Origin of the sequence: Staphylococcus schweitzeri, assembly GCF_002902405.1 — a bacterium.
Taxonomy (GTDB): Bacteria; Bacillota; Bacilli; order Staphylococcales; family Staphylococcaceae; genus Staphylococcus; species Staphylococcus schweitzeri.
The window spans coordinates 121248-164332 of the sequence record NZ_PPQS01000026.1; the positions used below are offsets into that span (position 1 = coordinate 121248).

General features: G+C 33.9%; 40 protein-coding genes, 1 tRNA gene, 1 other RNA gene and 2 pseudogenes. 34 read left to right on the forward strand and 10 right to left on the reverse strand.

Translation table 11 applies throughout. The features are described from left to right. From CD116_RS13865 to CD116_RS05675, 7 genes are all read left to right on the forward strand, one after another. On the forward strand, nt 1–159 hold a 159-nt coding region (locus CD116_RS13865; RefSeq protein WP_240625096.1), incomplete at its 5' end, for a Csa1 family protein. A gap of 18 nt (nt 160–177) precedes the next feature. Continuing rightward, nucleotides 178–957, forward strand: coding sequence for a tandem-type lipoprotein (locus CD116_RS05650; protein ID WP_047532142.1), 780 nt, complete (start codon nt 178–180; stop codon nt 955–957). A 63-nt stretch (nt 958–1020) separates the two neighbouring features. Continuing rightward, nucleotides 1021–1803 (forward strand): tandem-type lipoprotein, encoded by a 783-nt coding sequence (locus CD116_RS05655; RefSeq protein WP_047532170.1) that lies wholly within the window; start codon nt 1021–1023, stop codon nt 1801–1803. A gap of 178 nt (nt 1804–1981) precedes the next feature. Next, nucleotides 1982–2797, forward strand: coding sequence for a tandem-type lipoprotein (locus CD116_RS05660; RefSeq protein ID WP_269320066.1), 816 nt, complete (start codon nt 1982–1984; stop codon nt 2795–2797). Then, on the forward strand, nt 2787–4100 hold the full coding sequence (locus CD116_RS05665; protein WP_047532140.1) for a lipase family protein: 1314 nt from the start codon (nt 2787–2789) through the stop codon (nt 4098–4100). Before CD116_RS05660 ends, CD116_RS05665 begins: the two co-directional genes overlap by 11 nt. After that, nucleotides 4097–4423, forward strand: coding sequence for a hypothetical protein (locus tag CD116_RS05670; RefSeq protein WP_047532138.1), 327 nt, complete (start codon nt 4097–4099; stop codon nt 4421–4423). Before CD116_RS05665 ends, CD116_RS05670 begins: the two co-directional genes overlap by 4 nt. Nucleotides 4424–4438: 15 nt before the next feature. Beyond that, nucleotides 4439–4777, forward strand: coding sequence for a hypothetical protein (locus tag CD116_RS05675; RefSeq protein WP_047423804.1), 339 nt, complete (start codon nt 4439–4441; stop codon nt 4775–4777). A gap of 297 nt (nt 4778–5074) precedes the next feature. Here CD116_RS05675 and CD116_RS05680 read toward each other — a convergent pair whose 3' ends face one another. After that, nucleotides 5075–5335 carry a hypothetical protein gene (locus tag CD116_RS05680; protein ID WP_078101664.1) on the reverse strand — a complete coding sequence of 87 codons (261 nt, stop codon included), beginning with the start codon at nt 5333–5335 and terminating at the stop codon, nt 5075–5077. Nucleotides 5336–5466: 131 nt separating this feature from the next. On the opposite strand from CD116_RS05680, the gene CD116_RS05685 reads away from it, so the two are divergent. Then, on the forward strand, nt 5467–6669 hold the full coding sequence (locus tag CD116_RS05685; RefSeq protein WP_047548528.1) for a GTP-binding protein: 1203 nt from the start codon (nt 5467–5469) through the stop codon (nt 6667–6669). A gap of 411 nt (nt 6670–7080) precedes the next feature. On the opposite strand, the gene CD116_RS05690 is transcribed toward CD116_RS05685, so the two are convergent. The 4 genes from CD116_RS05690 to CD116_RS05705 all read right to left on the reverse strand — a co-directional run bounded on the left by CD116_RS05690 (nt 7081) and on the right by CD116_RS05705 (nt 7489). After that, nucleotides 7081–7143, reverse strand: a complete 63-nt coding sequence (locus CD116_RS05690; RefSeq protein WP_014532416.1) for a phenol-soluble modulin PSM-alpha-4 — start codon at nt 7141–7143, stop codon at nt 7081–7083. A 63-nt stretch (nt 7144–7206) separates the two neighbouring features. Beyond that, nucleotides 7207–7275: a phenol-soluble modulin PSM-alpha-3 gene (locus CD116_RS05695; RefSeq protein ID WP_014373779.1), complete on the reverse strand. Its 69-nt coding sequence runs from the start codon at nt 7273–7275 to the stop codon at nt 7207–7209. 51 nt (nt 7276–7326) lie between these two features. After that, on the reverse strand, nt 7327–7392 hold the full coding sequence (locus CD116_RS05700; RefSeq protein WP_014373780.1) for a phenol-soluble modulin PSM-alpha-2: 66 nt from the start codon (nt 7390–7392) through the stop codon (nt 7327–7329). 31 nt (nt 7393–7423) lie between these two features. Further along, entirely contained in the window at nt 7424–7489 is a 66-nt protein-coding gene (locus CD116_RS05705; protein ID WP_014373781.1) for a phenol-soluble modulin PSM-alpha-1, read from the reverse strand. Between the two features lie 520 nt (nt 7490–8009). Between CD116_RS05705 and CD116_RS05710 the strand changes: the two genes are divergently transcribed. The 3 genes from CD116_RS05710 to CD116_RS05720 all read left to right on the forward strand — a co-directional run bounded on the left by CD116_RS05710 (nt 8010) and on the right by CD116_RS05720 (nt 12736). Next, a complete protein-coding gene (locus CD116_RS05710) occupies nt 8010–9494 on the forward strand; it encodes an NADH dehydrogenase subunit 5 (RefSeq protein WP_047548525.1) in 1485 nt (494 codons plus the stop codon). A 12-nt stretch (nt 9495–9506) separates the two neighbouring features. Beyond that, entirely contained in the window at nt 9507–12218 is a 2712-nt protein-coding gene (locus tag CD116_RS05715) for a DUF2309 domain-containing protein (protein ID WP_047548522.1), read from the forward strand. Nucleotides 12219–12373: 155 nt separating this feature from the next. Beyond that, a complete protein-coding gene (locus tag CD116_RS05720) occupies nt 12374–12736 on the forward strand; it encodes a Na-translocating system protein MpsC family protein (RefSeq protein ID WP_000831495.1) in 363 nt (120 codons plus the stop codon). A gap of 238 nt (nt 12737–12974) precedes the next feature. On the opposite strand, the pseudogene CD116_RS13870 reads toward CD116_RS05720, so the two are convergent. Next, nucleotides 12975–13392 (reverse strand): annotated as a pseudogene (locus tag CD116_RS13870) (hypothetical protein). Between the two features lie 37 nt (nt 13393–13429). Between CD116_RS13870 and CD116_RS05730 the strand changes: the two are divergent. The 9 genes from CD116_RS05730 to aaa all read left to right on the forward strand — a co-directional run bounded on the left by CD116_RS05730 (nt 13430) and on the right by aaa (nt 22998). Beyond that, a complete protein-coding gene (locus CD116_RS05730) occupies nt 13430–14104 on the forward strand; it encodes a phosphatase PAP2 family protein (protein ID WP_047548519.1) in 675 nt (224 codons plus the stop codon). 35 nt (nt 14105–14139) lie between these two features. Then, nucleotides 14140–14874, forward strand: a complete 735-nt coding sequence (locus CD116_RS05735; RefSeq protein WP_047423789.1) for an alpha/beta hydrolase — start codon at nt 14140–14142, stop codon at nt 14872–14874. Between the two features lie 285 nt (nt 14875–15159). Beyond that, nucleotides 15160–16497, forward strand: a complete 1338-nt coding sequence (locus CD116_RS05740) for a sodium-dependent transporter (RefSeq protein ID WP_047548517.1) — start codon at nt 15160–15162, stop codon at nt 16495–16497. A gap of 218 nt (nt 16498–16715) precedes the next feature. After that, nucleotides 16716–17630 (forward strand): PLP-dependent cysteine synthase family protein, encoded by a 915-nt coding sequence (locus CD116_RS05745; protein ID WP_047548515.1) that lies wholly within the window; start codon nt 16716–16718, stop codon nt 17628–17630. Continuing rightward, the gene (locus tag CD116_RS05750; RefSeq protein WP_047449211.1) at nt 17614–18756 is read left to right on the forward strand and encodes a bifunctional cystathionine gamma-lyase/homocysteine desulfhydrase; all 1143 of its coding nucleotides are present in this window, start codon (nt 17614–17616) and stop codon (nt 18754–18756) included. The genes CD116_RS05745 and CD116_RS05750 overlap by 17 nt, the downstream gene beginning before the upstream one ends. A gap of 331 nt (nt 18757–19087) precedes the next feature. Next, a complete protein-coding gene (locus tag CD116_RS05755; protein ID WP_047548512.1) occupies nt 19088–20113 on the forward strand; it encodes a methionine ABC transporter ATP-binding protein in 1026 nt (341 codons plus the stop codon). 3 nt (nt 20114–20116) lie between these two features. Beyond that, on the forward strand, nt 20117–20776 hold the full coding sequence (locus CD116_RS05760; RefSeq protein ID WP_047548508.1) for a methionine ABC transporter permease: 660 nt from the start codon (nt 20117–20119) through the stop codon (nt 20774–20776). Nucleotides 20777–20816: 40 nt separating this feature from the next. Then, nucleotides 20817–21659 (forward strand): dipeptide ABC transporter glycylmethionine-binding lipoprotein, encoded by an 843-nt coding sequence (gene gmpC / locus CD116_RS05765; protein WP_047548505.1) that lies wholly within the window; start codon nt 20817–20819, stop codon nt 21657–21659. A 331-nt stretch (nt 21660–21990) separates the two neighbouring features. Continuing rightward, nucleotides 21991–22998, forward strand: coding sequence for an autolysin/adhesin Aaa (gene aaa, locus CD116_RS05770; RefSeq protein ID WP_047423773.1), 1008 nt, complete (start codon nt 21991–21993; stop codon nt 22996–22998). A 128-nt stretch (nt 22999–23126) separates the two neighbouring features. On the opposite strand, the gene CD116_RS05775 is transcribed toward aaa, so the two are convergent. Continuing rightward, complete coding sequence (locus CD116_RS05775) at nt 23127–23396, reverse strand: hypothetical protein (RefSeq protein WP_047449223.1); 270 nt, start codon at nt 23394–23396, stop codon at nt 23127–23129. 148 nt (nt 23397–23544) lie between these two features. Between CD116_RS05775 and CD116_RS05780 the strand changes: the two genes are divergently transcribed. Beyond that, the gene (locus CD116_RS05780) at nt 23545–23943 is read left to right on the forward strand and encodes an NUDIX hydrolase (protein ID WP_047449226.1); all 399 of its coding nucleotides are present in this window, start codon (nt 23545–23547) and stop codon (nt 23941–23943) included. Continuing rightward, nucleotides 23930–24415, forward strand: a complete 486-nt coding sequence (locus CD116_RS05785; RefSeq protein ID WP_047548502.1) for a GNAT family N-acetyltransferase — start codon at nt 23930–23932, stop codon at nt 24413–24415. The genes CD116_RS05780 and CD116_RS05785 overlap by 14 nt, the downstream gene beginning before the upstream one ends. 161 nt (nt 24416–24576) lie before the next feature. Here CD116_RS05785 and CD116_RS05790 read toward each other — a convergent pair whose 3' ends face one another. From CD116_RS05790 to gltC, 3 genes are all read right to left on the reverse strand, one after another. Then, nucleotides 24577–25359, reverse strand: coding sequence for a YibE/F family protein (locus CD116_RS05790; RefSeq protein ID WP_047548499.1), 783 nt, complete (start codon nt 25357–25359; stop codon nt 24577–24579). Next, nucleotides 25356–26474, reverse strand: a complete 1119-nt coding sequence (locus CD116_RS05795) for a YibE/F family protein (RefSeq protein WP_078101663.1) — start codon at nt 26472–26474, stop codon at nt 25356–25358. The genes CD116_RS05790 and CD116_RS05795 overlap by 4 nt, the downstream gene beginning before the upstream one ends. A 100-nt stretch (nt 26475–26574) precedes the next feature. Continuing rightward, a complete protein-coding gene (gene gltC / locus CD116_RS05800; protein WP_047423759.1) occupies nt 26575–27459 on the reverse strand; it encodes a glutamate biosynthesis transcriptional regulator GltC in 885 nt (294 codons plus the stop codon). Nucleotides 27460–27640: 181 nt separating this feature from the next. On the opposite strand from gltC, the gene gltB reads away from it, so the two are divergent. The 12 genes and pseudogenes from gltB to CD116_RS05860 all read left to right on the forward strand — a co-directional run bounded on the left by gltB (nt 27641) and on the right by CD116_RS05860 (nt 42592). Next, nucleotides 27641–32140, forward strand: a complete 4500-nt coding sequence (gltB, locus tag CD116_RS05805; RefSeq protein ID WP_047548495.1) for a glutamate synthase large subunit — start codon at nt 27641–27643, stop codon at nt 32138–32140. A 17-nt stretch (nt 32141–32157) separates the two neighbouring features. Continuing rightward, nucleotides 32158–33621: a glutamate synthase subunit beta gene (locus CD116_RS05810; protein ID WP_047548492.1), complete on the forward strand. Its 1464-nt coding sequence runs from the start codon at nt 32158–32160 to the stop codon at nt 33619–33621. Nucleotides 33622–33886: 265 nt separating this feature from the next. Continuing rightward, nucleotides 33887–33979 (forward strand) — tRNA-Ser (locus tag CD116_RS05815). Between the two features lie 464 nt (nt 33980–34443). Next, entirely contained in the window at nt 34444–35871 is a 1428-nt protein-coding gene (gene treP, locus CD116_RS05820) for a PTS system trehalose-specific EIIBC component (RefSeq protein WP_047548489.1), read from the forward strand. Between the two features lie 64 nt (nt 35872–35935). Then, nucleotides 35936–37576 carry an alpha,alpha-phosphotrehalase gene (gene treC, locus CD116_RS05825; protein ID WP_047548486.1) on the forward strand — a complete coding sequence of 547 codons (1641 nt, stop codon included), beginning with the start codon at nt 35936–35938 and terminating at the stop codon, nt 37574–37576. A 24-nt stretch (nt 37577–37600) separates the two neighbouring features. Beyond that, complete coding sequence (gene treR, locus CD116_RS05830) at nt 37601–38329, forward strand: trehalose operon repressor (protein ID WP_047548482.1); 729 nt, start codon at nt 37601–37603, stop codon at nt 38327–38329. Nucleotides 38330–38390: 61 nt separating this feature from the next. Next, nucleotides 38391–38660, forward strand: an RNA gene (gene ffs, locus CD116_RS05835) — signal recognition particle sRNA large type. Nucleotides 38661–38986: 326 nt separating this feature from the next. Further along, nucleotides 38987–39511 carry a GNAT family N-acetyltransferase gene (locus CD116_RS05840; RefSeq protein WP_047548479.1) on the forward strand — a complete coding sequence of 175 codons (525 nt, stop codon included), beginning with the start codon at nt 38987–38989 and terminating at the stop codon, nt 39509–39511. 68 nt (nt 39512–39579) lie between these two features. Continuing rightward, nucleotides 39580–41277, forward strand: a complete 1698-nt coding sequence (gene dnaX, locus CD116_RS05845; protein WP_047548478.1) for a DNA polymerase III subunit gamma/tau — start codon at nt 39580–39582, stop codon at nt 41275–41277. A gap of 89 nt (nt 41278–41366) precedes the next feature. Continuing rightward, nucleotides 41367–41684 carry a YbaB/EbfC family nucleoid-associated protein gene (locus CD116_RS05850; protein WP_001213992.1) on the forward strand — a complete coding sequence of 106 codons (318 nt, stop codon included), beginning with the start codon at nt 41367–41369 and terminating at the stop codon, nt 41682–41684. Between the two features lie 6 nt (nt 41685–41690). Then, complete coding sequence (recR, locus tag CD116_RS05855) at nt 41691–42287, forward strand: recombination mediator RecR (protein WP_000559158.1); 597 nt, start codon at nt 41691–41693, stop codon at nt 42285–42287. Between the two features lie 208 nt (nt 42288–42495). Beyond that, nucleotides 42496–42592: pseudogene (locus tag CD116_RS05860) on the forward strand (hypothetical protein). Nucleotides 42593–43085 lie beyond the last annotated feature (493 nt).

Consider the following 43085-nt stretch of genomic DNA (forward strand, 5'->3'; position numbering starts at 1 on the left):
GCACCGGTATTAAAAATGCATATTGATGGTAATTTGAAAGGAAGTTCTGTGGGTTATAAAAAGTTGGAAATTGACTTTTCAAAAGGTGAAAAAAGCGATTTGTCAGTAATAGATTCTTTGAATTTCCAGCCGGCGAAGGTGGATGAAGATGATGAATGATGAGGATGGTGTGTAACAATGAAGTCTATAAAAAGGATTGGATTGTGCATTAGTTTGTTGATTTTAATCATCTTTGTTACATCTTGTGATGGTGATAATAAGATCACTGGAGATTCAAAAGAAACACAAATCAAAAAGAGCTTTGCGAAAACATTAGAAATGTACCCAATTAAGAATCTCGAGGATTTATACAATAAAGAAGGATACCGTGATGGCGAATTTAAAAAGGGTGATAAGGGGACGTGGGTTCTGTATTCAGCTATAGTATCACAACCAAAAGGCGAGAGTTTAAAATCACGAGGAATGATATTAAAGTTAGATAGAAATAAGAGAACTGCTAAAGGAAGTTATATTATTAGAGAATTGAAAGAAGATAAAAATCATGATGTTCAAAAAAATGAAAAGAAATATCCAGTGAAATTGGTGAATAATAGGATAGTTTTGGTAAAAGATGTTAAAGACAAAAAGTTAAAAAATGAAATAGAGTCGTTTGAATTATTTTCACAATATGGAAACTTTAATCATTTTGATCGGAATGAGATTACTAATATTTCATATAATCCTAATGCTCCCAATTATTCTGCAGAATATAAAATGAAGAAAAATGACAGAAACATTCAACAGTTGAAAAAGAGATTTAATCTAAAAACTAGCAAGACACCAAAATTATTGTTTAAGGGATCTGGAGATATAAAGGGGTCTTCTGTAGGATATAAGGAAATAGAAATCATATTTAGTAGAAGTAAAGAAGAAATCATTTATTATATTGACAGCGTTGAGTTCGTTCCAAGTAACTAAACGTCGAAAAGTTGATGCTAGTTAACAAAAACATATATTGGAAATAAAGAGAGATGTGAAATGATGGGATATTTAAAAAGCATTGGATTGTGCATAAGTCTATTGATTTTAATCATTTTTGTAACATCTTGTGGTGGTAATAAGATCACTGGAGACTCAAAAGAAGAACAAATCAAAAAGAGCTTTGCGAAAACGTTAGATATGTATCCTACTGAAAATCTAGAAAACTTTTATGATAAAGAAGGATATCGAGATGGAGAATTTAAAAAAGATGATAAAGGTACTTGGCTAATTAGATCTGAAATGAAAATCCAATTAAAAGGAGAAAATCTGGAATCGAGGGGAGCAGTTTTAGAAATTAACAGAAATACTAGAACGGCTAAAGGGCATTATATTGTTAGAGAAGTTGTTGAAGATAGCGATGGAATGACACACAATCATACAAAAAGATATCCTGTGAAAATGGAAAATAATAAAATTATTCCATTAAAACCAATTGATGATGAAATAGTTGAAAAAGAAATTGAAAAATTTAAATTCTTTGTACAATATGGGGATTTTAAAGGATTTGAAAATTATAAAGATGGGGAAGTGTCTTATAACCCAGAAGTACCAATTTACTCTGCACAATATCAATTGAAAAACAGTGATTATAATGTAGAGAAACTACGTAAGCGATATAATATCCCGACGAAAAAGGCGCCTAAATTATTATTGAAAGGCTCGTGTAATTTAAAAGGCTCATCAGTTGGATATAAAAATATTGAATTTACCTTTGTTGAAAATAAGGAAGAAAACATTTACTTCACAGATAGTATTAATTTCAATCCAAGTGAGGATAAATAAGTATAATTTCAATTATAAAAAATGACGTTAGAACATTTAATAATAAAGTTAAATTAGTTATATATATTAAATTGATTAAGTGAGTTTTGTTTGATAACATAAAAGTTGAATAATCACTATTTTAATAAGTTGTATGAAATATTCAAATGTTTATAAAATTAAAGCAGAGAGATGTGAAATGATGAAGTATATAAAAAAAATTGCTTTGTACATGAGTGTATTACTTTTAATCATTTTTATTGGGGGATGTGGAAATATGAAAGACGAACAGAAAAAAGAGGAACAGACGAATAAAACAGATTCAAAAGAAGAACAAATCAAAAAGAGTTTTGCGAAAACGTTAGATATGTATCCAATTAAGAATCTCGATGATTTATACGACAAAGAAGGATATCGAGATGGCGAATTTGAAAAAGGTGACAAAGGGATGTGGACGATATATACAGATTTCGCCAAAAGTAATAAACCGGGTGAACTAAGTAATGAAGGCATGGTCTTGCACTTAGATAGAAACACACGCACAGCTAAGGGGTACTACTTTGTCAGGACGTTTTATCGCAAGGATAAATTACCTGATAGAAAAAATTATAAAGTTGAAATGAAAAATAATAAAATTATCTTATTAGACAAGGTAGAAGATCCAAATCTAAAAAAGAGAATAGAAAACTTTAAATTTTTCGGACAATATGCAAATCTTAAAGAATTGAAAAACTACAGCAATGGTGATGTCTCAATTAATGAGAATGTTCCAAGTTATGACGTGAAATATAAAATGAGTAATAAAGATGAAAATGTTAAGCAATTAAGAAGTCGTTATAATATTCCTACTGATAAATCACCGGTATTAAAAATGCATATTGATGGTAATTTGAAAGGAAGTTCCGTTGGAGATAGGAAGTTAGAAATTGATTTTTCGAAACGTGAAAATAGCCATTTATCAGTAATAGATTCTTTGGATTACCAGCCAGCGAAGGTGGATGAAGATGAAAGATAAATACAAAATAGATCCAGGGACTATTAAAAATAATACAGAGGAAACTACAGCTATTTCTAAAATAAGCTACGAAGTTGAAAATGCGAATTTATATGGAGCTGATAGTGAAGATATAACAAGACAAATAGAATATTTGAAAATCAAAAAAAAATTCCCTTCTAATCTTGAATATGTTGATAGTTACACTGATTCTCTTACTGGAGTAACAACTTCTGCTTTTTTAAATAAAGATACAGGCAAAGTAACTCTCGGGATGACTGGGACTAATTTTCAAGGTGAAGCCTTTAAAAAGTTAAAAGAAGGTGAATTTTCAAGACAAAATTTTACTAATGCTTTGGAAACAGTTAAAGATGGATATGCAGATATTAGAATATTTTATTCTCCTGCATCTGATCAAAACTCTAGATATGCGAATACACAAGAGTTCATCAAGAAAATAAAAAACAAGTATGATATTGATTTTATTACTGGGCATTCATTAGGCGGTAGAGAAGCGGTAATATTAGGTATGAGTAATGGCATTCCTAATATTGTTGTTTATAATCCAGCGCCTATAGCAGCTAGATACTTAGATTCTAACTCGCGACTATTTAAACTATATAAAGGATATAAAGGTAACATAACTAGAGTTGTGTCTGATAAGGATTGGTTAACTAATCTTATAAAGGGAAACACGAAATATACTTATTTTGGCAATGAAATTGTGGTGCATAACGGAAAGTCACATGAAATGGATGGATTTTTAACTGAACAAGAACAAAAGATTATAAAAAAAGAACTCAAAAAACTACAAGGTTATGCAGAAGAAAATAATAAGTCGTTCGTAAAAAATTCCAATAATGCTATGTCTAAATTAGCTAGTATAGAATTACTTAGAGCCAATATGATGACTACAAATGGTGGTTGGTTATCTTCTTCACAACAGAAAGTTTTAGAAAGTTTAACAGCTTTAACAATTGCACAGTCATTCAATCAACTGATAGAGGATGAAATTAATCAAATCAAAAAAATGTATAATGAAAAGAAAAAGAAATTTGAAAAAAATTGGGAAGACGCACAAAAAGCTGGGAACGCTGTAGGTGAAGATTTGAGTGTAAGTGAAGTTCTAAATGCTTTGGATGAAGGTCAAGTGAATGAAAGTAGTATGGTAGGAGATCCTGAACAAATGATATCTCTAAATGAAAGGCAACTTTCAACGATAAAATCTTCTATATCAAATTATATTATGAGAGTTAGGCTTAGTATTAATGAAATCGTTGATAAAGATCAGGCACTTGCGTCGCAAATAGGTGGTTTACTATGATGTTCAATCGAATTAATAATAAAAATGAATTAGAAGAATCATATGATTCTGAGAAAAAACGTATAGAGAATGAACTGCAAAACTTGAATGAGCTTAGGCATAGAACTCGAAAAGAAAATGAACGTAGTTATGATGTTTTTCAATATTTGAAACACGAAATGAATTATAGTGAAGATGCACAAAGGAAAATGACGAGAAATATAGAAGCGTATGAGCAAGAAATCAATGAGATAATTAGAAAGCAAGAATGGAAATTAGAAGAATATAAAGAAAACTTAAAAAAATCTTATGAAAAGCAGTTAGATAAACTAAGTGACCAATAATTTGGAGGAGATTAAATGGGTCCAATAGAACCAGATATAAACTTAAGAGTGCCAGATATGAGGCCAAAAATAGGACCAGATACGGGAGTTGCAATTGAAACGCTTAAACTCTTAGCTAAAATGGATGCTCAAAAAGAAAATATTCGCACAGTTATTGCACCTGAACATAAGCATAAACATAAAGATATTGAAAACGGATTAAAAGGTGAAGAAAAAGTATTGATTGAACAAATGGCGCAGCATTGCAAAGCTTTTAAAGCTAATTTTAAAGGTGCAGCTCAAGGAGATTGGGTTAAAAGTGCCATGTCTGAGATAGACAGCATTAAGGATGACCTGAAAAAAATTAATAGCTAAACTACATATCATACCAATAAATAAAGCGACCGATGTTCAGTACATAATCACAACTTCAACTGACACTAGGCCGCTTCTTTTTAATTTATTTTATTCTCATGTAAAGTAATTCGAACCGAATGGACATATCACACTCTCAATTGTAAAAACACAACATAAATCACTGTCCCGCATTAAACAAAACCACATTCGTAACAGCAACAATAAAAATCCTTAAGTACCAAAAACGATGACCACTTTTTCAAAATCAACGCAAGTTAACCTCTCCCGAACTACTCGCTACTCTTCACCTTCAACCTACAAACCATAAAGTGCAGATGTTAAGTATTGAATGGCATAGCCAATAGAAATGAAAATAGCAATCGTTATAATAGCACTGCCAATGGTATATAAAGTGTGTTTCGTAGATAAACCTTCAGTCTTTGAACCAAAAACACTTAATATAATAAACGTAATGCCAATGACATATAAAGCTAAAATGACAAATAACATGTTTATACACCTCGATTCTCTCTCGTGAGATATATCTTTGTCTTCATTATAAAGTAAAGTGCTCAATAATTTAATTAAGTATACTATTTTTTTATTATCGAAGATTGCGAAAGATGAAACGCTCCTATATAATGTAAAACGGAATTATTCCTGTTTACAGACAGAGGAAACAAATAAATTGAAGTGAGGGTATATATATGGCTAAAATTCCAGTTACGGTATTAAGTGGTTATTTAGGCTCGGGGAAAACAACGTTGTTAAATCATATTTTACAAAATCGCGAAGGTCGACGTATTGCAGTCATTGTAAATGATATGAGTGAAGTCAATATCGATAAAGATCTTGTTGCAGATGGTGGGGGACTATCGCGTACAGATGAAAAATTAGTCGAACTCTCTAATGGTTGTATCTGTTGTACACTTAGAGATGATTTATTAAAAGAAGTTGAGCGTTTAGTGAAAAAGGGTGGCATCGATCAAATTGTTATTGAATCAACAGGAATTTCGGAACCAGTACCTGTTGCGCAAACTTTCTCATATATTGATGATGAACTTGGCATTGATCTTACAGCAATTTGTCGTTTAGATACAATGGTTACAGTTGTTGATGCTAACCGCTTCGTACATGACATCAACTCAGAAGATTTATTGATGGATCGTGATCAAAGCGTAGATGAAACAGATGAACGTTCGATTGCTGATTTATTAATTGATCAAGTGGAGTTTTGTGACGTATTGATTATTAATAAAATTGATTTAATTAGTGAAGAAGAACTAGCGAAGTTAGAAAAAGTGTTAAGTGCATTGCAACCGACTGCTAAAATTATTAAGACAACAAATTCTGAAGTAGATTTAAAAGAAGTCTTAAATACGCAGCGTTTTGATTTTGAAAAAGCGAGTGAGTCAGCAGGATGGATTAAAGAGCTTGAGTCTGGTGGTCATGCATCGCATACGCCTGAAACAGAAGAATATGGCATATCGTCGTTTGTATATAAACGTCGTCTACCTTTCCATGCTAAAAGGTTCAATGATTGGTTAGAAAACATGCCAAATAATATCGTTCGATCAAAAGGTATCGTATGGCTAGCACAATACAATCATGTAGCATGTTTATTATCTCAAGCAGGGTCATCTTGCAATATTCATCCAGTTACATATTGGGTGGCTAGTATGTCTGAAGCGCAACAAGTTCAAATATTAGCGGAACGTCAAGACGTCGCGGCTGAATGGGATCCAGAATATGGTGATCGTCATACTCAATTTGTCATTATTGGTACGGATTTAGATGAAGCAACAATTACGAAAGAACTTGATGCATGCTTACTCAATGCGCAAGAAATTGACGCAGATTGGCAACAATTTGAAGATCCATATCAATGGCAAATTAGACCAGCACGCTAAAGTATAATCATTTTTAAATTGTGGCTTTGTTGCTTGCTATTTATAGAAATTAATGAAAAGTTTAGTTGATTGGAAGATGTTTTTGTTTTCAATCTATGCAAAGTGTGATAGTTTTGATAAAGCAGAAATTTGCATTTTATCCAATAGAGTTGAGACATGTATTTGTCTTGGCTCTTTTTTATGTATGTGTCGATGGAAGATGACGATATAATCATGACATTCGTCAAATGAAAGTACAATCAAAGTTCAATGGGCATAAAAACGAATGATGATAACCATACCTATTATTATTGCATTCATATGCAACAAGTCGTGCCGCTCTCACCCTTCACCAATAAATCAACACAAAGCAAAGCCACCATCCCTATTGGTATAGTGGCCTGAGAATTTTAAGTATTCAATTCGCTTAAATTATTTTGCGAAAATGTCGATAATTGCTTTGATGATTTTAATGATAGTACCTACAATAGCCATCGTTTTGTCCTCCTGTATGTTGATTTAACATAGTGATGAGTTGTTGATCGTTAATGTTTGAGATTAGTTGTTACCTAAAAATTTACCTAGTAAATCTTTAAAGAATTTGAATAATTTTGCTACGAATTCCATGTGAATGGCCCCCTTCAATTAAGATGTACATATTTATGAGATTTTTATAACTTACTTACCAGTGAATTTCTCAATTAATCCTTTAATGAATTTAATGATTCCTGCAATGATACCCATGTAAAAAACCTCCTTTGTTTGTTATGAAAACTTATTTGCCAGTAAATTGTTCGATTAAGCTTTTGATAACTTTAATGATGCCAGCGATGATACCCATTAAGATTACCTCCTTTGCTTATGAGTTAACTTAATTGTACATAGTTATCTTGTGCATAATCGATTTTTTTCCTAACTTGAATTGTTACGGTCATAACTGCGATTTTTCTATTTTAAAAGGACGGGAAATACTGCCTAACTGTGCATGTGTATTTACAAAATCTTTACAATTAATGATTTAGTGGGGGATAAACTGATGAATTTGACATGAAGAAGAAATTTAATTATATTTTAAGTTATAAGTTTAAAAATGAATAATACGTTAGGTCTCGTCTAGGCAAGGCATTTTATTATGATGAATTGAACAGACAGAAGTAACATGACATATACATAGATGCATGGGAGCACGCTTAAAGAGAACAATGTAACAAGGTATATCAACATACCATGGTGCATTGTCTAGTTAAACTGAAACCTGCAATAGTAAATTTTCTGCAATTATATACAGAATCTACTATTGTAGGTTTTTATTTATACACATAAGCAATTATGCGAGAGATTAGAAATGAGGAGGTTATGCAGTGTTAAGTTTTCAATTGCTATTTTCACTGTTTGTTATTGCGCTTATCATTGCATTGGTAAGTGGCTTGTTGCTTTTAGCACCAGTTATGCCAATTAAATATATTAAATTACATTTATACATATTAGTCATTCCAGTATTATTTGCGATTATTGGTTTTTTCGGTATTCATGGTCAACATGTCTTAGGCCCTTTTAAAATAGATCGTTTATCTTGGTTATTAGCTGGTTTTGTAATGGCGCTTGGCTTTATTATTCAAAAGTTTTCAATGCGATATTTACTAGGTGACCATCATTATAGACATTACTTTCCATTGTTCACTGCGATTACGTCGTTTGCATCTTTAGCATGGATGTCTGAAGACTTAAGACTGATGGCACTATGCTGGGGAATGACATTATTATGTTTAACATTGCTGATGAATGTTAATCGTTTTTGGAAAGTACCGCGGGAGTCTGCGAAATTATCTAGCATGACATTTTTATGTGGTTGGGTTGCATTCGTTGGCGCAATTGTATCTATTTATATGGCGACTGGAGAGTGGCACGTGCCTCATCATATGTCTAATCCAATATGGTCATTGATTACAGATGTACTACTTGTATTAGCTGTGATGATACCAGCAGCACAATTTCCATTTCATCGATGGTTGATTGAATCTGTAACGGCGCCAACACCAGTATCGGCAATTATGCATGCAGGTATTGTTAATGCAGGTGGTGTTATTTTAACTCGATTTGCGCCGATATTTGATAATGGTTTCGCGTTATCATTATTACTTATCCTTTCAAGCATTTCTGTATTGTTAGGATCTGGCATTAGCTTAGTTCAAGTAGACTATAAGCGACAATTAGTTGGTTCTACGATGAGTCAAATGGGTTTTATGTTAGTTCAATGCGCGTTGGGTGTATATTCAGCAGCGATTATTCATTTAATATTGCACGGTATTTTTAAAGCAACATTATTTTTACAATCAGGTTCTATAGTGAAGCGATTCAACATTCCAAAACAGGCTTCTGCAAAAGATGCTTATGGTTGGATTGTTATGGGGCGTATGTTAGCTATTATTGTGGCATTTTTATTCTGGGTAAATAGTGACAGAAGTGCATATGAAGTGTTAAGCGCGCTAATTCTTGCTTGGTCATTACTTGTGTCCTGGAACCAAATGGTAGCCTTTAGTAAGGGGCGCATGGCTCGTCTTGTTGGTATGATTTTGATTGCAATTGTGACATTGATCTATATCATTACACATAATTATTTTTACGATGTATTACAAAATATAACAACACATGCGACACCACCACCTACCGTAAGTGTAATTATTAGTGTTGTCATATTAATCTTTGGAAGTTTATTAAGTATCTGGGTAGCGCGTCGTCGATATTCTACGGCTTTTGCAGTGTTATATGTGTGGCTAGTAAATTTAGGTGAAGCACGTTCAAAAGCGATTGAAAGTCATCCAAGTTATTTGAAGAAGTATTTATAGGAGGTAAAGTGTATGACAACACAGTTAAATATAAATGAAGTTATTGAAAATGCTAAACGTGTTATTACACCGTTATCACCGATTTCAATTTTTGCTGCACGTAATCCATGGGAAGGATTAGAAGCAGATACATTTGAAGATGTGGCCGAATGGTTACATGACGTTCGCGATGTGGATATTTTTCCTGATAAAACGTTAATTGAAAGTGCTGTAAAACGTGGTGAACTAGACGAAAGTATATTTAATCAACTAGTAACTGATATGTTACTTGAACACCACTACAATATTCCTCAACATTACATTAAACGTTATATTGATAACATTAAAACGTTAGAAGACGTTCCAGTATCATATATTAATCAATCAAATGCTGATGTTGTTGTCGATTTACTGTTGGAAAAATCATTACATGATACGTCTGAATCTTATCATCAATATAATGTTCGCCCTGTTAGTGATGCAGTAAAAGATGGACAAGGTGAACCACTTTGCGAACATGTAAATCGTCAAATGATTAAATGGACAAAACTTTATATCGACCAATTTCTATCGAGTTGGACAATGCCGAAGCGTGAGCAAAGTTTTTATCATGCATGGTTGCATTTAGCGCAACATGACCATAGTTTTACTAAAGAACAACGTCACATTATTAAACATTTACCGAGAAATCCACAAGTGGCGATAGAATCAGTGTTAAATCATTTTTTAATAGCGCAAGAAGACTACCAAGCTTATTTTGAAGGGCATCTTTTAGCGTTACCGGGTTGGGCCGGTATGTTATATTACCGTTCTCAACAGCATCACTTTGAAAAACATTTGTTGACGGATTATTTGGCAATTAGGTTAGTTGTCGAACAATTGCTAGTTGGTGATGAGTTTAAGTCAGTCACTAAAGATTGTGAAAGTAGATCGGAAAATTGGTTTAAGCAAACTGTTGCATCATGGTGTTACTACAGTGATATGCCTGGCGATGTATTTCTACAACATGACGTCAATGAAATTCAAACGTTTATTCATTTTGCAGCAACTATGAATAAAAATGTATTTAAAAATTTATGGTTGATTGCCTGGGAAATGACATACGAATCTCAGTTAAAACAAAAAATTAAAGCAGGTCACGAGAGTTTGGCGGGCGCATTAGAGGCGAATCAAATGGATGCTTCGGATAATGATTGCACAGATCAATCGAATATGGTGTCGATAAATGCTACACGAGCAGTTGACGAAAATAACAGCGATACAAATCAGGTGGACACATCAACGAAAGCACAAATTGCATTTTGTATAGATGTTCGTTCAGAACCATTTCGTAGACATATCGAAGCGGTGGGACCATTTGAAACGATTGGTATTGCAGGTTTCTTTGGCTTACCTATTCAAAAAGAAGCCGTCGATGAACAATTTAAACATGATTCATTACCTGTCATGGTACCACCGGCATATCGCATTAAAGAATTTGCGGATCGTTACGATATGAATGTTTATCGTCAACAACAACAGACAATGTCATCGATGTTTTACACATTTAAACTGATGAAAAACAATGTTATGCCTAGTCTGTTATTGCCTGAATTAAGTGGGCCATTTTTAAGCTTAAGTACAATTGTTAATACGATTATACCTAGAAAAAGTAGGGATTCATTGCAAAAAATTAAACAAAAATGGTTAAAGAAACCAGAAACCAAGTTAACCATTGATAGAGAGTTTGATCGTACGTCAGACTTACCTGTTGGATTTACTGAGCAAGAGCAAATTGACTTCGCGTTACAAGCATTGAAATTGATGGATTTAACCGAAGCATTTGCGCCGTTAGTAGTGTTAGCAGGACATGCTAGTCATTCTCACAATAATCCACATCATGCATCACTTGAATGTGGGGCTTGTGGTGGTGCATCTAGCGGATTTAATGCCAAGTTATTAGCGATGATATGTAATCGTCCGAATGTTAGACAAGGGTTAAAACAAACAGGTGTGGTTATTCCAGAGACAACGGTTTTTGTGGCAGCAGAACATCATACATCTACAGATACATTGGCATGGGTATATGTACCAGATATATTGTCGCCTGAAGCATTAGATGCATATGAATCATTGAATAGTGCAATGCCATTAATCTCTGAACACGCGAATCGTGAACGTTTAGCTAAATTGCCAACGATTGGTCGTGTGAATCATCCGGTTGAAGAATCACAGCGTTTTGCGAGTGATTGGAGTGAAGTACGTCCGGAATGGGGCTTGGCTAAAAATGCATCGTTTATAATTGGACGACGTCAATTGACGAAAGGTATTGATTTAGAAGGGCGTACATTTTTACACAATTATGACTGGCGTAAAGATGAAGACGGCACATTGTTAAATACCATCATTTCTGGTCCGGCACTTGTGGCACAATGGATTAATTTACAATATTATGCCTCGACAGTTGCACCGCATTTTTACGGAAGTGGGAATAAAGCGACACAAACAGTAACGTCAGGCGTTGGCGTAATGCAAGGTAATGCGAGTGATTTGATGTATGGCTTATCATGGCAATCTGTTATGGCTGCTGATCGCACGATGTATCATTCTCCTATTCGGTTACTTATCGTCATTCAAGCACCAGATTATGTTGTAGCTAGACTGCTTGAAAGTAATAGTCATTTTGCGAGAAAAATGTCTAACCACTGGTTGCGTTTAATGAGTGTTAATGAGGAAGGGCATTTTAAAAGTTGGATTTCACGATAGAATGTTGCGATGCTAAGTAACTAATATATCTTCATAGATGCAATGTTCTAGCTTCTTAAAAATTAATAAAAATGATAAACTTAATCTGATAGATGATGTCGTGACGACGATGCAAAGATTAAGTAATCAATTTTAATGTTATTGGAGTTAGTGATATGAAGAGAACGAAAGGTGAAATCGAAGCGGAAATCAGTAAAGCCATTACGCAATGGGAAAAAGATTTCCTTGGTAGAGGTTCCTTGTCGGTTAAATCAGACATTTTAAGAGATATGGTGATCATTAGTTTACAAGGTATCTTAACGCCAGCAGAATATCGTGTGTGTAGTACGAACGAAGGTTTATTAAATATTAAGCGAACACGTTCTGAATTAGTTGAATCAGGTGAACAAGATTTAAATGATATCATTTTTAAAATTACAGGTATTAAAGTGATGAGTTTCCATAGCGATTTAAGTACAGTTACAGGTGAACGAATTATCGTATTCAAACTTGAAGATAACTTGGAAAAGCATATTTGAGAAGGTTAGGCATACTTCCGCTGGCTTCTTAAAGCTATAGAAGCATGCTTGTTTAAAACAGCGCAACGCCATATATTTGGATGTGCTGTTTTTCTATTATATGGTGTGATTATCATGAGGATGATTGAGTAGCATTAGTCTGGTCAGCGTAAGAATTAAGGTTTAAAATAAAAATGCATTTGCGATTGGCTATGAGTTCACACAAGCATATTTGTTGTGCGACAAATACATCATAGTTTTACATAAAAAGCGTATGTATGACGTAAGCATATAATCGATAGAGTATGCCTAAAAAGTTAGGTATAATCACCATTGTCGCAATGAGTTTTTCAGCTTTAAAGCCGATAATACATAGAATAATAGGGATGAAATATAATACAAATATCCAGTAAATCAAATTTGAAAATGATGGGTGAATGGGCGTGAAGAATCGAACTAATGTAATGATTAATGCTATATAGACAAAGATAACTCTATTGATACGCCTTACCCCCTCTGTATATTGAATATAGATCGTACTAAATTGAAAATAGCAAAATATTGTTATTTCTAATTATACAATGTTTTATTTGCAATATACATAACAATATCAAGTTTATAATTTTGATATTGTCGGTAAAGTGAAAACTAGGATAAATCGCTATTAAGCAAAACAGTTATAAAATAAAAATAATGATACGAGGAGATTGTAAGATGATAGATAAAAAATTAACATCACCGAAAATGACAGTGCCTTTATTTTTAGTCGCGCTGATTGTATTTATAGGTATGTTTTACAGTGTAGTGACAAATCAAGAATGGCTTAAAAATTTAGATATGGGATCATTAGCATGGTTTACAGATTATTTCGGTGAGCCACAACGTCAATATGTTAATGGCATGTTTAATTATTATATGACGTTTAGTGCGGAAATAGGTGACGTCAAAGGCGTTGTATTGATTTCAATCGTTATCACGATCATATTGTTTATTAAACAGAGGCATTTAGCTGTGTGGTTTGTGATGTATTTGGTATCAGGCGTCATTATAAATAAATTGATCAAAGACACTGTTTTACGTCCAAGACCTTATAATCATTTAGCAGTTGATACAGGATTTTCATTTCCAAGTGGACACTCAAATGCAAGTACTTTGTTGTATTTCGCTTTGATGGTTATCATTTTATCGTTAGCAGTGAAAACTGTAACGAAAGTTTTAAGTGGAATTATTATGGGGATATTGTGGCTCAGTATACTATTTTGTCGACTTTATTTTCACGCGCATTATTTTTCAGATGTCATTGGAGGTACGTCATTAGCAATCATTTGGATAGCGTTATTTTTAATGGTATATCCATACTTTATTAATCATCGACGACAACGCGTTTAGCAAACATCTTTAGACATAGTGGAGGTATATAAAAAATGAGAATTAAAACACCGAGTCCGTCTTATTTAAAAGGAACAAACGGACACGCAATATTATTATTGCATTCATTTACAGGTACAAATCGAGATGTAAAGCATCTTGCAGCAGAATTAAACGAACAAGGATTTAGCTGTTATGCTCCCAATTATCCTGGACATGGTTTACTGTTGAAAGATTTCATGACATATAATGTAGATGATTGGTGGGAAGAAGTTGAGAAAGCTTACCAATTTTTAGTCAATGAAGGTTTTCAATCTATCAGTGTAACTGGTGTGTCTTTAGGTGGATTAATGACATTAAAATTAGCACAACATTATCCGGTGAAATGTATCGCTGTCATGTCAGCTCCGATGGAAAAGAGTGACGAAGGTTTAATTGAACATTTAGTTTATTATAGTCAACGCATGGCTAATATTTTAAATTTGGATCAGCAAGCATCAGATGCGCAATTAGCAGCAATTGACGATTATGATGCTGAAATTAAGAAATTCCAACACTTTATAGATGATATTATGACAAATTTAGGTGCTATTAAAATGCCGGCTAATATATTATTTGGTGGTAAAGATGCGCCATCTTATGAAACAAGTGCACATTTTATTTATGAACATTTAGGGTCAACTGAGAAAGAATTAAATGGTCTTGAAGATTCACATCATTTAATGACGCATGGAGAAGGTAGAGAACTACTAGAGGCAAATATCATTGGCTTCTTTAATAGATTAAAATAATTGAAGATTTTAAGATTCGACACTTGAGAGACGATGTACTTGCATCTGTCATTCAAGTGTTTTTTTGGTGTGTGATGCCGTTGCACATAGAATGCTGTAGTATCTGTAGTCGCTGTGTGGCTTGATAGTGGCGTAGTATCGGGTTTGCTGTATTTTGGCATACGTACAAGTGATGCCATGTTAATGAAGGGGTTTAGAAACAGGCGTATTGCATGTTAATTGCATACATGTTAGAGTGATACTTAAACACGTAGACGCTTTAACGCTTTAAAGGAGATATGAATGATGGAGAAACAACAATCACAATGGAAAACTTCAACTGGATTTATTTTAGCGAGTGCTGGGTCAGCGATTGGACTAGGTGCCATGTGGAAATTTCCATATATGGCAGGTATATATGGTGGTGGTGCATTTTTAGCTATGTTCTTAATTTTTACCATATTTGTAGGTTTACCTCTGCTTGTTATGGAATTTATAGTTGGAAAAATGGGACGAACATATACAACGCAAATTTATAGCAAATTGACTGGTAAGAAATGGCTGAATGTTATCGGCTGGAATGGTAACTTAGCTGTATTTGTCTTGTTTGGTTTCTATAGTGTTATTGGTGGTTGGATTGTAATCTATATCGGTCAGGTGTTATGGCAATTGATTGCATTTCGACGCATCAATCATCTCCAAGAAATAAATTTTGAAGCGATAATAACAAATCCATGGTTAACTGTTTTAGGGCAAGGGTTATTTATTATAGCTACGATGATTATTGTGATGTTAGGTGTCGAAAAAGGGTTAGAAAAAGCCTCTAAAGTGATGATGCCATTGTTATTTATCTTTTTAATCGTTATCGCAATTAAATCGTTAACATTAGATGGTGCGTTAGACGGTGTGAAATTTATTTTACAGCCAAGAATATCAGAAATTACAGGTCAAGGTATCTTATTTGCATTAGGACAATCATTTTTTACCTTATCATTAGGAACAACAGGTATGATTACATATGCAAGTTATGCTTCTAAAGAGATGACGATTAAATCATCGGCTATTTCGATTGTTGTCATGAACATTTTTGTATCTCTTTTAGCCGGCTTAGCAATATTTCCGGCGTTACATAGCTTTGGCTATGAACCACAAGAAGGGCCTGGATTATTATTCAAAGTACTGCCAATGGTCTTTAGTCAAATGCATCTAGGCACATTATTCTATTTAGGATTCTTGGTACTATTCCTATTTGCAGCTTTGACATCATCAATTTCATTATTAGAATTGAATGTTTCTAACTTCACTAAGAATGACAATTCGAAGCGTAAAAAAGTCGCAGTGATTGGCAGCATTTTAGTATTTATCATCAGTATTCCAGCAACATTATCATTTGGTATTTTAAGAGACGTAAGATTTGGAGCAGGAACGATTTTTGATAATATGGATTTCATCGTTTCGAATGTGTTAATGCCATTAGGCGCATTAGGTACTACACTGGTCGTAGGGCAATTATTAGATAAAAAATTATTGCAGCAACACTTTGGTAAGGATCGATTTAAATTATTCAGTGGCTGGTATTATTTAATTAAGTATGCGATGCCTGTTGTTATTATTTTAGTCTTTATCGTACAACTATTTAGTTAATATATAGAAGCATCTGACGCACAAGTATTTGTGTTGATCAGGTGCTTTTTTATTTGAGAATGAAAATGATTATACCTGTTTTGAATTAAAATAATCTTAGATAATTGCAAAACAGCAAAATGTAGTTTATAATTCTTATCTGAAAAGTAAGGATTAAAATTCAATATGAAAGAAGGTTTCATTCATTTGGTAGAATACGGTCAGATGAAGATACATCAATGATTACATATGATTTAATCGGCAATACGCCATTAGTACTATTAGAACATTTTAGTGATGATAAAGTTAAAATTTATGCCAAACTTGAACAATGGAATCCTGGGGGCAGTGTAAAAGATAGACTTGGAAAATATTTAGTAGAGATGGCAATTAAAGATGGACGTGTGTGTGCCGGTCAAACTATTGTTGAAGCTACTGCTGGCAATACTGGTATAGGTTTAGCAATTGCTGCGAATAAACATCAATTGAAATGTAAAATCTTTGCGCCGTATGGTTTTTCAGAAGAAAAAATCAATATAATGATAGCACTTGGTGCAGATGTCTCTAGAACTAGTCAGTCTGAAGGGATGATTGGTGCACAAAAAGCGGCGCGTGCTTATGCTAAGAAATATAACGCCATTTATATGAATCAATTTGAATCGGTACATAATCCGGATACGTACTTTCATACGTTAGGACCTGAACTGATATCAGAATTGAATCATATTGATTATTTTGTTGCTGGCATTGGTTCTGGAGGAACATTTACAGGTACAGCTCGTTACTTAAAGCAATATCACGTGCAATGTTATGCCGTTGAGCCAGAAGGGTCCGTGTTAAATGGTGGGCCAGCACATGCGCATGACACTGAAGGCATTGGCTCTGAGAAGTGGCCAACATTTTTAGATAGCACACTTGTTGATGGCATTTTCACAATTAAAGATCGAGATGCCTTTAGCAATGTGAAAGCTTTAGCTATAAATGAAGGGTTGTTAGTAGGTAGTTCTTCAGGGGCAGCGTTACAAGGTGCATTGAATTTAAAGTCGCGACTATCTCAAGGCACGATTGTTGTTGTGTTTCCAGATGGTAGTGATCGCTATATGTCTAAGCAAATATTTGAATATGAGGAGAATAATAATGAACAAAAAAACTAAATTAATTCATGGTGGACACACAACAGACGACTACACAGGTGCGGTTACAACGCCAATTTATCAAACGAGCACATATTTACAAGATGATATAGGTGATTTGCGTCAAGGATATGAATATTCACGTACGGCGAATCCAACGAGAAGTTCAGTAGAAAGTGTTATTGCTGCTTTAGAAAATGGGAAACATGGTTTTGCATTTAGTTCAGGTGTTGCTGCAATCAGCGCAGTAGTTATGTTATTAGATAAAGGGGACCACATTATTTTAAATTCTGATGTATATGGTGGTACGTATCGTGCATTGACAAAAGTATTTACGCGATTCGGCATTGAAGTTGATTTTGTAGATACGACATATGCAGATTCAATTGAACAAGCGATTCGCCCAACGACAAAGATGTTGTTTATTGAAACACCATCTAATCCATTATTGCGTGTTACAGATATTAAAAAATCTGCTGAAATTGCCAAAAAACATGGTTTGATTTCAGTCGTTGATAACACATTTATGACACCTTATTATCAGAATCCATTAGATTTAGGCATCGATATTGTCTTACATTCTGCAACGAAATATTTAGGTGGACATAGTGACGTTGTTGCAGGTTTAGTTGTGACATCAGATGATAACCTTGCTGAACGTTTAGCATTTATTTCAAATTCAACAGGCGGCATTTTAGGACCTCAAGATAGTTACTTACTAGTGAGAGGTATTAAAACATTAGGGTTACGTATGGAACAAATTAATCGTAGTGTTATTGAAATTATTAAAATGTTACAAGCACATCCAGCTGTGCAACAAGTATTTCATCCTAGTATTGAAAGTCATTTGAATCATGATGTCCATATGGCTCAAGCAGAGGGCCATACAGGTGTGATTGCATTTGAAGTGAAAGATACTGAGAGTGCGAAACAATTAATTAGAGCAACATCGTATTACACATTAGCCGAAAGTTTAGGTGCTGTGGAAAGTTTAATTTCAGTACCTGCATTAATGACGCATGCATCAATTCCGGCAGATATTCGTGCTAAAGAAGGTATTACGGACGGACTAGTAAGAATTTCTGTAGGTATTGAAGACACAGAGGATTTAGTAGAAGATTTAAAACAAGCGTTAGATACGGTATAAATTATTATTGATGATAGAGGCACTGGCATATATTTTAAGATCACCTTAAATTGTTCTTGAAAATGCTAGTGCCTTTAATTTTATGTAGAGGGTAATTTTACCTGGATTGAATTGCAGTTGTAGAAAGTTATTAGATATTTGTTGAGTTACGTCATGGTAGTAAAAATTTCAGTAAGCAAAGAGAATTATTTTTGAAAAGGAATTGTTTGAGGAGGAGTTATTTTTTAATTTTTTAGAAAATTCAGCGAATTATATTGACGGTTGCATCAAAGTTACATATAATGCTCTTATTCCTAGTGGATTAATAAGAATTTGGAGGAGGGAGCTTTGCATGATTGAGTTTCGACAGGTAAGTAAGACATTTAATAAAAAGAAGCAAAAAATACATGCTTTGAAAGATGTGTCATTTAAGGTCAATCGCAATGATATTTTTGGTGTTATTGGATATAGTGGTGCTGGAAAAAGTACGTTAGTAAGACTCGTAAATCATCTTGAAGCTGCCTCAAGGGGTCAAGTGCTTGTAGATGGACATGATATTACAGATTATAGTGAAAAAGGCATGCGAGAAATTAAAAAAGATATAGGGATGATATTTCAGCATTTTAATTTGTTGAATTCAGCTACCGTATTTAAAAACGTCGCAATGCCACTTATTTTAAGTAAGAAAAGTAAAAAAGAAATTACGCAACGTGTGACTGATATGCTTGAATTTGTAGGTTTAAGCGATAAAAAAGATCAATTTCCTGATGAGTTGTCTGGTGGACAAAAGCAAAGGGTAGCTATTGCAAGAGCGCTAGTTACTAATCCGAAAATATTACTATGTGATGAAGCGACAAGTGCACTAGATCCAGCAACGACCGCTTCGATACTGGAATTATTAAAAAATGTAAATCAAACGTTTGGCATTACGATTATGATAATTACTCATGAAATGCGTGTTATTAAAGATATTTGTAATCGTGTTGCTGTTATGGAAAAAGGGCAAGTTGTTGAAACTGGAACAGTGACGGACGTATTTAGTCATCCGAAAACGACGATTGCTCAAAATTTTGTGTCTACTGTAATTCAAACTGAGCCAAGCTCGCAATTACTACAATATTTAAATGGCAGACAGGTTGGTGACTATAGAGATTATAAACTCTTTATAGAAGAAACTCAGTTGACGCATCCTATTGTGAATGATCTGATTCAAATTAATCAAGGACAGGTTAAAATATTGTTTTCTTCTATGTCTGAAATACAAGGTAAAACTGTATGCTATTTGTGGCTAAGATTTGATACGAATCAACAGTTTAATGACACGGCAATACATCAATATTTTAAAGAGAAAAATATTCAATTTGAGGAGGTGCAATAGCGTATGTTTGGTTCGGATTTAGATAGTGCGCAGCTTTTACAAGCATTATATGAAACGCTATATATGGTGTCGGTTGCTTTATTTTTAGGTGCAGTGATAGGCATACCACTAGGTGTTTTATTGGTGATTACTAGAAAAAATGGTATATGGCCTAATATGGTGATACATCAAATTTTAAATCCATTAGTTAACATTTTAAGGTCATTACCATTTATTATTTTGTTAATTGCGATTGTGCCATTCACAAAATTAGTAGTAGGTACTTCAATTGGTACGACTGCTGCCATCGTGCCTTTAACAGTATATGTGGCACCTTACATTGCAAGACTTGTTGAAAACTCATTATTGGAAGTAGATGAAGGAATTATTGAAGCAGCAAAAGCGATGGGAGCATCACCGCTACAAATCATTAGATACTTTTTAATTCCTGAAGCATTGGGCTCATTAGTATTGGCAATTACAACTGCGATTATTGGACTTATTGGTAGTACAGCGATGGCTGGTGCTGTCGGTGGGGGCGGTATCGGCGATTTAGCTTTAGTATATGGTTATCAACGCTTTGATACAACAGTCATTTTTATTACTGTTATTGTATTAATTATTATTGTTCAAGTGATTCAAACGTTAGGAAATGTCTTAGCTAGATTTATACGTAGACATTAACGATTGATATATAAGTATAAATTTGAAGGGAATTGATAAAATGAAGAAATTAATTGGATTAGTCATTGTAGCATTATTGTTATTGGCGGCGTGTGGTAGCAATAACGATAAAAAGGTAACGATTGGTGTCGCATCAAATGATACAAAGGCTTGGGAAAAGGTTAAAGAATTAGCTAAGAAGGATAATATTGATGTAGAAATTAAGCATTTTTCTGATTACAATTTGCCGAACAAAGCTTTAAATGATGGTGATATTGATATGAACGCGTTCCAGCATTTTGCATTTTTAGATCAGTATAAGAAAGCACATAAAGGAACTAATATTTCAGCTTTAAGTACAACAGTGCTGGCACCGTTAGGTATTTATTCAGATAAAGTCAAGAATGTTAAAAGTGTGAAAGATGGTGCTAAAGTTGTTATTCCTAATGACGTATCAAATCAAGCGCGTGCGTTGAAGTTACTAGAAGCAGCAGGATTAATTAAATTGAAAAAAGATTTTGGATTGGCAGGAACAACGAAGGATATCATTTCTAATCCTAAACATTTAAAAATTACAGCAGTTGATGCACAACAAACAGCACGTGCATTATCAGATGTAGATATTGCTGTTATCAATAATGGTGTCGCAACTAAAGCTGGAAAAGATCCAAAGAAAGATCCGATATTTTTAGAAAAATCTGACTCAGATGCAGTAAAACCTTATATAAATATTGTTGCTGTTAATGACAAAGATTTAGACAATAAGACTTATGCGAAAATTGTTGAATTGTATCACTCTAAAGAGGCACAAAAAGCATTGCAAGAAGATGTAAAAGATGGAGAGAAACCTATTAATTTATCAAAAGATGAAATAAAGGCAATTGAAACGTCATTAGCGAAATAAGTTGAGTATGTCCTACAAGCAAAGTTAACACTTATGTTTGTAGGGTATTTTTGTTTGACTAATAAAATATTTCAAAGCAAGAAAGGAAGTGTAACCATTTTATAGTTAAATATTATGAAATTGTAATAATTTAGATATTGTAAAATCTAATAAGTTGTAATAATTTTAAGGAGTAATTATAAAATTTGATGACACAGTATATGATTTTTTTGTAATGATAATGTCATCAAACATCAACCTATTATACATAATTAAATCGTATAATGATGGAGTATTCATAAATTCGGATAAAAAGAATGTTAGGAAAGTTAAGCAAGAGGAGGATTTTAAAGTGCAAAAAAAAGTAATTGCAGCTATTATTGGTACAAGCGCGATTAGCGCTGTTGCGGCAACTCAAGCAAATGCGGCTACGACTCACACAGTACAACCGGGTGAATCAGTGTGGGCAATTTCAAATAAATATGGGATTTCGATTGCTAAATTAAAGTCATTAAATGGTTTAACGTCAAATCTGATTTTCCCAAATCAAGTATTAAAAGTATCGGGATCAAGTCATTCTACGAGTAATAGTAGTCGTCCATCAACAAATTCAGGTGGTGGATCATATTACACAGTACAAGCAGGAGACTCATTATCATTAATTGCATCAAAATATGGTACAACTTACCAAAATATTATGCGTCTTAATGGTTTAAATAATTTCTTTATCTATCCTGGTCAAAAATTAAAAGTAACAGGTACTGCAAGCTCAAGCAATTCTGCGAGCAATAGTAGTCGCCCATCAACGAATTCAAGTGGTGGATCATACTACACAGTACAAGCAGGAGACTCATTGTCACTAATCGCATCAAAATATGGTACAACATATCAAAAAATTATGAGCTTAAATGGCTTAAATAATTTCTTTATCTATCCGGGTCAAAAATTAAAAGTAACAGGAACTGCATCTACGTCTAATAGTGGGAATGCAACAACTACAAACAGTGGTTATAGAACGCCTATTTTCAATCATCAAAACTTATATACATGGGGTCAATGTACTTATCATGTATTTAATCGTCGTGCTGAAATTGGTAAAGGTATTAGCACTTATTGGTGGAATGCAAATAACTGGGATAACGCTGCAGCAGCGGATGGTTACACTATCGATAATAGACCAACTGTAGGTTCTATTGCACAAACTGATGTAGGTTACTATGGACATGTTATGTTTGTAGAGCGTGTAAATAACGATGGTAGTATTTTAGTTTCAGAAATGAACTATTCAGCTGCACCAGGTATTTTAACATACAGAACAGTACCAGCTTACCAAGTAAACAATTATAGATATATTCATTAAAGTCTTACGCATATTTATATATTATAAACTCCTATTACATTCGTGACGTGTGTGATAGGAGTTTTTGTATAAGAAAAAGGGGTAGTCGAATGAACTTCGTGTTCTATGTTCGACACCCCCTTTATTACTTAATATTCATGTTTTACTTTACGAAGACTTGTAAATAGTCTTGCACCATTAGTTATTAATGTAACAATTGCGATTGCTTTTTTGAATTTACGTGGTGATTTGATTGAAATGTAAAAGTCTAATAATGTTCCAACAGTACTTAACCCTAATGAAATGTAGACTAATTTTTTATTTTTAGCATGATATTTATAGCCGTTATAACCATCAACTACAAACCCTGCAATATTTATTAAACTTGATAAACGTTGCGATTTTGTACGCTTTGCCATAGTAATATTCCCCCTAGTATGTTCTGTTTCTTTGTGAAATATGAATCTACCGTATATTTGTCTGTGTGCACGTTGATCACTCATATATGATAACATAATTGTACAACGTAATTTGGATAATTGAGTAAATAAAGTTGGGGTGGCATAGATGATTAAATGTGTTTGTTTAGTTGAAGAGACAACAGATAAAATTTTACTGGTACAAGTAAGACATCGAGAAAAATATTATTTCCCAGGTGGTAAAATTGAAGAAGGGGAATCACAAGTTCATGCATTACTACGAGAAATTCAAGAAGAATTAAATTTAACATTAACAGAGAATGACATTGAGTATATCGGAACGATTGTAGGACCTGCATATCCTCAACATGATACGCTTACAGAATTAAATGGTTATCGTTCATTAACTAAAATAGATTGGAACCATATAACGATTAATAATGAAATTACAGATATTCGTTGGATTGATAAAAAGGATGACAACTTGATTGCGCCAGCTGTTAAAGTTTGGATTGAAGAGAATGGTGGTCAACATGCCAAACAATAACACAATTGTATTACGCAATTATGTCTCAAAAGATTTACCTATGATTGAAGATTTCCAATTAAGTGAAAATGATTTAAAATTTGTTAAAACACCAAAGGAAAATATTACTGCAGCATTGTCAGATAATGAAAGGTATCCAGTTGTCGTAATGAGAGATCAACAATGTGTTGCTTTTTTTACATTACATCGCGGTAAAGGTGTCGAACCATTCATCGACCACTCAGGTGCAATCTTTTTTAGATCGTTTAGTGTGGATCAACGTTTTCGTAATCAAGGGATAGGTAAGTTGGTAATGGAAAAGCTCCCGTCATTTATATCTGCGATATTCCAAGATATTAATGAAATCGTATTAACTGTGAACATTGATAACCCACATGCCATGACACTTTATCGTCGACAAGGGTATCAATATGTTGGAGATAGTGTATTTGTTGGAAAACCTGTTCATATTATGGCACGGACTATAAAATAAATTAAATTTAAAAGCATCTTTATACATCGTCGAGTATCATAGTCAACGATATATAAAGATGCTTTTTATTATAGACAATCAAACAATTAACTATAGTTAAAAGCGACCTAGTGAACAATCTATATATCCACAGGTCGCTTAAGTTATATTATCACTTCGATTTAATTTATTGTTTCATCATTTTGACGTCGACGAGATGGTCTTTTGATTAAAAATGCTGTAATCCATGCAGTAATAGGTATGCTCACTGCTACAGCAATACCACCTAGTAAAATAGATATAAACTCTTGTGCGAATATTTTCGAGTTAATAATATGGCCGAATGAATATTGAAGTTTGAAAAACCAAATAAACAAAGCGAGTTGACCACCGAAAAAGGCAAGGTAAATCGTGTTAGCTGAGGTAGCTAAAATTTCTCTACCCACTCGCATGCCCGATTGGAACAATTCATATTGTGTGAGTGTTGGATTTACCTGATGTAATTCGTAGATAGGTGAACTGATTGTAATTGCTAGATCTATCACGGCTGCAATGACAGCAAGAATAATAGTAAATACCATAAATTGAACCATATTAATACCGATATTCATTGAATACACATAAGTTTCATCTTGTTGTTCGGTTGAAAATCCTTGTAAGTGTCCAATATACACTGATAAATAAATAAGCGCGATTAATAAGATTGTTGTAACGATAGTACTGATAAATGCAGCTTGCGTTTTTACATTGTAACTATTTAGTACGAATAAATTACAAGCTGCGATTATGATGCAGAAAATAAATGTTACAACATAAATTGGTACGCCAAAGATAATGAAAATAATACTAATAAGTAAAATTGCAAAGTTTAAAAATAATGTTAAGTAAGAGACAAGTCCCTTTTTTCCTCCGAAAGTAACCATTAACAAGAGGAGCAATAACGCTAATATAAATACAGCATTCATTGTTTCGCCCTCCTTAATGTTTCAAATATTTCCATAAATAATATCGTGATAGGTATAGTTAAGACGATACCTATACCACCAGTTAATGCTCGAGCAATTTCTAAAGACCAGTTCATTGAAATAGTATACGTTACAGTATTGGCATTTTTTAAATAAATTAAAAACATAGGCAAAGCACCTGATAAATATGAAAATAATAAGATGTTCGTCATAGTTCCCATAATATCTTGTCCGATGTTACGTCCAGCAAGTGCCCAACGTTTCATTGAAATATCAGGAGTACGCTGCAAAATTTCATGCATGCCACTGGCAATCGTAATTGCAACATCCATAATTGCACCTAGTGAACCTATTAACACTGATGCTAAAAAGATGTCTTTCGGCGGTAATGATAAAAAATTCATCGTTTCATACTTAATACCATTACCATCTGTCATAAATATGATTAACTCTGTTAAACCAATGCTTAAAAATGTTCCAATAATTGTGCTTGCGACTGTAATGAGCGTACGCATATGCCAGCCTGTAACGAGCAATAAAGTGAGTATTGTTGAACAAATCATGGCAATGGTCATGAGTAAGAATAAATTAATATTGCTATGTTGAATATGAATATAGATTGCGCTTAAAATTGCAATCGAATTTAAAATTAACGATAAAATGGACTGAAGACCGACTTTGCGACCAACTATTAATACTGTCAATAAGAACAAACCACTGATGATAACTGTTAATGTATCACGCTTTTTTTCTATAATATAAGCGTCACTAGGTTTATCCGAAATATGTAATAACACTTTTTCATGTGTGCGAAATGCTTCGGAATCTGCTTGAGACTTGACGTATTGATGATTGATTGTCGTTGTTTCTCCAGCAAATTGACCATTTAATATTTTGACTTTTAATTGATTTTTATATTTAACATCACGATTGTTTTGTGCATCTTTTGTAGGTGTCGTTGAAACATGTTTGACATCTATAATTTGACCAATGGGTTTATTGTAAAAATTCTCGTTATGTAGTGTGAATAGAATCGCACCGATAAAAACGATACAAAATATACTTAAAATAATATTAAATGGCTTTGTAAATAATTTTCTGTATTTCAAAAACAAAACCCCAATTCTATGAATGAATTAATATGGTGATTATACGCCCTTAATTTTTTATTTTCAAAGATATTACTAATAAGGAAGACTTGGAAAGTACACTTATTTAATGAAAAGTTGATGTTTTAGCCATTAATTGTTGGATGAGTGTTAGTAATATGCCTATATCACTCTTCGTATAAGGTTCTTTTGTTATTGCACATATTGTTCTTTTTAGTTCGGTATGGTCTAGTTTAATATCTACCCAATCTTTAGATTTAGGTAAATGTGTATTATGTGATGAAATAATATAGCCTTCTTTTTGACGTAGTAAGTATTGCGCAAGTGGTTGGCTATTAATAGTGTAAACGTCGGATTTGATAACTTTTTGCAATTGCTTTTTTACAGTTTCAGCAAATGGTGCTAAGCAATAAAAATGGTGATGCTCAAACTGTACTAACGGTGGATGTGTCGTCATTGTAATAGGATCATCTGATGGTGCATACAAATGGTAGTGTTCTTCAAATAAAGGCAACATATGTAATTGTTTATGTTTACTAATTTCAGGTGTAAGCTCTGTAAAACCAATATCAATATTACCATTTAACACGCTATTAATAATTGTGTCATGTTGTAATAAATTAGGGATGACATGTGTATCATTTTGTAAATGGAATGTTTGGATAAGTGGCAATAACATATGAGATACATCACTTTCATCATAACCAATGTATATGCTTTTATTTTTAGTTAATCCATGGCTTTGAAATTGTTCAATCGTACTATCTAAATGTTCTATAATTTGTAATGCTTCATTAAATAATAATTTACCTTCTGACGTGAGTGTTATGTTGCGACCGTGTTTTTTAAATAATGACACGTTAAGTTCTTGTTCTAGTAAAGTAATTTGTCGGCTAATCGCAGATTGCGCAATATTTAATTCTAGTGCAGTTTCGGAGATATGTTCTCTTTTAGCAACCTCAATAAAATATCGTAATTGTTTAATTTCCATAGTGAAATTTGCACCTCCAAAAACGAGTGTTTTGTAACTATTATAGCAATATTGTTGGTAAATGTTCTATTTTTTAGATGAATATCTTCTATTTTATATATTGAACAGATAAATTTTTTAGATTATAGTAATTATCATTAATAACTAATATCAGAATATTCTAAAAAAAGGGGTGTGCATCATGCACAATGAGAAATTAATTAAAGGCTTATATGACTATCGTGAGGAACATGATGCGTGTGGTATTGGTTTTTATGCGAATATGGACAATAAAAGGTCTCACGAAATCATAGATAAATCACTTGAAATGTTGCGACGCTTAGACCATAGGGGCGGGGTCGGTGCTGATGGCATTACTGGTGATGGCGCAGGTATCATGACTGAAATACCATTTGCATTTTTTAAACAACATGTAACGGACTTTGAGATCCCAGGTGAAGGTGAATATGCCGTGGGGTTATTTTTTTCCAAAGAACGCATTTTAGGTTCTGAACATGAAACGGTTTTTAAAAAATATTTTGAAGGCGAAGGGTTATCAATTCTTGGTTATCGTAATGTACCAGTTAATAAAGATGCCATTGCTAAACATGTAGCAGATACGATGCCAGTCATTCAACAAGTATTTATTGATATTAGGGACATTGAAGATGTTGAAAAGCGTTTGTTTTTAGCGAGAAAACAATTAGAGTTTTATTCGACTCAATGCGATTTAGAATTGTATTTTACGAGTTTATCACGCAAAACAATTGTATATAAAGGTTGGTTACGATCAGACCAAATTAAAAAGCTATATACAGATTTATCGGATGACTTATATCAATCAAAGCTAGGTTTAGTTCATTCGAGATTTAGTACGAATACATTCCCGAGTTGGAAAAGGGCGCATCCTAACCGTATGTTAATGCATAATGGTGAGATTAACACGATTAAAGGTAATGTGAATTGGATGCGAGCACGCCAACATAAATTAATCGAAACATTATTTGGTGAGGACCAACATAAAGTGTTTCAAATTGTGGATGAAGACGGAAGTGACTCTGCAATTGTAGATAATGCATTAGAATTCTTGTCATTAGCGATGGAGCCAGAAAAGGCAGCGATGCTACTCATACCTGAACCATGGTTATACAATGAAGCGAACGATGCCAATGTACGTGCGTTTTATGAATTTTATAGTTATTTAATGGAACCGTGGGATGGTCCTACAATGATTTCGTTCTGTAACGGTGACAAACTTGGCGCACTGACAGATAGAAATGGATTACGTCCAGGTCGTTATACTATTACTAAAGATAACTTTATTGTCTTTTCGTCTGAAGTGGGTGTTGTGGACGTACCAGAAAGTAATGTTGCTTTTAAAGGACAATTGAATCCCGGAAAGTTATTGTTAGTTGATTTTAAAGCGAATAAAGTTATTGAAAATAATGATTTAAAAGGTGCGATTGCAGGAGAATTACCTTATAAAACATGGATTGATACACATAAAATTGACTTTGATTTTGAAAATATAGCGTATCAACCTTCCAAATGGCAAGATGATACGTTATTTAAATTGCAACGACAATTTGCCTATACGAAAGAAGATATTCATAAGTATATTCAGGAACTTGTGGAAGGTAAAAAGGATCCTATTGGCGCTATGGGGTATGATGCACCAATTGCAGTATTAAACGAGCGACCAGAATCATTGTTTAATTATTTTAAACAGTTATTTGCACAAGTAACGAATCCACCAATAGACGCATATCGTGAAAAAATTGTTACGAGTGAGTTATCTTATTTAGGTGGAGAAGGGAATTTATTAGCACCTGATGAAACTGTTTTAGATCGTATTCAGTTGAAGCGACCAGTATTAAATGAAGAACATTTAGCTTTTATTGATCAAGATCATTTTAAAATAACTTATTTATCAACATTATATGAGGGTAACTTGGAAGATGCGCTTGAAATAATAGGTCGTGATGCCGTTAATGCAGTGAAGCAAGGTGCTCAAATTCTAGTATTAGATGATAGTGGTTTAGTTAATGAAAATGGTTATGCAATGCCTATTCTATTAGCAATTAGCCACGTGCACCAATTATTAATTAAAGAGAATTTACGCATGTCTACAAGTTTAGTTGCTAAGTCTGGTGAGACAAGAGAAGTGCATCATGTTGCTTGTTTGCTAGCGTATGGTGCTAATGCGATTGTGCCATATCTAGCGCAACGTACAGTTGAACAATTGACACGCTCAGAAGGTTTAAAGGGTGAAGTTGCTCAAAATGTTAAGACATATACAGATGTATTGTCGGAAGGTGTTATTAAAGTAATGGCTAAAATGGGCATTTCCACAGTGCAAAGTTATCAAGGTGCGCAAATTTTTGAAGCGATTGGATTATCGGATGACGTTATTGACCGTTATTTTACAGGAACTCAGTCTAAGTTATCTGGTATTTCGATAAATCAAATTGACGCTGAAAATAAAGCACGTCAACAAAGTGATGATAATTATCTTGCATCAGGTAGTACGTTCCAATGGAGACAACAAGGACAGCATCATGCGTTTAATCCGCAATCTATTTTCTTGCTACAACATGCTTGTAAGGAAAATGACTATGCACAATTTAAAGCTTATTCTGAAGCGGTGAATAAAAATAGAACGGATCATATTAGGCATTTATTTGAATTTAAAGCATGTACACCAATTGATATTAATCAAGTTGAGCCAGTAAGCGAGATTGTAAAACGTTTTAACACGGGTGCAATGAGTTATGGTTCGATTTCAGCAGAGGCGCATGAAACATTAGCACAAGCAATGAATCAATTAGGTGGTAAGAGTAATAGTGGTGAAGGTGGCGAAGATGCCAAACGTTATGAAGTACAAGTTGATGGAAGCAACAAAGTAAGTGCGATTAAACAAGTTGCTTCTGGACGTTTTGGGGTAACAAGCGATTACTTACAACATGCCAAAGAAATTCAAATTAAAGTTGCGCAAGGTGCGAAACCAGGTGAGGGTGGTCAATTACCTGGTACAAAGGTATATCCGTGGATTGCGAAGACAAGAGGATCTACACCGGGTATCGGTCTAATTTCACCACCACCACATCATGATATTTATTCGATAGAAGATTTGGCACAATTGATACATGACTTGAAAAATGCGAATAAAGATGCAGATATCGCTGTAAAATTAGTTTCGAAAACGGGTGTTGGTACCATTGCATCTGGGGTGGCAAAAGCATTTGCAGATAAAATTGTCATCAGTGGTTACGATGGTGGTACAGGGGCTTCACCTAAAACAAGTATTCAACATGCCGGTGTTCCTTGGGAAATTGGCTTAGCAGAAACGCATCAAACATTAAAGCTTAATGACTTGAGAAGTCGCGTTAAGTTAGAGACGGACGGTAAGTTATTAACTGGTAAAGATGTAGCGTACGCATGTGCGCTTGGAGCGGAAGAATTTGGATTTGCAACAGCACCATTAGTTGTATTGGGCTGTATTATGATGCGTGTATGTCATAAAGATACCTGTCCAGTAGGTGTTGCAACTCAAAACAAAGATTTACGTGCTTTATATAAAGGTAAGGCACATCATGTCGTTAATTTTATGCATTTTATTGCACAAGAATTAAGAGAAATATTAGCATCTTTAGGTTTGAAACGTGTAGAAGACTTAGTTGGAAGAACTGATTTATTACAACGATCATCAGTTGTAAAAGCGAATAGTAAAGCAGCTACGTTAGCTGTTGAAAAGTTATTGTGTCCATTTGATGGGCCGAATACAAAAGAAATTCAACAGGATCATCGCTTAGAACATGGATTTGATTTATCAAATGTTTATGAAGTTACTAAATCTTACATTGCTGAAGGACGCCGATATACTGGTAGCTTCACAGTAAATAATGAACAACGTGATGTAGGTGTTATTACTGGTAGCGAAATATCAAAACGTTATGGAGAAGAAGGGCTTCCAGAAAATACAATCAATATTTATACAAATGGACATGCTGGACAAAGTTTAGCAGCCTATGCACCGAAAGGTTTGCTTGTTCATCATACAGGTGATGCTAATGACTATGTAGGTAAAGGGTTATCTGGTGGCACGGTAATTGTTAAAGCGCCTTTTGAAGAACGACAAAATGAAATTATTGCTGGTAACGTATCATTTTATGGTGCCACAGGTGGTAAAGCATTCATTAACGGTAGTGCCGGAGAACGATTCTGCATTAGAAATAGTGGTGTAGATGTTGTCGTAGAAGGTATAGGTGACCATGGATTAGAATATATGACTGGTGGACATGTTGTCATTTTAGGTAATGTTGGTAAAAACTTTGGTCAAGGTATGAGTGGTGGTATTGCATATGTTATTCCATCAGATATAGAAACGTTTATGGAAAATAACCGATTAGATACTTTATTATTTACAACAATTAAACATCATGAAGAAAAAAACTTGATTAAACAAATGTTAGAAGAGCATGTAACTCATACAAATAGTACTAGAGCGATTCAGATTTTAAAACATTTCGATCGTATTGAAGATATTGTGGTCAAAGTTATTCCAAAAGATTATCAATTGATGATGCAAAAAATTCATCTACACAAATCATTGCATGACAATGAAGATGAAGCGATGCTAGCTGCATTTTACGATGAGAGCAAAACGATTGACGCTAAACATAAACCGGCAGTTGTGTATTAAGGAAAGGGGGAGATACTATGGGTGAATTTAAAGGATTTATGAAGTATGAGAAACAGTATTTAGGTGAACTATCACTTGTAGACCGTTTAAAACATCATAAAGCTTACCAACAACGATTTACTAAAGAAGATGCCTCTATCCAAGGTGCACGATGCATGGATTGTGGAACGCCATTTTGTCAAACTGGCCAACAGTATGGTAGGGAAACAATAGGTTGTCCAATTGGAAACTACATTCCTGAATGGAACGACTTAGTGTATCATCAAGATTTTAAAACTGCTTATGAACGCTTAAGCGAAACAAATAACTTTCCTGACTTTACAGGGCGTGTATGTCCTGCACCATGTGAAAGTGCTTGTGTGATGAAGATTAATAGAGAATCGATTGCGATTAAAGGTATTGAACGCACAATTATTGATGAAGCTTTTGAAAATGGTTGGGTAGCGCCGAAAGTTCCGAGTCGCCGTAGAGATGAAAAAGTAGCAATCGTTGGAAGCGGTCCAGCAGGATTAACTGCTGCTGAAGAACTGAATTTACTAGGATATCAAGTGACTATTTATGAACGTGCTAGAGAATCAGGTGGTTTATTAATGTATGGTATACCTAATATGAAGCTTGATAAAGATGTGGTTCGACGTCGTATTAAGTTAATGGAAGAAGCGGGTATTACTTTCATTAATGGTGTTGAAGTAGGCGTTGATATTGATAAAGCAACGTTAGAATCTGAGTATGATGCCATTATATTATGTACTGGTGCACAAAAAGGTAGGGATTTACCTTTGGAAGGCCGTATGGGTGAAGGTATACATTTTGCTATGGACTATTTGACTGAACAAACACAACTTTTAAATGGTGAAATTGATGATATCACTATTACAGCGAAGGATAAAAATGTCATCATTATTGGTGCTGGTGATACAGGTGCAGACTGTGTAGCAACAGCATTAAGAGAAAACTGTAAATCGATTGTTCAATTCAATAAGTATACGAAATTACCTGAAGCCATTACATTTGAAGAAAATGCTTCATGGCCATTAGCGATGCCAGTATTTAAAATGGATTATGCGCATCAGGAATATGAAGCTAAGTTTGGTAAAGAACCACGTGCATATGGTGTTCAAACGATGCGTTACGATATAGATGACAAGGGTCACATTCGCGGTTTGTATACACAAATTTTAGAGCAAGGTGACAATGGTATGGTAATGAAAGAAGGACCTGAAAGATTTTGGCCTGCAGAGCTTGTATTGTTATCTATTGGATTTGAAGGTACAGAACCAACAGTGCCGCATGCTTTTAATATTGAAACTGATCGAAATCGAATTGTGGCAAATGATACAAATTATCAAACTAATAATGAAAAGGTATTTGCTGCTGGGGATGCTAGACGCGGTCAAAGTTTAGTTGTATGGGCGATTAAAGAAGGTAGAGGCGTAGCGAAAGCAGTAGATCAGTATTTAGCGAGTAAAGTTTGTGTTTAATCTTTGTGTGAAATTGGTGGTTACGTTGACGTTGTATAGTGCTGAATTGAAAAGAAAACGACTCAATATCTATCAACGTCAAATACCATCTTTGTAATATAGATACAAAGGTTCGTATGACTGCTGATTAATTATAAGTAGGGATTTTTTACATTCATTTTATAGGTCAACTGTAGTGGATGACAATGATTTGTGATAATCATGTAATGCTTAAAAACGATATTGACTTTTACAGAACGTTCATATATGATAAATATTGTGTTTAGGAGGAATACCCAAGTCCGGCTGAAGGGATCGGTCTTGAAAACCGACAGGGGCTTAACGGCTCGCGGGGGTTCGAATCCCTCTTCCTCCGCCATCAATATTAATATTAAATACTATATATAAAAAAGGTAAGTACTCAAAGTTTGAGTGTTTACCTTTTTTATTTTCGTTTGAATGACTCGTATTTCTGACTATAGTAATGATAAGTCATTGAGATAGGAAGGGCATTTGGCTTGTGCATTTTACATAGCTAAATGTCTTTTTAATTTTATGAAATATGATGGACACTTTGTGGGTGAGTTTACGATTTATAAAAATATCTTCTTTAAATTTAGAGCGATACACATCTATTCTTTATGGTAGTGAGGAGATGTTGAAGGGATGTTAATAACGCGATTGTAGCGAGGAAGTATTGTTACATAGTAGTTATTGTCCATTGATTTTCAGAAATTGCTACATTATATAATTGTGGCAATATTAAAACATTTAGATGAAAGCCTTTACATAACTTGTCTAGACAAGTTATACTCTTTTTAAGACATTAAGGGAGTGAAGTTCATGGCTGTAAAAAGAGAAGATGTAAAAGCCATCGTTACCGCAATTGGGGGAAAAGAAAATCTAGAAGCTGCAACACATTGTGTAACAAGATTGCGTTTAGTGCTTAAAGATGAAAGTAAAGTTGATAGAGATGCATTAAGTAATAACGTTTTGGTCAAGGGGCAGTTCAAAGCGGATCATCAATATCAAATCGTGATTGGTCCTGGAACAGTGGATGAAGTGTATAAGCAATTTATTGATGAAACTGGCGCACAAGAGGCTTCGAAAGATGACGCTAAACAAGCTGCAGCTCAAAAGGGGAATCCAGTGCAACGTTTGATAAAGTTATTGGGTGATATTTTTATACCGATTTTACCAGCGATTGTGACAGCAGGTTTATTAATGGGGATTAATAATTTGCTTACAATGAAAGGATTATTTGGTCCGAAAGAACTCATTGTGATGTATCCGCAAATAGCTGATATTTCAAATATGATAAACGTCATAGCAAACACCGCTTTTATTTTCTTACCTGCACTAATTGGTTGGAGTAGTATGCGTGTGTTTGGGGGTAGTCCTATTTTAGGGTTAGTACTGGGGTTAATATTAATGAATCCGCAGTTAGTTTCGCAGTATGATATAGCAAAAGGTCATATTCCAACATGGAATCTTTTTGGATTAGAGATTAAACAATTAAATTATCAAGGACAAGTGTTGCCGGTTTTAATTGCAGCTTATGTTTTAGCTAAGATTGAAAAAGGATTAAATAAAGTTGTTCATGATTCTATTAAAATGTTGGTGGTAGGCCCTGTTGCTCTGTTAGTTACTGGATTTTTAGCTTTTATCGTAATCGGACCTATTGCTTTGATGATTGGAACTGGTATTACAACAGGTGTTACATTTATTTTCCAACATGCTGGTTGGTTAGGTGGTGCAATTTATGGTTTGCTATATGCACCGCTTGTAATTACTGGCTTGCATCATATGTTTTTAGCAGTAGATTTTCAATTAATGGGTAGCAGTTTAGGCGGTACATACTTATGGCCAATCGTGGCAATCTCAAATATTTGTCAAGGTTCAGCAGCATTTGGTGCATGGTTTGTATATAAACGACGCAAAATGGTTAAAGAAGAAGGTTTAGCATTAACATCTAGTATTTCTGGTATGTTAGGTGTTACGGAGCCTGCCATGTTTGGTGTAAACTTACCTTTAAAATATCCATTTATCGCCGCAATATCAACATCTTGTGTATTGGGTGCAATCGTTGGTATGAATAATGTACTTGGAAAAGTTGGTGTCGGCGGTGTACCGGCGTTGTTTTCAATTCAAAAGGAATTTTGGCCTGTGTACCTTGTTGTAACCGTAATTGCAATTGTTGTACCATGTATATTAACGATTGTGATGTCTAATTTTAGTAAACAAAAAGCAAAAGAAATTGTTGAAGATTAATAAAATAAAAAAGGGGCGTTCGTTATTTAGGACGCCTTTTATCATGTTATAAGGTGGTCATCGTGTGTTGAAAGAAATAGATTGGAGAAAGTCAGTAGTATATCAAATATATCCTAAGTCATTTAATGATACGACAGGAAATGGTGTAGGTGATATCAATGGTATTATAGAAAAATTAGATTATATCAAATTGTTGGGCGTCGATTATATTTGGTTAACACCAGTGTATGAATCGCCAATGAATGATAATGGTTATGATATAAGCAATTATTTAGAAATAAATGAAGACTTCGGTACGATGGACGATTTTGAAAGGTTAATTAATGTTGCACATGAAAAAGGTTTGAAAGTGATGTTAGATATTGTAATCAATCATACATCGACGGAGCATGAATGGTTTAAAGCGGCTCGTAAATCTAAAGACAATCCATATAGAGATTTTTACTTTTTCAAAGCATCTGAGGATGGTCCTCCGACAAATTGGCATTCCAAATTTGGAGGAAATGCATGGCAATATGATCCTGTAACAGATGAATATTATTTACATTTATTTGACGTGAGTCAAGCTGATTTGAATTGGGATAATCCCGAAGTACGTCAATCGTTATATCGAATAGTTAATCATTGGATAGACTTTGGCGTTGATGGCTTTCGATTTGATGTAATTAATTTAATTTCTAAAGGTGAATTTAAGGACTCTGACAAAATAGGTAAAGAATTTTATACGGATGGTCCTAGAGTGCATGAGTTTCTGCATGAATTAAATAGTCAAACGTTTGGTAACACGGACATGATGACGGTTGGAGAAATGTCTTCTACTACAATTGAAAACTGTATTCAATATACGAAGCCCGAGCGTCAAGAATTGAATAGTGTCTTTAATTTCCATCATTTAAAAGTGGACTATATTGATGGTGAAAAATGGACGAATGCGAAACTTGATTTTCATAAGTTAAAGGAAATCCTGATGGAATGGCAAAGAGGTATTTATGAAGGTGGCGGATGGAACGCAATTTTTTGGTGTAATCACGATCAACCAAGAGTGGTTTCAAGATTCGGTGATGATACGTCGGAAGAAATGAGAGTGCAAAGCGCTAAGATGTTAGCTATTGCATTGCACATGCTTCAAGGAACGCCATATATTTATCAAGGTGAAGAAATTGGTATGATGGATCCACACTTTACTTCAATAGAGCAGTATCGTGATGTTGAATCAATCAATGCATATCATCAGTTGTTAAGTGAGGGACATACGGAAGCGGAAGTGTTAGAAATTTTAGGACAAAAGTCGCGAGACAATTCAAGAACACCAATGCAATGGAATGATAATATGAATGCTGGGTTTACAGTAGGTAAGCCTTGGATAGATATTCCTTCAAATTATAGAAATATTAATGTTGAAAAAGCACTTCAAGATAAAGCTTCGGTTTTTTACACGTATCAAAAATTAATACAATTGAGACATACGCATGATATTATTACGTATGGAGATATTGTGCCACGTTATATGGATCATGACAGTTTATTTGTTTATGAGCGTCATTACAAAGGTCAACAATGGTTGGTGATTGTAAATTTCTCATCTAACAATGTTACATTACCCGATGGATTACATTATGAAAGTGATATTGTGATTCAAACAGGTACGATAGAAAATAATGTGATAAGCGGTTTTGGAGCAATTGTGGTCGAAACGAACACGTAAAATAAATTAAGTGGATGCGTAAATATGATGAAACAAAAGAAGTTTATTAAAATTTATGAAGCATTGAAAGCTGATATATTGAATGGAAAGATTCAATACGGAGAACAAATTCCATCTGAACACGAATTGGTAAAGTTATATAGTTCTTCGCGAGAAACTGTACGTAAAGCATTAGATTTATTGGCTTTAGATGGTATGATTCAGAAGATTCACGGTAAAGGGTCACTTGTCATTTATCAAGAAATGACAGAATTTCCATTTTCAGAATTAGTTAGTTTTAGAGAAATGCAAGAAGAGATGGGTGTTTGTTATTTAACTGAAGTTGTTGTGAATGAGGTTGTTGAAGCGCATGATGTTCCGGAAGTTCAACGTGCATTGAACATAGAGTCAAGTGAGCAACTCATTCATATAGTAAGAACGCGTCGACTTAATCAACATGTAAAGATTGTTGATGAAGATTATTTTTTAAAGTCATTCGTTACTAGTATTAGTAATGAGGTTGCAAGCAACTCTATTTATGATTATTTAGAAAAAGAATTAGATCTTAATATAAGTTATTCAAGTAAGTCGATTACTTTCGAACCATTTGATGAACAGGCACATCAATTGTTTGGTGATATATCTATTCCATTTTCAGCAACGGTTAGAAGTGTTGTGTATTTAGAAAATACATCTCCATTTCAATATAATATATCGAAGCATCTAGCTAATGAATTTAAATTTAATGACTTCTCAAGACGTCGATCTAAGTAAACAATGATATAAAACATTTATACTTGCAATTAACTATTAAAATATAGTAATATATATCTTGCCGTGCTAGGTGGGGAGGTAGCGGTTCCCTGTACTCGAAATCCGCTTTATGCGAGGCTTAATTCCTTTGTTGAGGCCGTATTTTTGCGAAGTCTGCCCAAAGCACGTAGTGTTTGAAGATTTCGGTCCTATGCAATATGAACCCATGAACCATGTCAGGTCCTGACGGAAGCAGCATTAAGTGGATCATCATATGTGCCGTAGGGTAGCCGAGATTTAGCTAACGACTTTGGTTACGTTCGTGAATTACGTTCGATTCTTAGGTGCACGGTTTTTTATTTTTAAACATAAATTTAATATCTTTGATTAAAACTTGAAATCATTATACATAATAGCAAAAGCTACTTTCTTTAAACGACTCGGCGTAATCGCTCTTGAGTAAATGTTTATTGGCAGTAGCTTTTTTATATGTTAATTAAGAAGAACAGTTAGCGATAATATTACTATTATGTTGTTTGAATTATGTATTTGAGCTTTTTTATATGATTGTTTTTAATAAAGTAATGATGGTGAAATAAACTATAGTGTCTTACAATGGAAGTATTAATTTGATTAATTATTTTACATTAATTGTAAAGCGATGCGTTTGGAGGACTTATGCAAATATATTTAAGTACACTAACAGAACTTGATTATGATAAATCTTTAAATAGTATTGAAGAAAGTTTTGATATCAATCCAGAAACGAGCTGGCAGGCACGTGGGAAAGTGAAGAATTTACGGAAGTCGCCATATTATAATTTTGAATTAGAAGTAATAGCTAAAAATGAAAACAATGATGTGGTGGGACATATATTGTTAATAGAAATAGAAATTAACAGTAAGGATAAAACATATTATGCTTTGGCGATTGCGTCATTGTCAGTTAAACCAGACTTACGTAATCAAAAGTTGGGTCGAAGTTTAGTACAAGCTGTTGAAGAACGTGCGAAAGCCCAAGAATACAGTACGATTGTTGTAGATCATTGTTTGGATTACTTTGAAAAGTTAGGATATGAAGATGCTTCGGCGCAGGATATTGAAGCAGTAGAGGGTAATGCGCCGTTACTTGTGAAATTTTTATGGGATAATTTAACGGATGCACCACATGGAATCGTAAAGTTTCCAGAACATTTTTATTAAATGTTCGATTGAGAAGTAATCGTATTATCATGATATAATGAAAAGTAATTGTTTATGGAGGTGCTAACTTGAATTATCAAGCCTTATATCGTATGTATAGACCCCAAAGCTTTGATGATGTAGTCGGACAAGAACATGTAACGAAGACATTACGTAATGCGATTTCAAAAGAGAAACAATCGCATGCTTATATTTTCAGTGGTCCAAGAGGTACGGGAAAAACGAGTATTGCCAAAGTGTTTGCTAAAGCAATCAATTGTTTGAATAGTAATGATGGAGAACCTTGTAATGAATGTGCCATATGTAAAGGTATTACACAAGGAACTAATTCAGATGTTATTGAAATAGATGCAGCTAGTAACAATGGTGTTGATGAAATTAGAAATATTAGAGATAAAGTTAAATATGCACCGAGTGAATCGAAATATAAAGTTTATATCATTGATGAGGTTCATATGTTAACAACTGGTGCATTTAATGCACTTTTGAAAACATTAGAAGAACCACCAGCACATGCTATTTTTATTTTAGCAACAACTGAACCACACAAAATTCCTCCAACAATTATATCTAGAGCGCAGCGTTTTGATTTTAAAGCAATAAGTTTGGATCAAATTGTTGAGCGATTGAAATTTGTAGCGGATGCGCAAGCGCTTGAATATGAAGAAGAAGCGTTAATGTTTATTGCGAAAGCATCTGAAGGTGGTATGCGTGATGCGTTAAGTATTATGGACCAAGCTATTGCATTTGGTGATGGTACGTTAACATTGCAAGATGCACTGAATGTTACAGGTAGCGTACATGATGAAGCACTTAATCAATTGTTTGAAGATATTGTACAAGGTGATGTACAATCATCTTTTAAAAAATATCATCAATTTATAGCAGAAGGTAAAGAAGTGAATCGTTTAATTAATGACATGATTTATTTTGTCAGAGATACGATTATGAATAAGACTGCTGATAAAGATAGCGATTATCGTGCATTAATGAACTTAGATTTAGAAATGCTGTATCATATGATAGACCTTATCAATGATACGTTAGTTTCTATACGTTTTAGTGTGAATCAAAATGTTCATTTTGAAGTGTTGCTAGTGAAATTAGCTGAACTGATTAAAGGGCAATCACAAGGCGTTACGAATGTAGTTGAACCGGTACCAATTGCTGCTGCACCTAGTTCAGATGTGTTGTTGCAACGTATGGAACAGTTAGAGCAAGAACTTAAGGTGTTGAAAGCGCAAGGTGTAACTGCAGCGCCTACGCAAAAAAATTCGAAAAAACCTGTAAGAGGTATACAAAAATCTAAAAATGCATTTTCGATGCAACAAATTGCGAAAGTATTAGATAGAGCCAATAAAGCCGATATCAAATTGTTGAAAGATCATTGGCAAGAAGTGATTGATCATGCTAAAAACAATGATAAGAAATCGCTTGTTAGTTTATTGCAAAACTCTGAACCTGTTGCAGCAAGTGAAGATCATGTGCTTGTGAAGTTTGAAGAAGAAATTCATTGTGAAATTGTTAATAAAGACGATGAGAAACGTAATAATATAGAAAGTGTCGTTTGTAATATCGTCAATAAAAACGTTAAAGTGGTTGGTGTACCGTCTGATCAATGGCAAAGAGTTAGAACGGAATATCTACAAAATCGCAAACATGATAATGACGAAATGCCAAAGCAGCAAGTACAACAAACTGATATTGCTCAAAAAGCGAAAGACCTTTTTGGTGAAGAAACGGTACATGTTATTGATGAAGAGTGATACATGACAAGCGATATAATCGTATGTATAATGGAAGAAACATCATTTTATTGATAAATATTTATTGATTTTCAAGGAGGAAATGGAATATGCGCGGTGGCGGAAACATGCAACAAATGATGAAACAAATGCAAAAAATGCAAAAGAAAATGGCTCAAGAACAAGAAAAACTTAAAGAAGAGCGTATTGTAGGTACAGCTGGTGGTGGCATGGTTGCAGTTACTGTAACTGGTCATAAAGAAGTTGTTGACGTTGAAATCAAAGAAGAAGCTGTAGACCCAGATGATATTGAAATGCTACAAGATTTAGTGTTAGCTGCTACTAATGAAGCGATGAACAAAGCTGATGAGCTTACTCAAGAACGTTTAGGTAAACATACTCAAGGCTTGAACATCCCTGGAATGTGATAGTAGATGCATTATCCAGAACCTATATCAAAATTAATTGATAGCTTTATGAAATTGCCAGGCATTGGTCCTAAGACAGCCCAACGTCTGGCTTTTCATACCTTAGACATGAAAGAAGACGATGTTGTTCAATTTGCTAAAGCTTTAGTAGATGTTAAACGAGAGTTAACATATTGTAGTGTATGTGGTCATATTACTGAAAATGATCCTTGTTATATTTGTGAAGACAAACAAAGAGATCGTTCAGTTATTTGTGTGGTCGAAGATGATAAAGATGTTATTGCAATGGAAAAAATGAGAGAGTATAAAGGTTTATATCATGTATTACATGGATCTATTTCTCCAATGGATGGGATTGGGCCAGAAGACATTAATATTCCTTCATTAATTGAACGCTTGAAAAGTGATGAAGTTAATGAGCTCATTTTAGCTATGAACCCTAACTTAGAAGGGGAATCGACAGCGATGTATATTTCTAGATTAGTTAAGCCTATAGGTATAAAAGTAACAAGATTAGCACAAGGGTTGTCTGTAGGTGGTGATTTAGAATACGCAGATGAAGTAACACTATCTAAAGCGATTGCTGGTAGAACAGAAATGTAATGTCTTCTATTAAACATTTTTGAATTTAATACTATAGTAAGAAAAGTCACAGTGTAATCATTGTGGCTTTTTTTATGGTGTGGTGTACTACTTTATTTGTGGTGTGTTGGTGGCATGGTTTAGCTAGTTTTACTGAGGGATGGGTAATCTTAAAGAAGCAAATCGTTGGTTGTGATTTGTTACATCTAATAGTAATGATTCGAATTGGATTATCGAAGTAGGAATAACGTTGTGGTGTGTTGGTGTTATTAATTTGATAAATGCGGTTGATGGTTAATGACTATGCAAATGAAATTCTTTTGTAATTGAAATGATAGATGCTGGCTTAGTAGTTGTATTTCTTTGGTTTAAAGCTTATTAAGTCAGCCTGTATAGCGGTGTTTTGAGAGATTATTTAAAACTTGTAAATTTATTTTTAATTTCTGGTAAAAAAATAACGTTCTGTTTTGCGGTTTTTTTATTATCTTTTCATAAAAATAACCACCTTATTTGTTTTAGAAAACGTACTATTCACAATTGTAATTTCTTTAAGTTCGATTTTTAGAATGAGAGCGTTCAGAATGGATAGTAAAGGTGTAATTTTTACTGTTGTTAAGCAGTTTGAAAGCCTGTATAGTATTTATTTGTTGAGGCAAACAAAACAACTCGACTTAAGAAATAACTTGAATTACTAACGAAAATTAATTTTAAAAAGTTGTTGACTTAAATGTTAATAAAATGTATAATTAATTCTTGTCGGTAAGAAAAATGAACATTGAAAACTGAATGACAATATGTCAACGTTAATTCCAAAAAACG

Excerpts from the sequence above, each read along its gene's own strand:
- CD116_RS05650 (WP_047532142.1), top strand. The coding sequence starts at position 178 with ATGAAGTCTATAAAAAGGATTGGATTGTGCATTAGTTTGTTGATTTTA.
- CD116_RS05655 (WP_047532170.1), top strand. The coding sequence starts at position 1,021 with ATGGGATATTTAAAAAGCATTGGATTGTGCATAAGTCTATTGATTTTA.
- CD116_RS05660 (WP_269320066.1), top strand. The coding sequence starts at position 1,982 with ATGATGAAGTATATAAAAAAAATTGCTTTGTACATGAGTGTATTACTT.
- CD116_RS05665 (WP_047532140.1), top strand. The coding sequence starts at position 2,787 with ATGAAAGATAAATACAAAATAGATCCAGGGACTATTAAAAATAATACA.
- CD116_RS05670 (WP_047532138.1), top strand. The coding sequence starts at position 4,097 with ATGATGTTCAATCGAATTAATAATAAAAATGAATTAGAAGAATCATAT.
- CD116_RS05675 (WP_047423804.1), top strand. The coding sequence starts at position 4,439 with ATGGGTCCAATAGAACCAGATATAAACTTAAGAGTGCCAGATATGAGG.
- CD116_RS05685 (WP_047548528.1), top strand. The coding sequence starts at position 5,467 with ATGGCTAAAATTCCAGTTACGGTATTAAGTGGTTATTTAGGCTCGGGG.
- CD116_RS05715 (WP_047548522.1), top strand. The coding sequence starts at position 9,507 with ATGACAACACAGTTAAATATAAATGAAGTTATTGAAAATGCTAAACGT.
- CD116_RS05720 (WP_000831495.1), top strand. The coding sequence starts at position 12,374 with ATGAAGAGAACGAAAGGTGAAATCGAAGCGGAAATCAGTAAAGCCATT.
- CD116_RS05730 (WP_047548519.1), top strand. The coding sequence starts at position 13,430 with ATGATAGATAAAAAATTAACATCACCGAAAATGACAGTGCCTTTATTT.
- CD116_RS05735 (WP_047423789.1), top strand. The coding sequence starts at position 14,140 with ATGAGAATTAAAACACCGAGTCCGTCTTATTTAAAAGGAACAAACGGA.
- CD116_RS05740 (WP_047548517.1), top strand. The coding sequence starts at position 15,160 with ATGGAGAAACAACAATCACAATGGAAAACTTCAACTGGATTTATTTTA.
- CD116_RS05745 (WP_047548515.1), top strand. The coding sequence starts at position 16,716 with ATGATTACATATGATTTAATCGGCAATACGCCATTAGTACTATTAGAA.
- CD116_RS05750 (WP_047449211.1), top strand. The coding sequence starts at position 17,614 with ATGAACAAAAAAACTAAATTAATTCATGGTGGACACACAACAGACGAC.
- CD116_RS05755 (WP_047548512.1), top strand. The coding sequence starts at position 19,088 with ATGATTGAGTTTCGACAGGTAAGTAAGACATTTAATAAAAAGAAGCAA.
- CD116_RS05760 (WP_047548508.1), top strand. The coding sequence starts at position 20,117 with ATGTTTGGTTCGGATTTAGATAGTGCGCAGCTTTTACAAGCATTATAT.
- gmpC (WP_047548505.1), top strand. The coding sequence starts at position 20,817 with ATGAAGAAATTAATTGGATTAGTCATTGTAGCATTATTGTTATTGGCG.
- CD116_RS05775 (WP_047449223.1), bottom strand. The coding sequence starts at position 23,396 with ATGGCAAAGCGTACAAAATCGCAACGTTTATCAAGTTTAATAAATATT.
- CD116_RS05780 (WP_047449226.1), top strand. The coding sequence starts at position 23,545 with ATGATTAAATGTGTTTGTTTAGTTGAAGAGACAACAGATAAAATTTTA.
- CD116_RS05785 (WP_047548502.1), top strand. The coding sequence starts at position 23,930 with ATGCCAAACAATAACACAATTGTATTACGCAATTATGTCTCAAAAGAT.
- CD116_RS05790 (WP_047548499.1), bottom strand. The coding sequence starts at position 25,359 with ATGAATGCTGTATTTATATTAGCGTTATTGCTCCTCTTGTTAATGGTT.
- gltC (WP_047423759.1), bottom strand. The coding sequence starts at position 27,459 with ATGGAAATTAAACAATTACGATATTTTATTGAGGTTGCTAAAAGAGAA.
- gltB (WP_047548495.1), top strand. The coding sequence starts at position 27,641 with ATGCACAATGAGAAATTAATTAAAGGCTTATATGACTATCGTGAGGAA.
- CD116_RS05810 (WP_047548492.1), top strand. The coding sequence starts at position 32,158 with ATGGGTGAATTTAAAGGATTTATGAAGTATGAGAAACAGTATTTAGGT.
- treP (WP_047548489.1), top strand. The coding sequence starts at position 34,444 with ATGGCTGTAAAAAGAGAAGATGTAAAAGCCATCGTTACCGCAATTGGG.
- treR (WP_047548482.1), top strand. The coding sequence starts at position 37,601 with ATGATGAAACAAAAGAAGTTTATTAAAATTTATGAAGCATTGAAAGCT.
- CD116_RS05840 (WP_047548479.1), top strand. The coding sequence starts at position 38,987 with ATGCAAATATATTTAAGTACACTAACAGAACTTGATTATGATAAATCT.
- CD116_RS05850 (WP_001213992.1), top strand. The coding sequence starts at position 41,367 with ATGCGCGGTGGCGGAAACATGCAACAAATGATGAAACAAATGCAAAAA.
- recR (WP_000559158.1), top strand. The coding sequence starts at position 41,691 with ATGCATTATCCAGAACCTATATCAAAATTAATTGATAGCTTTATGAAA.